The organism is Serratia sp. TSA_105.2 (genome assembly GCF_052692115.1).
In genome coordinates this window covers 460,279-515,530 of record NZ_JBQZFT010000001.1, presented here as the reverse complement: position 1 = coordinate 515,530, position 55,252 = coordinate 460,279, and the positions used below count along the sequence as shown (strand labels likewise).

Sequence of the window (55,252 nt, the reverse complement as noted above, 5' to 3'; positions counted from 1 at the left end):
GCGTTCGGCACCCTGCTGAGCGAGATTTCCTTCAGCCTGAAAAAAGGCGATCGCATCGGTTTGATCGGCGACAACGGCTGTGGCAAAAGCACCCTGCTGCAATTGCTCAGCGGCGCCCTGCCCATCCACAGCGGAATGGTGACATTGTCACACCAATGCCTGATGGCGCGCATCGAACAACACCTGCCGCCCGAACTGCACGCCAGCACCCTGCTGGATGCGGTGCTGGCGCGCCTGCCGACGGGACAACACCTCAGCGAACGCTGGCGCTGTGAAGCGCTGCTCGCCGAGCTGGGTTTTGAACCGGCGAGCTGGACATTGACCGCCGGCACCCTCAGCGGCGGCCAACACACCCGCCTGCTGCTGGCGCGCGCGCTGATCCGCCAGCCCGATCTGCTGCTGCTCGACGAGCCCAGCAACCACCTGGATCTGCCCACGCTGCTGTGGCTGGAGCAGTTCTTGCGCAGCTGGAACGGCAGCTTCGTGCTGGTGTCGCACGATCGCTATCTGCTCGATCAGGTGACCAACTGTACCTGGATCCTGCGCGACAAAACGCTGCAGTTCTTCCGCTTGCCCTGCTCCGCTGCGCGCGTCGCGCTGGCGGAACAGGACGCTGCGGACGAGCACCGTCGCCAGGCCGAGCAAAAAGAGATCGATCGGGTGGAAAAAAGCGCCAAACGCCTGGCGACCTGGGGCAAGGTCTACGACAACGAAGATCTGGCGCGCAAAGCCAAGCAAATGGAAAAGCGCGTCGATCGGTTGAAGGAAGAACAGACCACCCTGACCGCCGGGAGCCCGTGGCGGCTGCGATTACAGGGAGAGGCGCTGGACGCCGATCGCCTGCTGGCGCTGCCGCAATGGGCCGTGCGCCCGGCGCCGGATGCGCCGGTGCTGTTCAGCCTGGAACATCTGCGCGTGAAAAGCGGCGATCGCATTGCCATCGTCGGGCGCAACGGCTGTGGCAAATCGTCGCTGTTGCGCTTGCTGTGGCAGGCGTATCAGCTTCCCTTGGAACGCCCGGCGATCTTCCATCCGCGCGTGCGTATTGGCTATTACGATCAGAGCCTGCAACAGCTGCGCGATGAAGACACGTTGAGCGAAGCGCTGGCGCAGTTTGCGCCGCTGACCGAGGAACAGCGGAAAATGGCGCTGATCGGCGCCGGTTTCCCTTACCTGCGCCATCATCAGCAGATCCGTTCGCTGAGCGGTGGCGAGCGTTCGCGGTTGCTGTTCGTCGGCCTGACGCTGGCCAACCATTCGCTGCTGCTGCTGGACGAGCCCACCAACCACCTGGACATGGCAGGTAAAGAAGAGCTGGCGGAAACGCTGCGCCAGTTCGCCGGCGCCGTCATGTTGGTCACCCACGACCGGATGCTGATCGAACAGAGCTGCAACCGCTTTTGGCTGATCGACCAGCAAAAACTGGAGGAGTGGCACGATCTGGCGCCGGTGTATCAGCGCCTGGCGGGCGAAGCGCCGGCGCTGCCGACGGCGGACAAGGCCAACGCAGACGGTCCGACGCCAGATGAGCGCTTGGAAGGCGAAGAAGCGCTGTTGACCGCCCTGTTTGCCCTCGAAAGCAAACTGGAGGACGACCTGGCGCGCAAGCCGAAGCACCAGAAACCGGCGCTTCAGGCGCGCTGGCGCCGCGAGATTGCCGACATCACCGCCCGGTTGAATCTGGGCTAACCCCACAGGCCGCCATCCGGCGGCCTGTTTTTTGACGGAGTGCGACATGGCATTTTCCCTTGAGCAGGCTACGCACGCGCAGCGGCCGCTGCTGGCGGTCATGCTGTCCGATTGCCTTCGCGAGCTGGGCGCCGATGGCGATTACCCTTATCTGGCGCTCTACTGGCGCGAGGTCGGCCGCTACCCCTATTTGATTTTGAGCGATCGGCAAACGGCCGGTTTCGCGTTGGTCCGGCGCCTGAACAGCGCCACCGTCGAAATGGCGGAATTCTACATCAAGCCCGAGTGGCGGCGCACCGGGCTGGGGCAACGGGCCGCCCACGCCTTGTTCGCGCAGCACCCCGGCAGCTGGTTGCTGTCGGTCAGCCCGGATAATCCGCGCGGGCTGGCATTTTGGCGCGCGGTAATACCGGCCGGGGCCACGACCGAACCGCTTTCGGCCCCCGATGCCATAATGCAGCTGCGTTTTTCATCCCCGCCGCGCTGAGCGACACATTACCTTCATCCTTTTATGGCAGGGTAAACCGATTCGTTCTTTGCTATCGAGCCTGCCATGACTTCACTTTCCCCACGGGACATCGAGGCGCGCTACCGCTTTGCGCGTGAGATCGCCCGCGCCGCCGCCGATCTCGCCTTCAGCTTTTATCAACGGCGGCAAAGCCTGGCTGTCGACTTCAAACAGGGGCTGCAGGACGTGGTCAGCGAGGCCGATCGCCGCGTCGAGGCGCTGATCCACCGCATGATCAGCCGCCGCTTCCCCCAGGATGGGTTTCTCGGCGAGGAAAGCGGCAGCGCCGGCGAGAACGCCGCCTGTGTTTGGGTCGTCGATCCGATTGACGGCACCGCCTGCTTCCTGAACGGATTACATACCTGGTGTATCGCGATAGGCGTGGTGATCGACGGCGAACCGACGATCGGCGTGATCTACGATCCCAATCACCGCGAGATGTTCCGCGCCTGCCGCGGCGGCGGCGCCTTCCTCAACGGGGAACCGATCGGCGTGCATGCCGGGCGCAGCGTCGCGGATGGCGTGATGGGCGTCGGAATTTCTTCGCGCGCGTCGGCGGCGGAATTCAGCGGTTTTCTCTGTCGCCTGCTGCAGGCGGGAGGGATGTTTGTGCGCAGCGGCTCCGGCGCGTTGATGACCGCCCAAGTGGCCGCCGGACGGCTGCTGGGCTATTACGAACCGCACATGAATGCCTGGGACAGCCTGCCCGGGTGGGTACTGACGCGCGAAGCCGGCGGCGTGGCGAATGACTTTATGCACAACAACGGGCTGCGGCGCGGCAACCCGCTGCTGCTGGCCAACGCGGCGCTCTATCCGCAGTTGGCCGAACTGATTCAAATGCCGGGTTTGATCGGCTCGACGTGCCCTATCGCGCGCGTGATGGCCGGATAAAGCCCGCGCAGCCGGCGCTCGACCCGATCGACCGCATCGTGCGCGGCGGCGATGGTGACCGCCGGCGACACCCGGCAGTGGAAGTTGACGATGATGCCGCCGTCGCTCTTGCGCGCGCGGACGTTGTGTACATCTTGCACGCTCTCCCCCTGCTCCAGCGCCGACTGCAGGATGCGGCGAATATCGGCCAACTCCGGCGCATCGACATCCTCGCTGGTCAGCCAATGCGGCGTCTGCGGTTCCAGGTGCGTCTCTATCTCGGTGTCTTCACCAATCGCCTGGCGCAAGATCCCTTCTATCTCCGTGGCGATGTCATGCGCCTGCGCCACGCTGGCGTTAGCCGGCACCGCCAAATCCATGCCGATCGCCATGCGCGTCGGCAGCTGCTGCAAGGTCACATTCTGCACCTGCGCGCCGTGGTTGGCGGCGATCGCCCGAATGCGCGTCGCCATGTCTTCATCGCTGCGGGTCTGCGGCACCGCGATGACGGTGAATTCCGCCCTGGCGTACAGCTCTCGCAGTTGCTCGACGATCTCTCGCTTCAGCGCGTCGATGCGCTCCAGCGGCAAGGTGCGGCACACCGCCACCGTGATTTCGACGAACAGCACCGCACCGGCGTTGCGAATGCGCACGCTATCGCAGGCCAGCACCGCCGGAAAACTTGCCAGCGTGGCGCGGATCGCCTCAGTAGCTCCGGCCGGTGCGGCATCCATCAACGAGTCGAAGGAGCGTTTGCCCAGTTTGATCGCGGCGACAAAGATAAAGCCGGCGACGATCAGCGCGGCGATGGCGTCCGCGCGGCCAAAGCCCAGCAGCACAAACACCATGCCCAGCAACACCACGCCGGACGAAAGCATATCGGAGAAGAAATGCAGCGCATCCGCTTCCAGCGCCGCGCTGTCGGTCGCTTTGGCGACGCGGTTGAGCGCCCGCACGCGGAAGAAATCGACGCAGATGGAAATCAGCAGCACCGCAATCACCACCGGCGCGGCGACGATCTCATGCGGCTGCCCGAGCAGGCTGCTGCCCGCCTCATAAACAATCCAGCCGGCGGCGCCCAGCAACAGCAGCACCTCGAACAGCGCCGCCAGGTTTTCCACCTTGCCGTGCCCGAAGTGGTGATCGTCATCGGCAGGCTTATCGCTGATGCGCACCGCCAGCCAGGTGATGCTGGTGGCGATAAAGTCGGTAAAAGAGTGGATCCCTTCGGATATCAGGCCAATACTGCCGGTAAAAATACCGGCGACGAACTTGCCCGTAGCCAGTAACCCGCTGGCGATCATCGAGTTTCTGGCCACGGCCTGTTTTTCATTCTGCATTATGCTGCTCACATTCGGACGGTGATTTATTTTTTTACTTTAGAGGATAATTGCCAGACAAAGGCGATCAGCAGCATACTGCCAGAAAATGTCAGCATGAGGCTAGTAAGAAAATTGGATTTTCCGGTGGAATAAAAATAAATCTCATTAATGCCCACCGAGATCATTAAAATGGCGTAGAGCAATCCCAGAATAAGAATCGTCATTATTATCAACTCCCGTATCAGGCCGCGCGTTCAGCGCGCCGCTAAAAATCCTCCCCATAATAAATAGCGGTTACAGGGAGGATGCATCTAGGCGGATCTTTTGCGTTCATCAATCATCCCATTTGGTGCTCATATAGGCCGCTAACAGGCCCAGTGAGCTGATCATTGCCAGAAATCCCATAAAAATAGTCATGTTTCCCATTATTTAGTCCTCAGGTTAAATGTTATCGATAAAAGCCCCTTGCGTTAAATATCGGGGTTGGTCGGTATCCATGTTTTTTAACGTCCTCCTCATTAAGGCTTTACATCTCCGCCCGCAACATCGGGCGGAGCGCGGTTAAATACCCAATACCTGCTGGGCAATTTTGAAATAAATAATCAGGCCGGTGCCGTCGATAAAGGTAGCGATAAACGGCGCCGATACCACCGCCGGATCGATGCCGAGACGTTTCAACAGCATCGGAATGATCGACGAGACAATCGCGCTCCACACGGTGATTGCCACCAGCGACAGGCTGACCACCAACGTCACCTCCATGCCGACGCCCATAATCCAGGCGCGTACCCAGGCCGCCAGGCCAATGGTGACGGCGATCAGCAGCGAGGTCGTCACTTCCTTGCGGATCACCGCGCCCAGGTTGCGCAGGCTGACCTCACCCAGCGCCATGGCGCGCACCAGCGTCGAGGTGATCTGGGTGCCGCTGTTGCCGCCGGTGCCGATCAGCAGCGGGATGAAGAACGCCAACGCGATCGCCGCTTCGAGCTGATCTTCAAACGCCTTCAGCACGTTGCCGGTGTAAGCTTCGGCGACGAACAGCATCAGCAGCCACACCGAACGTTTACGCCACAGCGCCCACGGGCTGGTCTCCAGATAAGGCTTGTCCAGCGGCAGGCTCGCGCCCTGGCGCTGTGCGTCTTCGGTGTTTTCATCCTCGACCAGGCGGGCGATCTCTCGCTCCCCCAGCACGCCGACCAGCGTGTTGTTCGCCACGACCGGCACCACGTCCAGGCCGCCCTTGCCGAGCAGATGCGCCACGTCGTTGCGATCGTCGTCGGGCGAAACCTGAAAATAGCTGTGATCCATCATCACGCCGACCGCTTTATCCTGCTCGTCGCACTGCAGCAGTTTTTTCACCGACAGCGTGCCGCGCAGATGATAATCGTCCGCGGTAATAAATACCCGGGTGGGAATTTCGTCCGTTTTAAGCTGTGAAAGTAAATATTCCCGGGCATGATTGACCGTCATCGTCGCGGGAACAGTAATAAAATCGGCGTTCATATAGCCGGCGACCGATGTCTCGTCGAGAGTTTCAGTCGCGCTCAGCGCCGGAGAAGAATAATGTTGATGTGACTTGATCATTGTCAGTCCCTATTTCTGTTTTGAACTTCAACAGCGAATCGCATAGGGGCGTAACCACAGAGGGAGTGCAGACTGCCTATCTCCGCGTCCAGGTTTTAGCACTATACAACGTATCCGAATTGTTGCTCGGAAGTTACTTTGGGCTGAACCTTAATCCGATAAAGCCTGTCTTAACCTTGGGCATCTCTCGATGTCGTCAGATCAGTAACCTGTGTTTGTATAGGAGCCTCGCCAAACGAGATACTGCATATAAACTACCGGCGCAGTATAGGCGGTGTTTTCTTCAGCGGGAAGAAAAGATTACCCGTCGTTTATGGAGTATTTAGGATAATGTTATTAAACACGAACCTATAAAAGCGGCTGATATAAATCAGCCGCTTTTATATTTCTCAGTGTTCGAGAAGATAGACGTTTTTATCGTACAAGGCGCCCTGACGGGTAAAATCGATCCCCTTTACGTAGGGTTTAATGAGCGTGGCGTTGGCCTCGTAGTACACCGGTGCCACCGGCGTATCGGCGGCCAGCACCGCCTCGGCCTGCTGGAAGTATTGCTGCACCTGCTGCGGCGTCTGCGCCGCCGTTGCCTGATGCAGAATGCGGTCGTAGTCCGGGTTATGGTATTTAGGGCTGTTCTCGCTGCTGTCGGAACGGAACACGTTCAGGAAGGTGGATGGATCGTTGTAATCCGCCAGCCAGCGGGTAAAGGCCACACCGTACTGCCCGCGGTTGATATTATCCAGCGCCACTTTACGCTCCTGGCTTTGCAAGGTGGCCTCTACCCCAAGGTTCTTTTTCCACATGGCGGCGGCGGCGATGACGATCTTCTTGATGGTGGCGTCGTTGCTGTACAGCACGGTAAAGCGCAGCGGATGCTCGGCGTTGAAACCGGCCTGCGCCAGCAGTTGCCTCGCCTGGGCGTGCCGCTGTTCCGGCGTCCAGCCGGCCGCAGCGCCGGGCTGCAGGCTATAGCCGCCCGCCCCCGTTGGGGTAAAGGTCCAGGCCGGCTGTTGGCCATATCCCAGCACCTTGCCGGCGATAATATCTTTGTCCAACGCCAGATTCAGCGCCTGGCGCACCCGCAGGTCGTTAAACGGCGCCTGGCGGTTGTTGAAGGCGAAATAACTGGTGGAGAGCAGCGGATAGGTCACCAGCTGTTGCTCGCCGAGCGTTTTTTTCAGCTGCTGATACAGCTCCGGCGGCGTGGTATACCCCAACTCAACCTCGCCGGCGCGAAAACGAGCCACTTCCGGGAAGCCCTGTATCGGCAAGAACGTCACCTTGTTGAGCACGGTGTTGGCGTTGTCCCAATACTGCGGGTTACGTTCCACCACCACCTTTTCGTTCACCACCCACTGGCTGAGGCGGAATGCGCCGTTGCCGACAAAATGCGCCGGTTGAGTCCAGTTCTTGCCGTACTGCTCCACCACCTTGCGGTTAACCGGCAAAACCGGAAAATGCACCAGCTGCTTGAGCAGGTAGGAATTGGGCTCCGACAGCGTCACCTGCAGGGTGTGCGCGTCCAGCGCCTTGACGCCCAGCTCGCTCGGCGGTTTGCTGCCGGCGTTGATCGCCGCGGCATTCAGCACGTAGGCCGAAGCCAGATAGCTGCCGTACGGCGACGCGGTTTTCGGATCGGTGAGGCGCCGCCAGCTGTAGACAAAATCGTCGGCGGTCACCGGATCGCCGTTCGACCATTTGGCCTGCGGCCGCAAATGGAAGGTCCAGACGTTGCCCTGATGCTCCCATTTCTGCGCCAGCGCCGGGACCGCTTCGCCGTCTTTCCCGACGCGCAGCAGGCCTTCGAACAGATCGTTAAAGATGTAGAACTCCACATTGCTCTCAGCCAGGTTTGGATCCAGCGTCGCCGGCTCATACCCGTTGGCGCGTACCAATTCCTGTACCGGCGCCAGTTTAGCGCCCGCCGGTACGTCGGCCGCCTGAGCGATCGCCGCATTAAAAGTCAGGAGGATTAAACCAGCCAATTTCTTGCCATTAAATGAATATTTCACGTCGATATCCCTGTTAAGTGTTTTATCGCGTTCAATATGCAATGTGGCAGTGGAATAAATTAAATCATTAATCGCTATGAGTCATAACCAAAAGCGGTGTTGAATTTCTTTCATTATCAAAGGAATATCCCTCACCGCGCTTTTCGCCTTCAAACACAATGTGCACTGCCGTCCTCTACTTGATGTTCACGGTCGTGATACCAAACAGCGGCAGGCCTTTAACCGGCTCTGGGCCGGGTTCTCCCCACACCATTAAGAATTTACCGCTCGCCTGCGCCTGGATCGCCAGATTCACCAGCAATTTCGGATAGGGTTCATTAGCCGCTACCGACATCGGAAACACATTTTCGTATAATCCTCCATCGATCGCCATTTCCACATGCACGCAATCATTAGCTACATCGATGACCACGATAGGATTGGTATAAAACGGTCCATTAGACATAGGCACCTCTCTCACGATTTTTTACTGAATATGGCTCGTCATTCGCGTTGACAGTTCGTGTTATTAATACCTGAACGAAACGATGAAGAACGATATGAAAAGACTGGGGAAAAAGAACGCCAATCGATAACAAGACGTCAACATTGTAACTGCTTAATTGCCATTACAGCGTTGACAAGGAACTGATGTAAGTCAAATGTAAACCCACACTTAACCGTCACCCCCATGAATACATGGACAATATTTAAAAAAGAATACACAAAAAACAATTCAATAAAAATCAACAGGATGAAATATAACAGTCAATTAACCCATATTAATTAATTGGTTGCAGAAAAAGATTAACAGCAAAATAATGGACAGGAGAAATCAGTAGCACTTCAATTTAAAAATAACATTAAAAACCTCACTTGATATCTCCATGGCACCTAACTACCTTTAAATGGCTTCGAGATATACATGAAGCTACTGCCGGTTATAAAATCAATAACTGGCGAATGATTGAATCAAAAATAATTACCGAAAGAGCAAACCGGAAATATAAACGCTTGCCGTGAGGATAAGATGCAACGGTCTGCTTGCCATACCGTTTTCTTTCGAGGGCAATGACTATTTCCATTCAGATGCAATTACCTGTCTGGTGGCTAACCGGATTCAGCGTGATATGCACTTCAGACTGACTCAGCAAAAATCACAGGAGTTTACCTATGCCTTCATTGCAAGATATTACGCCTGAACAGGCTAACGCATTGAATAAACAATCACGTGACGCCTATAGCGCGGAAGTGCAGAGCCGACAGACGCTGCTCAACCAACATCCGCAATTGAAACCGGCGTTCAACCAGCAAGTGCATCCGCAATCCTTGTGTGGATGCGGGTGCCAACAAAATATCTGCGGCTACTTCAGCTTCCAGGGCTGTGGATGCGGGTGTGGCTGCGCGCCACATGCGGAGACCGTACAAATTTCCGCACAGCTCGCCAATATTGGTCCCAATGCCCCATCAAGCGGTACATCGGTGCGTTTTATCGGCCAGGCCACCGGCACCGGCTCAGGCGGTAACATCAACATCCCGACGATCTATTTACAAGGCACCGTGCCCGATGCCGAAAATCTGATCGGCGTTCCGTTAACCCTGCAATTGGCCATCAACCCCGGTTCGATCGTCCTGACGCTGCTGGAGAATGGCCGGGTGCTGGCCTCTTTGGTTCATCCGCCACAGTACGCAGGCAGCATCAACGGGCAATTCTTTGGCGTCGGCAACGGTGAGTTCGTGCCGGCGTGACAAGAAGCAAACCTGACGGGCGGCCGCCTGCGATGGCAGGTTGGCCGCTCACTGTGAGATAACACGTACCAATTCTATTCGGGCAATCAATACAGATTATTCCAGCCGAAACTTAACTTATCCTTAGGGCAATTCACTTTGTGAGCGATCGTCAAAAATAATTTAATACGAATCGTTTTCACTATCATTATTGATGTTCTTGGCTAAAATCGGGCTGCTTGCGCTTGCCAGGCGATATTCGTTTTCCTCATTCGAACGCTAAAAAGGATAACTGCATGAAGCTGCGTATTTCATCTCTCGGCCCCGTCGCCCTGCTCGCCTCCTCGATGATGCTGGCCTTCGGCGCTCAGGCGGCCTCCGCCGATCAGGGCATCGTCATTTACAACGCCCAACATGAAAACCTGGTGAAATCCTGGGTCGACGGGTTTACCAAAGATACCGGCATCAAGGTCACGCTGCGCAACGGCGGCGACAGCGAGCTGGGCAATCAGCTGGTGCAGGAAGGCAGCGCTTCGCCTGCCGACGTCTTCCTGACGGAAAACTCCCCGGCGATGGTGTTGGTGGATAACGCCAAGCTGTTCGCCCCGCTGGACGCCGCGACGCTGGCCCAGGTGGAACCGCAGTATCGCCCAAGCCACGGCCGCTGGACCGGCATCGCCGCTCGCTCTACCGTGTTCGTCTACAATCCGGCCAAACTGACCGAAGCGCAGCTGCCGAAGTCGCTGCTGGATCTGGCCAAGCCGGAATGGAAAGGCCGCTGGGCCGCCTCGCCGTCGGGCGCCGATTTCCAGGCGATCGTCAGCGCGCTGCTGGCGCTGAAAGGCGAGAAAGCGACGCTGGAATGGCTGAAAGCGATGAAAACCAACTTCACCGCCTATAAGGGCAACAGCACGGTAATGAAAGCGGTCAATGCCGGCCAGGTCGACAGCGGCGTGATCTATCACTACTACCCGTTCGTGGATGGCGCTAAAACCGGCGAAAACAGCAACAACATCAAGCTGTACTACTTCAAACATCAGGATCCGGGCGCGTTCGTCAGCATCTCCGGCGGCGGCGTGCTGGCTTCCAGCAAGCACCAGCAGCAGGCGCAGGCGTTCATCAAGTGGATCACCGGCAAACAGGGCCAGGAGATCCTGCGCACCAACAACGCCTTCGAATACGCCGTCGGCGTCGGCGCGGCCTCCAACCCGAAACTGGTGCCGCTGAAAGATCTGGACGCACCGAAGGTAGACGCCGCGCAGCTGAACAGTAAAAAAGTGGTCGAACTGATGACCGAGGCGGGCCTGCTGTAAGGCCCGCGGCAAACCGAGAGTTTTTGATCGTTATGTCAAACCTGAGTACCCACGCCGCGCAGACCGCGCGGCGTTATTCTGTTGTCCCCAGTCACCCGCGGCCGGGGGCGATCGTGGTGGCCAGCGCCGTGCTGCTCTCGCTGCTGGCGCTGTTGCCGCTGGGATTCGTTATCGGCGTAGCGTTTGAAACCGGCTGGCAAACGGTCAACGCTCTGGTTTTCCGCCCGCGCGTGGCGGAACTGCTGTTGAACACCCTGCTGTTGGTGGTGCTGACGCTGCCGATCTGCGCCGTGCTGGGCGTAGCCCTGGCCTGGTTGACCGAACGCACCACGCTGCCGGGCCGCCGTCTCTGGGCGGTAATGGCCACCGCGCCGCTGGCGGTGCCGGCCTTTGTGCAAAGCTATGCCTGGATCAGCCTGGTGCCGTCGATGCACGGCCTGGGCGCCGGGGTCTTCATCTCGGTGCTCGCCTATTTCCCGTTCATTTACCTGCCGGCCGCCGCCGTGCTGCGCCGTCTGGATCCCGGTATCGAAGATGTCGCCACCTCGCTCGGTTCCCGGCCACCGGCGGTGTTTTTCCGCGTGGTGCTGCCGCAGCTGAAGCTGGCGGTCTGGGGCGGTTCCCTGCTGATCGCATTGCACCTGCTGGCGGAGTATGGCCTGTACGCCATGATCCGTTTCGATACCTTCACCACCGCGATCTTCGATCAGTTCCAGTCGACCTTCAATGGCCCGGCGGCCAACATGCTGGCCGGCGTATTGGTGCTGTGCTGCCTCGGGTTACTGCTGCTTGAGGCTCTCAGCCGCGGCCGCGCGCGCTATGCCCGCGTCGGTTCCGGCAGCGCCCGCAGCCAAACGCCGCGTCGCCTTTCGCTGCCGCTCGCCGCGCTGGCGCTGCTGCTGCCGATTTCGCTGACCGCGCTGGCGCTGGGCGTGCCTTTCATTACCCTGGCCCGCTGGCTGTGGCTGGGGGGGTTCGAGGTGTGGCGCAACGCGGAACTGTGGCCCGCGCTGTGGCAAACGCTGTCGCTGTCCGCCGCCGGCGCGCTGCTGATCACGCTGTGCGCCATTCCGATGGCCTGGCTGTCGGTGCGCTATCCGGCCCGGCTGTACCGCGTGCTGGAAGGCTGTAACTACGTGACCAGTTCGCTGCCCGGCATCGTGGTAGCGCTGGCGCTGGTGACCATCACCATTCACAGCTTCCGGCCGATTTACCAAACCGAAATCACCCTGCTGCTGGCGTATTTGCTGATGTTTATGCCGCGGGCGCTGATCAACCTGCGCGCCGGCATCGCACAGGCGCCGGTGGAATTGGAAAACGTGGCGCACAGCCTGGGCAAATCACCGGCGCAGGCGCTGTGGAGCACCACCTTGCGGCTGGCGGCGCCGGGTGCCGCAGCGGGCGCGGCGCTGGTGTTCCTGGCGATCGCCAATGAGCTGACCGCCACGCTGTTGCTGGCGCCGAACGGCACCCGCACGTTGGCCACCGGATTTTGGGCGTTGACCAGCGAGATAGACTACGTCGCCGCCGCGCCTTATGCGCTGATTATGGTGGCGCTGTCATTGCCGCTCACCTGGCTTCTTTATTCTCAATCTAAACGCACGGCGGGACTATGAGCACGCTCGAACTGCACGGTATCGAAAAATCTTATAACGCCATCAGGGTGCTGGAACACATCGACCTGCAGGTTGCCGCCGGCAGCCGCACGGCGATCGTCGGCCCTTCCGGCTCCGGCAAAACCACCCTGCTGCGCATCATCGCCGGCTTTGAAATTCCCGACGGCGGCCAGATCCTGCTGCAGGGGCAAGCCATGGGCAACGGCGGCGGTTGGGTGCCGGCGCATCTGCGCGGCATCGGCTTCGTCCCGCAGGATGGCGCGCTGTTCCCGCACTTTACCGTCGCCGGCAACATCGGTTTTGGCCTTACAGGCAGCAAGCGTGAGAAACAGCGGCGCATCGAGGCGCTGATGGAGATGGTGGCACTGGATCGCCGTCTGGCCGCGCTGTGGCCGCACGAGCTGTCAGGCGGGCAGCAACAGCGGGTGGCGCTGGCGCGCGCCCTGTCGCAGCAACCCCGGCTGATGCTGCTGGACGAACCGTTCTCGGCGCTGGATACCGGCCTGCGCGCCGCCACCCGCAAAGCGGTCGCCGAACTGCTGACGGAGGCCAAGGTGGCGTCAATTCTGGTCACCCATGATCAGAGCGAGGCGCTATCGTTCGCCGATCAGGTGGCGGTGATGCGCAATGGCCGGCTGGCGCAGGTGGGCGCGCCGCAAGATCTCTATCTGCGGCCGGTCGATGAGCCGACCGCCAGCTTCCTTGGCGAAACGCTGGTGTTGACCGCCGAACTGGCGCACGGCTGGGCCGACTGCGCATTGGGGCGTATCGCCGTCGACGATCGGCAACGCAGCGGCCCGGCGCGCATTATGCTGCGCCCGGAGCAGATTCAAATTGGTTTGTCCGATCCGGCGCAGCGCGGCCAGGCGGTGATCACCGGCATCGATTTCGCCGGCTTCGTCTCTACGCTCAACCTGAAAATGGCCGCCGGCGGCGCGCAAATCGAGATCAAAACCGTCAGCCGCGAAGGCCTGCAGCCCGGTTCTCAGGTCAATCTCAACGTGATGGGCCAGGCGCATATTTTCGCCGGTTGACTCACTTTATGCCGGGCTTCCGCCCGGCCTCCTCAACGGCAAATCCTGTCGTGGCGCGGCTTTTTCGGCGCCAGCAGATAATCCACCACGCTTTCGTCAACGCAGCTGTCGATGCCGTTCAGCGCCAGCGTATGCCCGTCGCGTTCGCGGGTAATCAGCGGGCTTTTAAAGGCGGCGGCCATCACCTGCGCGTTGCGGTACGGCGTGGTCGGATCGTAGCGCTGCGCGACGAACAGCAGCGGCGGCAACGCGGCGGACGCTACCGGCGTGTGCGGCCGATCTTTGCCGCGGTACGGCCACAGATCGCACATTTCCAGCGGATATTCGTGCAGCGGTAGATAGTGGGCATACAAAGCGGCGGTATTGATCTCCTGCCGCTGACGGCGCAACAGCTGCGGATCGGCCGTCGGGTTGGCGACGTCGGCGCAGGTGATGACGTTCAGGGCGTCATCGGCATCCGGCGAATAGCTTTCGTCGATCAGATCGGAAACCTGCTGCCCGGCAATGCCGGCATCGAGTTGGCGCAGCACGGTCGCCAACTCGTGCCAGCGCTCCGGCCACAGCAGCAGCGAACGCGTGACCGTCAGCACGTCGTCGGCGGAGATTTCATAGCCCGCCGCGGTAACGAACGGCTGCTCATGCAGCTTGCGCAGCAAAGCGTGATAGCGCTGCAGCGCCTGATTGGCGCCGCCGCCCAGCTGGCAGCTGTCGGTTTTGCCGCAGTAGGCAGCGAAGCGCAGGAAGCTTTGCTGAAAGCCTCGCTCCTGATTCATGCGCTGGGTGAAATCGTCCTCTGCCAGATCCACCACCCCGTCGAGCACCAGCGCGCGCGTCTTCTTCGGAAAACGTTCGGCATACAGCGCCGCCACCTTGGTGCCGTAAGAGTACGCCACCGCCGTCAGCCCCGGTTCGCCCAGCGCGTGGCGGATCGCGTTCAGATCGTTGACCGCTTCGTCGGTGCCGATATGTTGCAGCACGTCCGCGCCGGTCTGTTTGATGCAGGCGGCAATCAGGGTGCGCGTCTGGTTCTCCGCACCGGCCACGTCGTTGTCGTCCGGCGTTGGGGTTTCGTCGCCTTCAGCCAGCTGACAAGAAATTTTCGGCGTCGATTGGCCGACGCCGCGCGGATCGTAACCGATGATGTCGTAGGATTTACGCAGCCTGGTGACGTGGGCGTCGTTGCCCAAATAAGGATTGATACCCGGCAGGCCCGGCCCGCCGCTGATCATCACCACGCTGCCCTTTTTCGGCCCGGTGGCGGGCAGCAGGGTCAGCGCCAAACGCACGGTCTGTTCGCCCGCCTGCGCCGCATGAGCGGGCGGCGTGGCGTAGGCTAACGGCACCTCGAGGTAACCGCAGCGCAGCCCCGCCGGCGGCACCTCATCGAACCACCGTTGAAAACCGCTGTTGAGACAAGATTGCCAACGAATGCCGTTCTCGGCCGTCGCGCCGTGGAGCGCAGGCTTGGCCTGGGCGGGCAACGCGGCGGCGGTTGCGGCGAGCAACGCCAGAATACGCAGTACTGACATGGGGAGTCCTTTCAACTCAACGAATCGGTCAAAGGTTAACGATACCCGGTTAAACCGCTAGCCAATAGAACACAAAAAGCCGCGCGGGTGAAGCCGTCACCGCGCACCCGGCAAGACGTTTCTCTGCTCGGATTGCTCTTATAACGCACAGAATGCTGCAAAAATTACCGTTCACCTGCTAGGCTTAGGGTTCGTTAACCCACAAGGAACAGGAGAGCAGCATGTTTGGTAAAGCGGAAGACAAAACCAATGAAGCCGCAGGCGCGGTAGAAGAAGCGTTCGGCAAAGCCGTCGATTCGCCTGAGCATCAGGTGCGCGGCGCGGCGCGCAAATACGCCTCCCAGGCCAGCTATGCCGCCCGAGACGCAGCGGACAGCGTAAGAACCCAGGTGGAAGCCAACCCGCTGGCCGGCGTGGCCGTTGCGGCAGCGGTCGGCATCGTTTTCGGCTTCTTGCTGGGACGCAAATAAGCGGCGAAGGCGCCGTTCGACAATAGGCCCGTTACGGGCCTTTTTTTCACCCTTTTCTCCCCTGCGCGCAAACTTTCATCTATCACAGCCATCGCTTATAAAAACCAACGCCTTCAACTACGATTAGTTTGTGACCAGAGCGAGGCTCTGCGATCCGGCAGATAACCCTATGAGGATTATCACCATTATCCATGCTGTTTAAGCCGCTCTCCTTCACGCGGCTAAGAAAGGTTGATTATGGCTCGCACCACCCCTATCGAACGTTACCGCAATATCGGCATCTCCGCGCATATCGATGCCGGCAAGACCACCACCACCGAGCGGATTCTGTTTTACACCGGGGTCAGCCACAAGCTGGGTGAAGTGCATGACGGCGCAGCGACCATGGACTGGATGGCGCAGGAACAGGAGCGCGGCATCACCATCACCTCGGCGGCCACCACCTGCTTTTGGAACGGCATGCAGCATAATTATCCGCAGCACCGCATCAATATCATCGACACCCCCGGGCACGTCGATTTCACCATTGAGGTGGAACGCTCGATGCGCGTGCTGGACGGCGCCGTGATGGTCTATGACTCGGTGGGCGGCGTGCAGCCGCAGTCGGAAACCGTTTGGCGCCAGGCCAACAAATACAAGGTGCCGCGGCTGGCGTTCGTCAACAAGATGGACCGCATCGGCGCGGACTTTTTCCGCGTGCGCAAAATGATGATCGAGCGCCTGAAAGCCAACCCGGTGCCGATCGTCATTCCGATCGGCGCCGAAGACCACTTCAGCGGCGTGGTGGATCTGGTGCGGATGAAGGCCATCCTGTGGGACGAAGCCTCGCAGGGCATGAACTTCAGCTTCGAAGAGATCCCGGCCGAGCTGCGCGATTCGGCGCAGGAGTGGCGCGAAAACATGATTGAGGCCGCCGCCGAAGCCTCGGAAGAGCTGATGGAGAAATACCTCAACCAGGTGCCGCTGAGCGAAGAGGAGATCGTTCACGGGCTGCGGGTGCGCACCGTCGCCGGCGAAATCCAGCCGATGCTGTGCGGCTCGGCGTTCCGCAACAAAGGGGTGCAGCGCATGCTGGATGCGGTGATCGAGCTGATGCCCTCGCCGCTCGACGTGCCGCCGATGGAGGGCCACGGCGAACACGATGAAATCATCACCCGCAAAGCCGACGACAACGAAAAATTCTCGGCGCTGGCATTCAAGCTGATGACCGACCCGTTCGTCGGCCAGCTGACCTTCGTGCGCGTCTACTCCGGGGTGCTGGCCAAGGGCAGCAGCGTTTACAATCCGATCAAGGGCAAAAAGGAGCGCATCGGCCGTATCGTGCAGATGCACGCCAACGATCGTAAGGACATCGACGAGCTGCACGCCGGCGACATCGCCGCCTGCGTCGGCCTGAAGGACGTCACCACCGGCGATACGCTGTGCGACCCCGGCGCCATCATCACGCTGGAACGCATGACCTTCCCCGAGCCGGTGATCGCCCAGGCGATCGAGCCGAAGACCAAGGGCGACCAGGAGAAAATGGGCATCGCGCTGCAGCGCCTCTCTTCGGAAGATCCGTCGTTCCGTGTGCGCACCGATGAAGAATCCGGCCAAACCATCATCTACGGCATGGGCGAGCTGCACCTGGAGATCATCGTCGATCGCATGCGCCGCGAGTTCGGGGTGGAGACCACCACCGGCAAGCCGCAGGTGTCGTACCGCGAAACCATCCGCAAGCGGGTGGCCGACGTGGAAGGCAAGTTCGTGCGCCAGTCCGGCGGTAAAGGGCAATACGGCCACGTGGTGCTGACCGTCGAACCGAACGAACCCGGCAAAGGCTTCGAGTTCTTCGATGAGATCAAGGGCGGCGTCATTCCGGGCGAGTTTATCCCGGCGGTGAAAAAAGGCGTGCTCGAGGCGCTGAACAACGGCGTGCTGGCCGGTTATCAGGTGGTGGACGTCAAGGTACACCTGACCTTCGGTTCTTACCATGACGTCGACTCGTCGGAACAGGCGTTCCGCATGGCGGCGATTTTCGGCTTCAAGGAAGCCTGCCGCCTGGCGGATCCGGTGATCCTTGAGCCGATCATGTCGGTGGAGGTGGAAACGCCGGAAGATTACGCCGGCAACGTGATGGGCGACCTCTCCTCACGCCGCGGTCTGGTGCAGGGCATGGAAGAGATACCGGGCGGCGGCGGCAAGGAAATTCGTGCCAAGGTGCCGCTGTCCGAGATGTTCGGCTACTCGACGACCCTGCGTTCGATGTCGCAGGGCCGCGCCACCTACACCATGGAATTCAGCCACTACGCCGAAGCGCCGCGCAACGTGGCCGAAGAGATCATTCACCACAGCAAGCGTTAACCCTCGCGCCCGCCTTCGCGGCGGGCGTCACCCCGGCTTGTCCTCCAGCGCCACCACCACCGGCTGCGGCTTGATGCGCATGGCGTACACCACGCCGGCGATCAGGCAGACGATGCCGGCCAGCGTCAGCAGCGGCGGCCAGGCCTGGCGCAGCAGAAAGGTATAGGCCAACCCTGCCAGAATTTCGAACACGATGAGCGGCCCCACCAACACCGTCGGCAGGCGCTGGCTGGCTTCGTTCCAGCATAGCGCCCCCAGCCAGGAACAGAACACGCCGATGACCAGCATCAGCGGGATAAACACCTCGGGGCGCGGGCCGAACGGCAAGGCGAACGCCGGTTCGCTCAGCGCCAATTGGCCGCAGACCGCCAGATAGCCCAGCAGCGCCAGCGGCAGCGTCACCAGCCCTTGCGCCGTGGCCCAGGTAGCCGGCCGCTGCGTCGGGTTCTCCCGCAGCCAGCGCGAGTTGCGCAGCGGGAACCAGGTCCAGCACGCCACCGCCAACACGGCCAGCCCCAGGCCGCTGAGATAACGCCAGCCGTCGATCGGCAGCGCGTTGCCGCGCAGCTCGGCGACGTTCACGCACGCTAACCCGCAGACGATCAGCAACAGTGCCGGCGCCAGCTTGCCCCAGGCCAGCCGCCCGTCGTGCCGGCCGTAAAACAGATTGGCGCAGAGGGCGATCACCACCGGCAAAGTGCCGATGATCATGGTCGATACCGGTGCGCCGGTACGCTGAATGGCGCTGGCCAGGCACAGGTAGTACAGCAGGTTACCGATGGCCGTCAGCTTGAGCGCCTCCAGCCAATCCTGGCGCCGCAGCTTGCGCAGGCGGCGGCGATCGAGCCAGGCGAGCGGCAAGGTGATCAGCCCAAAGGCCAGATAGCGCCCGGTGGACTGCAGCGCAGCGGGATAATCCGGTACCAGCAGCGGGCCGACGAAGATCAATCCCCACATCAGCCCGGCGGCCAGTGCAAACACAACGCCAATGAACATAACGACTCCGACAAACGGCCGGTGCGGCCAACCCGCCCGACAAGACAGCGGCAGAGTAGCGAAAACACGGGGAGGAATTATTGTAGCAGGTTGCTGTTTTAGCCCAATTTCACCTGTTTCTGGAAACGCACAGGCGTGACGCCGTAACGGTTGGCGAAGGCGCGCGTCAGGTGCGCCTGATCGGTCAACCCCGCCGCCGCCGCCACCTGTGCGGCGGGCATATCGCGCTCCAGCATGCGTTTGGCCTGCGACAGCCGGATCGCCATCAGCATCTGCTGCGGCGAGACGTGGTATTCGGCCTTGAACTTGCGCAGGAAATGGTATGGGCTGAGCGACACCAGCTCGGCCAGCTGATTGAGGGTCACCGCCTCGGCGAAGTTGTCGTGCAGGTAGCATTTCACCACCTCAAAACGGTGCACCGCCTCGGCTTTTTCCCGCTGCCCGGTGCGGATGTGCGGGTGCAACAGCTCGACCGCCTCCAACAGCAGGCCGTCGAGCGTGAGCGAATCGTCGGTTTGCCACAGCGTGGCGAGAATGGCGGACAGGCGCTGCGCCGCCCGCGGATCGTGGCGCACCGCATCGGTGAACCACTGGCTCCGATCGCCGGACAGCTGCTCCAGCGCCTCGGGCGCCAGATAGAGCATGCGGTAACACCAGCCGCCCGGCGTTTCGGCTTCGCCGGTATGCAGCTCGTCGGGGTTCATCAGCACCAGCGCACCCGGCGCCGCCAGATGCTGCGCGCCGCGATAGCGGAAACGCTCCGCCCCGGTGTCTACGGTGCCGATAGCGAAGGCATCGTGGGTATGCGGCTCGAAGGCATAGCGTTCGATATGCGCCTGATAAAGTTCGACGCCCGGCAGATGCGACAAATGCCGGAACTGCGCGCAATCCTTCTCGAACGGAAACTGTTGTGGTACCCCTTGCACCCGACCTCCTCGTCCGTGCTGACAATCTGCTCAGCATAGCCAAAACATCGCCGGTTGAGTAGCCGCCCTGGCGCTTTCGTGCCCTTCGCCTGGACGATCGCCGCCATTCGGCGTAGGGTTAAGGTCCCTGTCCCTTTCAGGGGAGCCGCATCGCGAAGCTCATCGGCCCCTGACACTCCGCAAACAAGAGGCAACAATGTATCCGGATACTCAACTGTATATCGATGGACAATGGCGCAACGCGCTGGCCGGGAAAACCTTGCCGGTCACCAACCCCGCCACCGACGAAGTAATCGGTCAGGTGGCGCACGCCGCCACAGAGGATCTCGATCTGGCGCTGGCCGCCACCGAGCGCGGATTTAACGTCTGGCGCGACACCGCTGCGCACCAGCGCGCCAACCTGATGCGCAAAGCGGCGGCGCTGCTGCGCGAACGCGCCAACGCCATCGCCGCCGTCATGACGCAGGAACAGGGCAAACCGGTGGCGCAGGCCAAAGTCGAAATTCTTAACGCCGCCGACGTCATCGACTGGTTCGCCGGCGAAGCCACCCGCACCTACGGGCAGATCATTCCGTCCCGCGCCCGCGACGTGCAGCAGCAAACCCTCAAGCTGCCGGTCGGCCCGGTGGCCGCCTTCACGCCGTGGAACTTCCCGATCAACCAGATCGTGCGCAAGCTGTCCGCCGCGCTGGCGGCGGGGTGTTCCATCATCGTTAAAGGCCCGGAAGAAACGCCGGCCTCGCCGGCTGAGCTGATCAAAGCCTTCGCCGACGCCGGGATCCCGGCCGGGGTGATCGCGCTGGTGTACGGCACCCCGGCGGAAATCTCGGAATACCTGATCCCGCATCCGACCATTCGCAAGATCTCCTTCACCGGCTCTACCCGCGTGGGCAAGCATCTGGCGGCGCTGGCCGGCCAGCATATGAAAAAGGCCACCATGGAGCTGGGCGGCCACGCGCCGGTGTTGATCTTCGACGACGCCGATCTCGACGCGGCGGCCAAAGAGCTGGCGCAGTCCAAGTTCCGCAACGCCGGCCAGGTCTGTATCGCTCCGACCCGCTTCCTGATCCAGCAAGGCGTTTATGAAGCCTTCGTGGAGAAATTCACCGCCGCCGTGCGTGAGCTCAAGCTCGGCAACGGGCTGGAAGACGGCGTGACCATGGGGCCGATGGTGCTGGGCCGCAGCGTCGACAATATCGAGGCGCTGGTGCAGGATGCCGTCGCCCACGGGGCAAAAGCCTGCACCGGCGGCAAGCGCGTGGCGGGCAAAGGCAACTTCTTCGAGCCGACGGTGCTGCGCGACGTGCCGTTGAGCGCCCGCGCCATGTCGGAAGAGCCGTTTGGCCCGGTCGCCCTGCTGCGCTCGTTTGCCACCTATGACGAGGCGATCGCCGAAGCCAACCGCCTGCCGTACGGGCTGGCCGCCTACGCTTACAGCCGCAACATCGCCACCGTCAATGCGCTGGGGCGCGACGTGGAGAGCGGCATGCTGAGCATCAACCACATCGGTTTCGGCCTGCCGGAAACGCCGTTTGGCGGCGTGAAAGACTCCGGTCACGGCACCGAAGGCGGCAGCGAAGCGATCGAGTCCTACCTGGAAACCCGCTTCGTCACCGTCGCCGGCCGTTAATCGCACACCGGATGAATGGCCAAAAGCCCCGCACAGCGGGGCTTTTTTTTACTCGCGAGCCAGTTCGAACAGCCGCCGCGCCGCCGGGGTCAGCCCCAGCATGTGAATGCAGGCATGCACCATGCCCGGCAACCGTTCGCAGCGCACCGGCACGCCCGCCTCGCGCAGCCGCTGCGCATACTGCTCGGCCTCATCGCGCAGCGGATCATATTCGCAGCTCAGAATGGTGGCCGGCGGTAACCCGCGCAGCGTGGCGGCGTGCAGCGGTTCGGCGCCGGGATCGCGCCGCTGGGCCAGATACTGCTGCCAACAAAATACCATCGCGTCGCGCGTCAGAAAGTGCCCCTCGGCAAACTCACGATAGCTCGTCGTCGCCATCTCGCGGCTGAGCGCCGGGTACAGCAGCAGCTGGCGCTCGATGTGCGGGCCGCCGCGATCTCGCGCCAACAGCGCGACCGCAGCCGCCAGGTTGCCCCCGGCGCTGTCGCCGCCCACCGCCAGGCGCTGCGCGTCGATCCCCAACTGCGGCGCCTGTTGCGCCGCCCAGCAGAGCGCCTGATAGACATCTTCCAGCGGCTGTGGAAACGGGTATTCCGGCGCCAGACGATAGTCGACCGACAGGATCACCCGGCCGGTGGCGTTGGCCAGCGCCTGACAGGGCCGATCGTACAGCGCCAGCGAACCGAGGCACCAGCCGCCGCCGTGGGCGAACAGCATTGCCGGCTGCGCGGCGGCGCGGTTTTCCCCCGCCGGGAGATAGGCGCGCAGCGCGATCTTGTGTCCATCGGCGGCGACCACCGTAAAGTCCCTGACGCCGCCGCTCGGTTCCGCCTCGCCCTGCAGCCGGCGTAAACCGGTTTCCGTGGCCGCGCGCATTTCCGCCAGCGACGCGGGGGGCGGCGCATCGGCCGACGCTGTCAAAAAGGCGGCGATGCGTTCATCGAGCGGCATGAGGCTCTCCTGTCAGGAACGGCGTAATCAGTGCGATAAACGCCTCGTGACACTCCTCAGTAATGAAATGCCCGCAGCCGGCGACCGTTTCGCCCCGCAGATCGTGCGCATTGCCCCGCAGCGTCGTTAGCGGCGCGTCGCCGGTGGCATGCTCGGCCCCCACCGTCAACACCGGCATCGTCAGGGGCGTGGCGGCGCGCAGGCGGTTCTGCCGCACGGTCTCCGGGATCGCCCGGTAATAGTCGAATCCGGCACGCAGGCCGCCCGGCGCTGAGTAAGCAGCGATATACACCTGCGCCGCCACCCGATCGCGCCGATAGGACCAGCGATTGAAGATATAGCCAAGATATTCCCGCTCACGACCCTGGGTCAGGGTCTCCGGCAAATCCGCCAGCTGGTTGAACATGAAATGCCACAGGAAGATGTTCTCCTCCGGTGCGACGAAAATCGGCGGCGGCGGCGCCAACCCGGGGATCACCGCTTCCGTCAGCACCAGACGTTCCACCGCCTGCGGGAAATCGCTCGCCATGGCGTAACCGATCCACATGCCGATGTCGTGGCCAACCAGTTGGTAACGTTCATGGCCCAGCTGCGCCATCATCGCGTGCAACGTCGCACCAACGCTGCCGGTGTCGTAGCCGCCAGCGGGCCTGTCAGAATCGCCGATGCCCGGCGGATCGACGGCGATCGCCTGAAAACCGGCCGCCGCCAGCGCTTGCATCACATGGCGCCAGGTGTACCAGGTTTGCGGCCAGCCGGGGATCAGCAGCACCGGCCGCCCTTCACCGGCCACCACGCAGTGAAGGCGCCGGCCGTTGACCTGGAGATAGACGTGTTCCGCCGCGAGATCCGCCAACGGGACCTCGTTCTGTCGGTATTGCATGGGGTAACTCCCTGAAGGATTAGGCTCAGCGAATGCCGAGCAAGGCATTGATCTGCTGTGGGTTGACCGGCGCGCCGGCGAAGTCGTCGAACACTTTGTCGGTGACGTGGATAATGCGATCGCGAATGAAAGCTGCGCCTTCGCGTGCGCCATCCTGCGGGTTTTTCAGGCAACATTCCCACTCCAGCGCCGCCCAGCCCGAATAACCGTACTGCGTCAGGCGTGAAAAGATGCCGTTGAAATCGACCTGGCCGTCGCCCAGCGAGCGGAAGCGACCGGCGCGATCGATCCAGGATTGATAGCCGCCGTAAATACCCTGCCGACCGGTCGGATTGAACTCGGCGTCCTTGACGTGGAACATGCCGATAACCTCTTTATAGATATCGATAAACTCCAGATAGTTGAGCTGCTGCAGCACCATATGGCTCGGATCGAACAGCACCCGGCAGCGCGGATGATGGCCGACGCGCTCATGAAACATTTCGAATGTCACGCCGTCGTGCAGATCCTCGCTCGGGTGAATTTCGTAACACAGGTTGATCCCCTGCTCGTCGCAGGCGTTAAGCACCGGCAGCCAGCGCCTGGCGAGCTCGTCGAACGCGGTATCGATCAGTCCTTCCGGGCGCTGTGGGAACGGGAACAGATAGGGCCAGGCCAGCGAACCGGAAAAGGTGCCCAGTTCGCTGAGCCCGAGCCGCGCCGACGCCTTCACCGCCAACAGCATTTGCTGCCGCGCCCACTCGCCGCGCGCCTGCGGATTGCCCTGCAGCGCCGGCGGCGCGAAGCTGTCAAACAGCGCATCGTAAGCCGGGTGTACCGCCATCAGCTGGCCGAAGATATGGCTGGTCAATTCGCTGACCACCAACCCCTGTTCCGCCAACATGCCGGTCAAATCATCGCAGTAGGTTTGGCTTTCCGCAGCGGTGGCCACGTCGAATAAACGCCGATCCCAGGCCGGGATCTGCAGCGCGCTAAAACCAGTCTGTGCCGCCCACTCGGCGATGGCCGGCAGGCTATTGAACGGCGCTGTCTCATCGCTGAACTGCGCGAGATGCAGGCTTGGACCTTTGAGGGTTTTCATCGTAAACTCCTATTAGTTGTCGATTGACAAACAATAGGAGCAAAGCGCGATGACCGCAAGCGAAATTTATAAAGACATTGGTATTCCCGCCGATTTAAGCGATCCTATGTCGCTGAATGGCCGGTAAATTGGAGCAGCGAATGGCAGGCAGACCGCGCGAGTTCGATCGCGAACAGGCGCTATTGAAGGCGCGAAACTTATTCTGGCGCCAGGGTTACGAAGGCACCTCGATGTCGGATCTGGTGGCGGAATTGGGCATTGCTTCCGCGCGCATCTACAAGGCGTTCGGTTCCAAAGAGCAGCTGTTCCGCGAGGCGATCGCCAGTTATGAAACCGCGGAAGGCGGCTTCGCCGATCGCGCCTTCGCGCAGGAAAGCGGCATTCGCCCGGCGATAAAACGTATGCTGGAAGATGCCGTGTGGCTCTACAGCCGGCCGGATCTGCCGCAGGGCTGCATGGTAGTCTCCTCCGCCGCCAGCGTCAGTGCGGAAAACGACGGGCTCAAAACCTGGCTGGCTGAGCATCGGTTGCAGCGCACCCAGCAGATCGTCGAACGGCTGCGGCAGGCGGTGCAAGCCGGTGAACTGCCAGCCGACACCGACGCCGACAGTCTGGGTGACTTTTTCGCCGTCTTCCTGCACGGCCTGTCGATTCAGGCACGTGACGGCGTCACAGAAACGCGACTATTGGCGGCGGTGAACGTTGCGCTCACGGCTTTGGGCCGCGACGGGTAATCGATCGTTAGGCGCGCTTTTTATGTGGGAACGTATGGCTGAAGAGGAACTGCGTTCCTGACAAAATCCGCGATGTAAGGATTGGTATTTTCCGGCTTGTGGATCAGGGCAACCTGATACGGGATCTGTTCTCCACTCAGCGGGCAAAAAGAAACGTTTACCCAGCCGCTTTTTTGCATAAATTCAGGAACCAGGCTGACCCCTAATCCTGAAGCGACAAGGCCGACTATCGTTTCCATTTGTACGGCTCGCTGAACAACCTCAGGCATAAATCCTTCCTTTTCGCAGGCCTCAATAATAGAGCGATAAAGACCCGGCCCCTCCTGCTCCGGGAATAATATCCACGGTTCCCCGGCCAGGGCAGAGAGCGACAGCGCGCCGCTGGCGGCGGCAGGATGTTTATTCGGCAATACGGCAATCAACGGGCAGTTAAAAAATCGATGGTAGGACAGCTTCTGTATTGCGTATTCAGGAACAGGTAAAACCGCAATGCCGACGTCAAGCGAGTCATCCAAAAGGCTCGCAACCTGCCGCGCGGTCGTCATTTCGTTCAATTCAAGCACAACCTGCGGAAAAGAAAGGTGAAAACGGGCGATCATTTCGGGAAGTAAATGCCTGACGGCCGTGGCCACAAAACCGATACGTAACGCCCCTGTCATTCCCTGACCCGCACGTCGGGTCAGCAACATCGACCGCTCCATCTGCATGAGCGTCGTAACCGCTTCCTTCTGCAACACGTTACCTGCAGGGGTCAGTGCCGTTATTCGATTAGTTCGCTCAAAAAGCCGGGTGCCCAACGCCTCTTCCATTTGACGGATCGCTTTTGTCAACGGGGGTTGGGCCATGTGCAAACGCTCGGCCGCTTTGCGGATATTCATGGTTTCCGCAACCACAAGAAATTGGCGGAGCTGACGCAGAGTGAGCATATCGCGATACCTTAAATGTATTAAGAGGGCGCCACAATAGTATTAGACACATCAGGAAGACCACATGAAGATGCTTCCTGTATATATTCGTGGAGCAGAAATAACAATGAACATACTCAGATCGTTGTCACTGACTTACCGAAGCTTAAATCTGTTGCTGGCCCTCCTTGTGATGTCGGCATCATCCACGTCGGCTGCATCAGAAGAAAATGAAACCCCCGCGCCGATAAATCGAACCGACAGGTACATTTTGCTGGCAGGGGGAGAGCAACTCCACGTCAGGGAAGTCAGCCTGAAATCTGCGGGCAAGATAGCGCAACCGCCTGTGTTGCTGATTCACGGTGCCCGGGTCCCCGGCCTTGCCTCTTTTGATCTGCCCGTCAAAGGCGGCTCTTTGGCTGCAGACCTCGCCCTGGCAGGCTTTCGTGTGTATATCCTCGATCTGGGGGGATATGGGTTATCAAGCCGGCCGGCGGCGATGGATAGCTCCCCAGACCAGTCAGCGCCGTTGATCCGCACGGCGGATGCCGTAACCGATATCGCTCACGCCGTGCAGGCTATTCAGGCGTGGACCGGCGCCCCACGCGTTAATCTCCTGGGATGGGCGACGGGAGGACACTGGGCGGGAGCTTACGCGGCCCAATACCCGCAGAATGTGGAACGTCTGGTGCTCTATAACACGCTTTATGGCGGAACCGCCCATCATCCGCTGCTGGGACGGGGGTCGCCACTGGACGATCCTCAAAACTCCGGACACTTCAACACTGCCAAATTTGGCGGCTGGAGCCTGAACACGCGAGACAGTCTGTTTGTCGCGTGGGATAACAGCATTCCCGTGGCGGATAAAACACAGTGGCGGGATGAAACCGTTAAACGCGCTTACGCTGATGCCGCACTGGCATCGGACAGCACCTCGCAGCGCAGAACGCCGCCCAGTTTCAGGGCACCGACAGGCGCAATGGCTGACAGCTTTGAGCTGGCGATTGGCCGAAAACAGTGGTCGGCAACGGCCTTAACCACCGTTCCCGTGTTGGTTATTCGCTCAGGGCGGGATTTCTGGAGCCGGCCTGAAGATGTAAACGCCATCATGAAAGATGCCCCTTCAGCCGAAAAGTTGCTCATTCCTGAAGCGACACATTTTGTCCATCTCGATAGAGATAATGCCGGCAGAGAACGCTTTCTGCACGGTGTTGTCAGATTTCTGACGCCGCCTCAGCTCAAAAACGGCGCTTATTAATCTTCGGGCAGATCGACAATCACCAGCGTGCCTTCGCTGCCCGGCAACACGCGGTGCGGCACGCCGGCCGCGGCCTGATACAGTTGACCGGCCCGCACCACCACCTCTTCCCCCGCCACCTGCAACCGCAGCTGCCCGCTGATCACCAGCAACCCTTCGCTGTAATCATGCACTTCATCCGCAATGCTGCGCGCGTCCATGCGCAGCACTTTAATATTGGCCGCCCCGACGCGGCCCAGCACGGAAGAACGCCAGGCCTCGGGCAGTTCGGCCGCCTGCTGGTTTAAGTCGAACAGCATCGTCATACCTTATCGCTACAGAGGGACCGGCACTTTACTGCAAAGCCGTCACGTGCTGAAAGACGCATTGGTTGTAGATTATGCGCCGGCGTTCTGAGCCACCGCCTCACGCCGCAGCCACTGCCGTAGGTTTTCGCCCTCCTGCGACAGTTCGCTATCCAGGCGGGCGCACAGGTAATAATCCCGGCCGTCGTCGATCGGCAGATCGAACATTTTGATTAACTCACCGCTCTCAAGATACTGGGCGATTAACGGCTCGCGCATCAGCGCACACCCCAATCCCGCCTGCACCGCCGCCAGCGTCAGCAACCCGTCTTCGAACATCGGCCCGATGCTGCGCAGCGGGCGTTTAACGCCGGCCAGCTGAAACCATTGCATCCAGGTATTACGCTCCTCGTCGTGCAGCAGCGGCAGCGTCGCCAGCTGATCCGGCGTATCGAGCAAACCGTGCAGTTTGCTGAATGCCCGGCTGCACACCGGCACCATTTGGCCGGACATCAGCTTTTCGCTGCGATAGCCGGTCCACTGCCCAACCCCGAAGCGGATCGACAGATCGGCAGCGTCGCTCAGGTAATTGCGGTGGTTGGCGTAAACCACATTGATGTCGATTTCCGGATTTTCGCGCAGAAAGCCGCGCAGCCGCGGAATGAACCAGCCCATGCCGAACAGCGGGATCAGGCTGATGGTGACCTGCCGCGACGCGGACTGCTCGCGCACGTGTTCGGTCGCCTGGCGCAGCACGTTAAACGCCGAGCGGATCGAGCGGTAATATTCCCGCCCCTCGCCGCGCAGCACCAGATGGCGCCCCTGCCTTTCGGTCAACGGCATCTGCAAGAATGCCTCCAGCGTTTTCAACTGATGGCTGACCGCCGAAGGCGAAATCATCAGCTCCTTCGCCGCCGCGCTGATGCTGCCCAGGCGCGCGATGGCCTCGAACGCCCGCACGGCGCGCAGCGGCGGATCGTTCGGCAGCATCGGCAATGGCTCATCGTACTGTTCTGTTTTTTTCATATATCGATTGTTTTATGGAAAAATCGGAAGAAGGGTTTATTTAATATACATAAAAATCAAAGCATTAAAATCACTCGTTTTTTGTATAAGAAAGTATTTTTCCGTATTTTACAATTTTTTTAAATTCTCTACTGTGAGCCTCCTGACTCATTATTTCCGGACTCTCCCTATGGATACGCTGGTACAGCAGACCGTCAACGGTTTGATGCTCGGCAGCATCTATGCGCTGATCGCGCTCGGCTACACCATGGTGTACGGCATCCTGCGCATCATCAACTTCGCGCATGGCGACGTGCTGATGGTCGGGGCGCTCAGCGCGCTGTCGGCGATCGGCGTGTTGCAGCATCATTTTCCCGCGTTACCGCCCTACGCTACGCTGCTGCTGGCGGCCCTGTTCGCCATGGCCGTCTGCGCCATCACTTCGATGGCGATCGAACGGCTGGCCTATCGCCGGTTGCGCACTGCGCCGCGCCTGGCCCCGCTGATCAGCGGCATCGGCGTCTCGCTGCTGTTGCAAACCCTGGCGATGCTGATCTGGTCACGCAATCCCCTGATGTTTCCGCAACTGTTGCCGATGACGCCCATCGCCCTGACCGCAGGCAGCGCCGAACATGCGCCGGCGGTGATCACCGGCACCGCGATCGTCACGCTGGCGGTGGCCGTGGCGGTCATGGCCGGCCTCTGGCTGCTGGTCGAACACAGCCGTTTCGGCCGCGCCATGCGCGCCACGGCGGAAAACCCGCAGGTCGCCGGCCTGATGGGCATCAGTCCTGACCGCATCATCGTTCTGACCTTTGCGCTCGGCGGCGCGCTGGCGGCGGTAGCCGGCATTATGATGGCCAGCAACTACGGCAACGCCGGTTTCTCGATGGGCTTTTTGCCCGGCATCAAAGCCTTTACCGCCGCCGTGCTCGGCGGCATCGGCAACCTGCGCGGCGCGATGCTCGGCGGTTTGCTGCTGGGGCTGTTCGAATCGCTGGGCACCGGCTATCTCGGCGAGCTGACCGGCGGCGTATTCGGCAGCAACTACCAGGACGTATTCGCGTTTCTGGTGCTGATCGCCGTGCTGGTCTTCCGCCCCTCCGGGCTGTTGGGCGAACGCATCGCCACGCGCGCATAAGGACATCACGATGACCGTTTTAACTTCCACGCTTCCCCTGGCCACGCCTCGGCGCGCCAGGCTGGGGCTGACGCTGTTCATTCTCGCCCTGCTGCTGGCACCCTGGGTCGCGGGCGCCGCCGGCGGCAACTACTGGGTACGCGTCGTCGACTTCGCGCTGCTGTACCTGATGCTGGCGCTCGGGCTGAACATCGTGGTGGGCATGACCGGATTGCTGGACATGGGCTTTATCGCTTTTTACGCCGTTGGCGCCTATCTGGCCGCGCTGCTGTCGTCACCGCATCTGACGCAGCAGTTCCCGCTGCTGCTGCAGTGGTTCCCCGATGGGCTGCACCTGTCGATGCTGTGGCTGATCCCGCTGGCGGCACTGCTGGCGGCCGTGTGCGGCATTCTGCTTGGCGCGCCGACGCTGCGGCTGCGCGGCGACTATCTGGCGATCGTCACGCTCGGTTTCGGCGAGATCGTGCGTATTTTGATGCGCAATCTCGACCGCCCGGTCAACCTCACCAACGGCCCCAAAGGCATTTCCGGCATCGACCCGGTCAGCCTGTTCGGCCTGAAGTTTTCCGGCATGCATGAGTGGTTCGGCGTGCGTTTCTCCGGCCTGTACCTCTATTACTACCTGTTCGCCGCGCTGCTGCTGGCGATCCTGTTTATCAGCCTGCGGCTGCAAAACTCGCGCATTGGCCGCGCGTGGACGGCGATCCGCGAAGACGAGGACGCCGCGCGGGCGATGGGCATCAACACCCGCAACTTCAAGCTGCTGGCCTTTGCCATCGGCGCCACCTTCGGCGGCGTGGCCGGCGCGCTGTTCGCCGCGTTTCAGGGCTTCGTGTCGCCGGAATCGTTCACCCTGCAAGAGTCGATCGCCGTACTGGCAATGGTGGTGCTCGGCGGCATGGGGCACATCCCCGGCGTGATCCTGGGCGCGCTGCTGCTGGCCGCCCTGCCGGAGCTGCTGCGCAGCAGCATGGGGCCGCTGCAGCAGGCGCTGTTCGGCCAAGTGCTGATCGACCCGGAAATTATCCGCCAACTGTTTTACGGCCTGGCGCTGATCCTGGTGATGCTGTATCGCCCGGCGGGCCTGTGGCCGGCCCGCCACCTAAAAGGAAACGCCGCATGACGCCTTTGCTCGCTTTACACCACGTCAGCAAACGCTTCGGCGGCCTGACGGCGGTGGATGACGTCAGCATGAGCATCCGCCAGGGGGAGATCTACGGCCTGATCGGGCCGAACGGCGCCGGTAAAACCACCTGCTTCAACCTTATCACCGGTCTGTACCGTGCCGACGAGGGCGAATTTCGCCTGTCGGGCCAGCGCTACAGGCCCCAGGCGATCGATAAAGTGGCGCAGGCCGGCATCGCCCGCACCTTCCAGAACCTGAGGCTGTTCAACGAAATGAGCGTGCTGGAAAACGTGATGGTCGGCTGCCACGTACGCACCCGCAACGGCCTGTGGGCGGCGATCGCCCGCCACCGCCGCGCCAGGGAGGAAGAACAGGCGGTGCGCGACAAGTCCCATGCGCTGCTGGAGTATGTCGGCATCGGCCAATTCGCCCATTACCGCGCCGGCGATCTCGCCTACGGCCATCAGCGCCGCTTGGAGATCGCCCGCGCGCTGGCGACCGAGCCCCGGCTGCTGGCGCTGGACGAACCGGCGGCCGGCATGAACGCCGGAGAAAAAGTGGCGCTGCGCGAGCTGCTGCTGCGCATTCGCGACAGCGGCAAAACGCTGCTGTTGATCGAACACGACGTCAAGCTGGTGATGGGCCTGTGCGATCGCCTGACGGTGCTGGATTACGGCAAAGCGATTGCCGAAGGCGAACCGGCGCAGGTTCGGCGTGAACCGGCGGTCATTCAGGCCTATCTGGGAGGCGGCGCGCATGTCTGAAGCCCTGCTGAGCGTTAAACGACTCAACGTGTCTTACGGCGGCATTCATGCGGTCAAAGGCATCGATTTTACGGTCAACGCCGGCGAACAGGTCACGCTGATCGGCGCCAATGGTGCGGGCAAGACCTCCAGCCTGCGGGCGCTGACCGGGTTGCAGCCGTTCGAGGGAGACATCCTGTTCGACGGCCGTTCGATTCGCGGCGTGCCGCCGCACCGCTTGCTGCAGCAAGGGCTGGTGATGGTGCCGGAGGGACGCGGCATTTTCACCCGCCTGACGGTGCGAGAAAACCTGCAGCTGGGCGCCTATGCGCGCCGTGACAAACCGGCGGTGCGGCACGATTTCGAACGGGTATGCGCCACCTTCCCACGCCTGAACGAGCGCCTGCATCAACCGGCCGGGCTACTTTCGGGCGGCGAGCAGCAGATGGTGGCGATGGGCCGCGCGCTGCTCAGCCGCCCGCGTCTGTTGATATTGGACGAACCGTCGATGGGACTGGCGCCGATTGTGGTGGAGGCCATTTTTTCGGTCATCAAACAGTTAGCCCGTGACGGCGTCACGCTATTGCTGGTCGAGCAGAACGCTCGCCTGGCGCTGGAGTCTACCGATCGCGCCTATGTGTTGGACAGCGGCAGCCTGAGCCACAGCGGCCGCTCCGCCGACATGCTGGACGATGAAAAAATCAAACAGATCTATTTGGGTGAATAACCGTTGTTACCTTTAACCGCACCAGGAGTATGACATGCAGCAGAACTTTCGCATCAAGCCGTTGGCGCTGGCCGCCGTGACGATGATCCTGAGCCTCTCGGCGCTGGCGGACGACACCGTGCTGATCGGCCTGGCCGGGCCGCTGACCGGCCCTTCCGCGCGCATCGGCAAAGATCTCGAAAACGGCGCGCGGCTGGCGATCGCCGACGCCAACGCGCAAAAGCCGACGCTGAACGGCAAACCGGTCACCTTCAAATTGCTGTCCGAGGACGATCAGTCCGATCCGCGCACCGCCGTGGCCGTGGCGCAGCGTTTGGTCGACGAAGGGGTCGCCGGCGTGGTCGGCCACTGGAATACCGGCACCAGCATCCCGGCGGCGCGCATCTACCACGACGCCGGCATCGCCCAGGTGGCGCCGGTCGCCACCGGCCACGGCTACACGCAGCAAGGCTTTGACACCAGCTTCCGCGTAATGGGCCACGACGACGACGGCGGCAACTATGCCGGGCAGTATGCGGTGAAAACGCTGAAAGCCCAGCGCATCGCGGTGATTGACGATCGCACCGCCTTCGGCCAGGGCCTGGCGGACGAGTTCATCAAATCGCTGCAGGCCCAGGGCGTGCAGCCGGTCACCCGCGAGTATGTCGACGACAAGACCGTCGATTTCAGCGCCGTGCTGACCACCGTGCGCAGCAAAAACGCCGATCTGATCTTCTTCGGCGGCGTGGACTCCCAGGCGGCGCCGCTGGCGCGCAAACTGAAACAGCTGGGCATGAACGCGCAGCTGATGGGCGCCGGCGGCTTTGTCAGCCAGACCTTCCTGACGCTGGCGCAGCGGGAAGGCGAAGGCGTGGTGGCGCTGGAGCCAGGGCTGCCGCTGGAACAGATGCCGGGCGGCAAGGCGTTTGAACAAGCCTACCGCGATCGTTACCACACCCACATCGAACTGCATGCGCCCTTCGCCTACGACGCCACCCGGGTGCTGATCGCCGCCATCGAACAGGCCGGCTCGGCCAATCCGGCCGATTACCTGCCGAAACTGCGCGCCATACATTACCAGGGCGTGACCGGCGCCATTGCCTTCGATGCGCAGGGCAACCTGCAACAGCCGAGCTTCACCCTGTACCGGGTAGTGGACGGCAAATGGCAGCCGCAAACCGTGTTGGGCGGCGCCAAACCACAATAAATCATGAGGAGCAAGGCGATGAGCTGTGCAAACAACGAATTGGGCATTCTGGCCCGCAGAAAGATCGAAGCGGAGATCATCAAACCGATCTACCAGATTCTGGTGCGTGAAATCGGCAAGGTGCGCGCTCAGGCGGTGATCGGCGAAGCCATCGAGAATGCCGCCATCGCGGCAGGCAAGCAGTTCGCCGCACAGGAGCCGAACGGCGCGGATCTGCGCAGCTTCGCCGCCTTGCAGTACCTGTGGGAAAAAGACGATGCGCTGCGCGTCGAGGTGATCAACCAGGACGAACAGCACTTCGACTATAACGTCACCCGCTGCCGCTACGCCGAGATGTATCACGAGATGGGGCTTGGGGAAATCGGCCACCTGCTCTCCTGCGCACGTGACAGCCAGTTTATCGTCGGCTATGCCCCGGAAGTCGAACTGCAGCGCAGCCAAACCATCATGTCCGGCGCCCCCTGCTGCGATTTCCGCTACACCGCCAAAACGCCGGGAGAAGAGCAATGACGTATCGGGTCAACGGCGAGCGCCTGTGGCAAAGCCTGCACGCGATGGCGCAGTTCGGCGCCATCGCCGACAACGGCGTCACCCGGCTGGCGCTCAGCGAAGAGGACCGACAGGCGCGCGACCAGCTGCGTCTCTGGGCGCTGGAGGCCGGTTGCAGCGTGCGCGTCGATCGGATGGGCAACATGTTCCTGCGCCGCGAAGGTTCGCGGCCCGAGCTGGCGCCGCTGGTCACCGGTTCTCACGGCGACTCGCAGCCACGCGGTGGCCGTTTCGACGGCATCTACGGCGTGCTGGCCGGATTGGAGGTTATTCGCAGCCTTAACGACCGGCAGATCGTCACCGAACGCGCGATTGAAGTGATCAACTGGACCAACGAAGAAGGCGCGCGCTTCGCGCCGGCGATGATCGCCTCCGGCGTGTTCGCCGGGGTCTTCGATCTCGAGTACGGCCTGTCGCGCCGCGACGAGCATGGCGTCAGCCTCGGCGAGGCGCTGGAACGCATCGGCTACGCCGGTGAGCATCCAGTGGGCGGCACGCCGATCCATGCCGCCTTCGAGCTGCACATCGAACAGGGGCCGATTCTGGAAGCGGAACACCTCGACATCGGCGTCGTGACCGCCGCACAAGGGCAGCGCTGGTACGAGCTGGAAGTCGTCGGCTTCAGCGCCCATGCCGGCACCACGCCGATGGATCGCCGCCGCGACGCCCTGCTGGGCTTCACCGAGCTGGTGACGGCGGTCAACGGTATCGGCTGGGATTTCGCGCCCGATGCGCGCGCTACGGTGGGCATGGCGCAAATCACCCCCAATTCACGCAACGTGGTGCCGGGCCGGGTCTTTTTCAGCGTCGAATTCCGTCATCCAGAGGAGGCAACCCTGGAGCAGATGGAGCAGCGCCTGCTGGCGGCGGTAAACCACGTCAACGGCGGCGGCCTGACCGCTCGCGCCGAACGCATCTTTCAGTATCCTCCGATCGCTTTCGATCGGGGCTGCATCGACAGCGTACGCCACGCCGCGCAAGCCTTGGGCTATCGCCATCGCGACATGATTTCCGGCGCCGGCCACGATGCCTGTTATCTTAATCGCGTCGCTCCGACCGCTATGATTTTCATTCCCTGCGTGGACGGCATCAGCCACAACGAACGGGAAGACATCACCCCCGCCTGGGCCGCCGCCGGTGCCGACGTCTTGCTGAACGCGCTGCTGGCGCACGCCGACGCCTGAACTTCGCCCCGGTTTTTCGCCGGGGCAAAAAATATTCAACAAAACGGTTGAATATTAGCCTGCCTGTTCTATATTCAACCATATGGTTGAATTATCTTCCTCACAGCTGGACGCCATTTTTCATGCGCTGGCCGATCCGACCCGCCGCTCGATGTTACGCGCGCTGGCCGGCGGTGAACGCAGCATCGGCGAACTGGCCGCGCCGCTGCAAATGTCGTTCGCCGGCGCCTCCAAGCACGTGAAAGCACTGGAACATGCGGGCCTGGTGCAACGCACCGTGCAAGGAAGAAACCATATCTGCCGGCTCGAACCCGAGCCTATGGCGCAGGCCATGCACTGGCTGCAAACCTATGAACATTTCTGGACTGAACGGCTGGATGCGCTCGAACAGGCGCTGCAGCAGCCCGAACAGCTTCCTCCCAAGGAGTGAACCATGAATGATTACGGCATGATTATCGAACCCGGCACGCTGCGCATCCAGCGGCTGCTGCCCGGCCCCATCGAGCGGGTGTGGGCTTACCTGACCGAATCCGACAAGCGCGCCACCTGGCTGGCGGCAGGCGCCATGACGTTGGAAAACGGCGCGCCGCTGGAGCTGGAGTTTCGCAATTCCGATCTGGCGGGCGAGCACGAATCACCGCCGGCCAAGTACAAACAGCACGGCGGCTGCGTCAGCAACCGCGGCCACATCACTTGCCTGTTCCCGCCGCGCCTGCTGAGCTTTACCTGGGCCGAACAGGATCAGGGCCGCCCTTCCGAGGTGACGTTCGAACTGACGGAACAGGGAAGCGCCGTGCTGCTGACGGTCACCCACCGACGCTTGGCCAACCGCGACGAGATGCTCAGCGTCGCCGGCGGCTGGCACACCCATCTGGATATCCTGCTGGATCGCCTGCACGATCGGGCGCCGCAGCCGTTCTGGAGCACCCATGCCCGGCTGGAGGAAGAGTACCGCGCCCGCCTGTAATTACGTCTCGTCCCTGCGCCTGAACGCCAGATAACCGGCGATCAGCGTAAAACTGCCGACCAGCAACACCAGCAGGATAAAACCGTGGTGATTGCTGGCCAGCGGGATCCCCCCCACGTTCATGCCGAAGAAACCGGCGACGATATTGATCGGCAGCGCCAGCACGGTGATCACCGTCAACGTATAGAGCGTGCGGTTATTCTGCTCCATCAGCTTGGCGCCCAGCTCCTCCTGCAGCAGCCGGATGCGTTCGGTCAGGCTGGCGAGATCGTTCAACACCACGGTGAACTCTTCGGTAAACTGCCGCAGATCCTGCACCACCTCACGGCTCAGCCAGGTTGGCGGGCGGTTCAACAGGCGAAACAGCGCGGCCGGCTCCGGCGCCAGCAGGCGCTGAAAGCGCAGCAGCATGCGGCGCATGCGCCCCAGCTCGGCGCGGTTGCGTTTGACGCGGCGGGTCAACAGGCGGTCCTCGATGGTATCGACATACTGGTTGGCCTGCCGCACCACCTGCTCCAGCACGTCCTCCTGCTCTTCCAGCAGGTGCGCCAGCAGTTCAGTGGACGAGGCCAGCTGCAGCGCCGTCAGGCGGCCGAGCAGCCGTTCAATGAGTCGCACCGGTTTGTGGCGCACGGTGACCACCAGCCCACGGCAGCAATAGAGCCACAGCGTCGCCGTTTCCGGGTTACTGTCCTCGGGGTGGAAAATCACGTCGTTGAGCACGGCGAACAGATCGTCGCCCTGCCGCTCGATGCGCGTGGTGTGGGAGCCGTGGCGAATCTCGTGAAAGAAAAAATCGGAAATGGCGAAATGATTTTTCAGCCACTTCTCCGCCGCCGCGTGGTTGAGATTGAGGTGCAGCCAGATAAAACCGTTGCCGGGCGGCAACGCTTGGTAGGCCTGGCAAACCTGCTGCGAGTTCAGGCGCGCCGGCGGCTCACCGGAACGAAACGCATGGCCGTAGATCAGCCCGGTCACTTCATCATCGAAATCAAGCTTGTGCATCTTTTCCGCTAACCGTTGCACCATAACGCCTTATCCTGCCTCTCGCCGTTAACCCAGATCGTCCCCGCTGTTATAGCAATCTTTATCTATCGGCGTTAATGATTTTCAGCGTTCCCGATGATTAATATTTTCGTCATAAAAGCGTCATCACCATTCAACATCGTTTTCATCCCTTGCCCGCTCAGCGACCGCACAATGGCAACATGAATATAGAGACTGGTACCCTCCATCACGCAAGACATATTTATTTAAGGAACACGACCAATAAGGAGATAACGACAATGAATACGTCTATTACAGGCGGATGGAGCCAGTCTCTGACTGGCCAGCCTCTCAAAGAGTTCGATGTCATGATGTATGGCATGGTCACCAACCTTGATGGATTGACCACGGGCACATCAGCGCATCCAGGATGGAGCCCGGAAAAGCAAAACAAACCCGATACTCTCCCCGGTTTTAAAGGAAAGACGCTCTGGGTTTATGGCGGCGGCGGATGCTCCCCACAGCAAAAGCCGGCAAATGAGGATGAAGTGTTGAGGATCGTCGAAGCCACGGTAGACCGGGGCTGGGACGGCGTCGATTTTGATGACGAATGCAATATGAACACCGAACGGGTCATCGAAGCCATGAAACGGCTAAAAGAGGCCCGAAAAGAGACCAGCCTGGGTTTTATTGCCGGCTATTCCTACAATCATCCCAATACGGAAAATGGTAAAAAGCTCAACGAGAAAGTCAGAAAAATCATCCTGTCAGGCCAGTGCGATCGCTTTATTCATTACTGCTATGCCGCAGCGATGTGGAGCAATGACGATATTCTCGCCAATGTCATCCCGGCATTAAAACAATCGCTGGTCAACGGCGCCGAGAATAAAAAATGCATTCTGGCCCTGACGACCCGGGGATTGACCGACTGGAATTTAAATTACTTTATCGATCAGGTTCTGGATTTTAATCTTGGCGGATTGTTTATTTGGAATTACGCCAACCTGACGGATGAACATAATAAAATCATCAAAAACAGGCTAGGCAATTAACACTCCCCGCTTGCCCTCGCCTATCAAGAGACCGTCAAGGCGGCCACTTGATAGGCATTCAGACGTTACTCAATAAAACCCAGTTTGAACTGCGCCTTGCCCGCCAGCGAGGTCAGCTCAGGATCCTCCGGGTAGGTAGCCAGAAGCGGGAAAAAGACTGCGCCGCCGATAATGCTGCGGCTTTTTGAATCTGCCGGGCGCAGGCCCCAGATATTTTGGTACGTCATCGGGACACTCCGGCCGTTAATCGCCGCATTGCCGATATACAGCATGATATGGCCCGGAATGTAGACCAGCGAGGTGAACGGCTTGCCATGCTCCTTGAGATAGCGCAGCCGCTCATCCGTGTTCGCCTGACTGAGATCGACCACTCGGCTTGCCGCCTCTATCTGCGCGGCGGAATTCCTGGGAAGAAACACCCCGAAAGGCATCAACAGGCTGCGCAGTTCGGCCGAGCAGTCATTATTGAAGTTATCATTCCCCCAGCCGTAGGGCCTGCCGCTCATCGAACGCATCAGCGTGGCAAGATGGTCTGGCGTCATTCGCCACGGCATGGCGGCAAACTCCCCCTCCTTTAAATCGATCCGGCGAATTTGCGCGCGGCCATCCTCCCGGCGTACCGGCACGGCGACGCTAAAAACGCCCTGCCGATGGCGGTAAAATGGCAGAACCGTGCCATGACGCGCCGTAAAATAAAACAGCTCCCCCTCTTGTACCGACACCGGCTGCTGAATGAATGCCCCCAAATTTTTCCCTGCCAGCGCCAGCCATTCGCTGACAAACCGCCGATCCGCCGCCGCGATATCTTCGCTATGCACCCAGCCGATCACCGTAGGCGATATGACGTATTTCCAGCGTTTATCGCGGCTTTCCGTCACAATGTATACCGGTGTACCGGGGCGGATAGAAGAGTCCTGCAAATTATCAAAGGGATAACCTTGCCCTGCCAGACGCGGATCGTCATAAGCCGGATCGTCTGTCGGCAACATCCTGACCAGCGTTTCCCTAATCGCAATACCTCTGGCCGAAGAATGATAAGCCTTGTCAATGCCGACATACGCATTATTCCTGACCTGCTGTTTCCAGCGCTCAGCGTGAGTCCTGAAGTTTTCCCCCCAGGAAACGCTGCCATTTCCAAGATATTTATCCATTGCGGCATCACGGTGGCTTTCCGCTTCATGGCTCAAGACGGAAACGATGTAATGCGGATTCCAGGGGGACTCCTCATTCGGCCCCATGCCAAAATAGTGGGATTTGAGGGCAGAAAAATGACGTTGCTGCGCAGCGTCATCCAGCACGGCGATCTGCCGCTGCGGGCCGGGAGGCAGCCATTTATCGACAGACTGCGAATAATTGTCCAACGGAAAAAGCGACTTGGTTGGATCGATAGGGGCAGACGCCGTAGCGTCGTGAGGTGGCGGTCTGACCGACGCGCTGTGGCAGGCCGACAGCAACAGCAAGAGAGTCAGGCACAGCGGTTTTATTCCATTAAGCATGCGTTATCCACTCCGTGACAGGTTAAAGTCCGTTCTTTATCCTGAAGAGAAATCATACTAATTGATACTTATTAACATCGGCGATTGATTTCCCGTTGAAGAAGACAAAGCCGGTGGTATAGCAAGCGCCAATCGGATTTCCCTCCGCCGCGTAGAACGCGACCTGTCTCGCTGCCCCGCGCCGCCAAACCTGCTACCCTGCGGGTTTGTTTTTTGACAGGAGTCCTCCATGCGCCAACGCATCATTGTCTGCCCGCTGATTGAAAACGATAACGCCTTCCTGCTGTGCAAGATGGCCGCCCACAAGGGCGTGTTTCCCGGCCAGTGGGCGCTGTCCGGCGGCGGCCTCGAGCCGGGTGAACAAATAGAACAGGCGCTGCGGCGCGAAGTGCGCGAAGAGCTGGGCGCCGAGCTGATCCTCGACAGCATCACACCCTGGACCTTCCGCGACGACGTGCGCATCAAAACCTACGCCGACGGCAGCCGGGAGCAAATCTACATGATTTACCTGATTTTCGACTGCCAGGCCGCCAACCGCGACGTGACGATCAACGACGAGTTCGACGACTACGCCTGGGTAACGCGCGAGCATCTCGCGGACTACGATCTGAACGAGGCCACCCGCTTCACGCTGCGACAAAAGGGATTGTTGTAACAGTTTGAGCGATTATCGCCCTATTTTCTTCACATTTGCCGGGCAGACTCTTTTGATATTTTTTAATCACTTAGGGTCACTATTGCCGCCGTTATGCTTTTATCTCACACTTTTCTTCGTCTGCCCGCCCGGCGTTTCGGCGCCGCACTTCTGTTCAGCCTGCTGTTCGTTTTGGCGCCCGTGCATGCCGCTGCGCCGCCGCTGGTACTGAATGCCAAATCAGTGCTGGTCGTCAATCAACGCACCGGAAAGACGCTCTATCAGAAGCAGCCAAACCGCGTGCTGCCGATTGCCTCGCTCACCAAGCTGATGACCGCCATGGTCGCCCTGGACAGCAAACGCCCGATGGGCAGCAGGCTGAAAGTCACCGCCGCCGATCGCGATCTGCTGAAAAAAACCCATTCGCGCCTGACCATCGGCTCGGTGCTCAGCCGCCGCGACATGCTGCACATCGCCCTGATGTCTTCGGAGAACCGCGCCGCCGCGGCGCTGAGCCGCAGCTATCCCGGCGGGCGCAAGGCTTTCGTGGCGAAAATGAACCAGAAAGCGCGCGCCATCGGCATGAAACGCGCCCGCTTCTACGATCCGACCGGGCTGACGCCGCGCAATGTGGCGACCGCCAACGATCTGCTGAAGATGGTCAATCACGCCTATCGTTATCAGTCAATTCGCCGCTTCAGCACCGACAAGCAGCAGATCGTGCGCCCTGGCCGCGGCCAGCTGGTCTACCGCAGCTCCAACGGCCTGATCAATAATCCGGCCTGGAAAATTCAGCTGCAGAAAACCGGCTTTACCGACGAGGCCGGCCACTGCCTGGTGATGCGCACCACCATCAAAGGGCAGCCGGTGGTGATGATCCTGCTCGGCGCGCAGCCGCGCTACGGCCACTACCGTGACGCCATTCGTCTGAAGGCCTGGCTCGAGGGATAACATCGCGGCGCTTTACCGTTCTGCGCATATCCAAATTCGTTTTGGATCAATGGAATATCCTATCGCCAATCAGTATTAAGGCGCACGCCGCCCGCATGGTATTTGTCAGGCATATCTGATGAGGAAAGGAGCGGGAAAATGGCTTATGCCTTGAGCATATTGGAAAAGAGTCCGATCGCCGACGGAGAAAGCGCCGCGCAGGCGCTGGCGCGCACGCTGCATCTGGCGCAGCAGGCGGAACGCTGGGGCTATCGGCGTTTCTGGCTGGCGGAGCACCACAACACGCCGCAGCTCGCCTGCCCGTCGCCGGAAGTGCTGATCGGCTACCTGCTCGGCCAGACGTCGCGCATTCGCATCGGCTCCGGCGGCGTGATGCTGCAACACTACAGCGCCTACAAGGTGGCCGAAAACTTTAACCTGCTGGCGGCGTTGGCGCCGGGGCGCGTCGATCTCGGGGTGGGCAAAGCGCCCGGCGGGCTACCGCTCGCCACCCAGGCGCTGCAGGCCGCCCATGACCGGCAACACAAACCGGCCTTTCCACAGCAGCTGTCGCAGCTGACCGCCTACCTGAACGACGATGCCGAACCGGGCCTGAGCGCCACGCCGCTGCCGCCGCATGCCGCCCAGCGCTTCCTGCTCGGCGCCAGCAAAGAGAGCGCGACGCTGGCGGCCGAATCCGGCTGGGCCTTCGTGTTCGCCGCGCATCTGAACGGCAATCCGCAAGATATCCGGGAGGCACTGGCGCACTACGCCGCACTGAGCGGCGGCCGCAAGGCGCTGCTGGCGGTAGCGGCGATCGTGGCGCCAAGTGCGGAACAGGCCGCGGCGCTGGCGGCGGATATACAGCAATACCGCGTGCACGTCGCCGGTGAGCAGAGCGTGACCGTCGGCAGCCTGGCGCAGGCGGAGAGTTTCGTGCAGCAGGCCGGCGCCACCGACTACCGCATCGAGCCGCGAGAAAACCATATTCTGCTGGGCACCGCGCAGCAGGTGCATCAGCAACTGGCGCAGCTGCAGCTGCAGTACGGCGTGGACGAGTTCATTATCGACACGCCGATTGCCGAACCGACCGCCCGGTTAACCTCGCTACGACAGTTGGCGGAGGAGAACCTGACGCCGGCCTAGTTGATCGCCGCGCTGGCCCGCATGGCGTCGGCCAGATCCTGCGCCAACGGCGCCAGCTGCGTCGGCACCACGTTGGCCAGGCTGACGCGGATCGCAGGATCGCCCTTCAGGCGGAAAGGCTCGCCGCCCTGCACCAACCACCCCCGCTGCGCCATCAGCTGCGCGGCGGCGGTTTCCGACCGCACCGGCAACCACAGATGCAGCCCTTCACCTACCGCCAGCGCCGTGTGATTCAGCGCGTTGAGCCGTCGCACCAGTTCATCCCTTCTGGCCTGATACGCCTGTTGCGCCCGCTGCAGCTGCCCTTCCTGCAAGGCCTGCCCCCACAGTCTGGCGGCAATCTGCTGCAAGATATGGCTGACCCAGCGCTCGCTGATGTACTGATCGGCGCGCATTGCCTGCAGCAACGTCGGGTTGCCGCAGGCCAGCGCGATGCGCAGATCCGGGCTGAGAAACTTGCTCAGCGACAGCACGTACAGGCCGCGATCGCCGTCGAACGGCAGATGCAGCGGCTGCTGCGACAGCGGCCCCCAGAAGTCGTCGACGATCGCCAGACACTGTGGATTTTCGCTGAGAAAACGCCGCCACTGCTGCGCACGCTGCGCAGAGAGCGAGGCGCCGGTCGGATTGTGGGCGCGCGGCGTCAGGATCGCCGCGCCCGCCGTTCCGCTTTCCGGCAACCGGCACCCCTGTTCATCCATCGCCAGCGGCAGCGGCCGCAGACGCAGGTGGCGCAGCAGCGTCAATAGCGGCGGCCAGCAGGGATCTTCCACCCACACCGCCGCGCCAGGCTGCACATGGCAGCGCAGCGCCTTTTCCATCGCGTCCAGCGCGCCGGAGAATACCGCCGGCTCCCCCAGGCTAACGCCCTGGCGGCCGAGCCACTCGCGCCCCAGGCCGGTTAGTACCGGGAGATCGCCGCTGATGTCATAGCCGTTTTGTTGCGGGAATACCTCCGCCGCGCCCAGCGCCAACGCCGGCAACAGGGCGGCATCCAGATTGCCGCTGGCCAGATCGCACATTCCCGCCGGCACCTGGCGCGGCGTATAGGCCGCACTCACCGCCGCCAGCGGCGGTTCCAGCACCACCGTTCCCGCCCGCCCACGCGTCGCCACCAGACCGGCATCGCGCAATCGGGCGTATGCGCTGGCGACGGTATTCGCATTGACCTCCAGCTCCGCCGCCAGCTGGCGTACCGGTGGCAGCAGCTCACCCGGCCGCAGCGTGCCACCTTTGATGCGTGCGGCGATCTGATCGGCAATCTGGACAGCGCCGCCGCCTTTTGCATACAATGAAGTCATACATAAATCCTTTTGTACTAGTTCAAACAAGGTTAGCAGCTTCCGCGGCCAAAAGTAAGGGGTTCCATGGATAAACATTACGTGCTCGACATTCAGTATGCAGGAAAAGCCTTTGCCCGCCTGGAGATGTTCACCCCCTGGGCCGCCGATCAGCTGGAGCAGGCGTGCGCGCTGTTCCCGGCCGCGCAGGGTTATCAGGTGCAGCTCAGCCAGGTCAGCGAACGCCGCATCGTCTACCAGAGCGGCGCGCAAGGCATCACCGTGCTGGGCGAGTCGCTGGCGCTGACGCCGTTCACCCACGCTCACGAGGTTAAACAATGAAAAAAGCCGTCGCTATTCGACACGTCAATTTCGAAAACCTGGGCATCCTCGGTTCCCTGCTCTCGCTGCGTGGCTATCAGATCGACTATTACGATGCCGGGCGTGATGATATTCGTGCTATCAATAATGAAGAGACCGATCTGTTGGTGGTGCTCGGCGGGCCGATCAGCGCCGCCCAGCACTTTTCCGGCGCGCTGCGCTATGATTTTCTCGACCATGAATTGGCGCTGGTCAAACAGCGCCTGGCACAGCGGCGCCCGACCCTCGGGGTGTGTCTTGGCGCCCAGGTGATCGCTCAGGCGCTGGGCGCCGACGTGATCTCGCTCGGCGTCAAAGAGATCGGCTTCGCCCCGCTGACCACGCTCACGGCACAAGACGACTCGGTGCTGGCGCCGCTGGCCGATACGCCGGTGCTGCACTGGCACGGCGATATGTTCACGATCCCGGAGGGCGCCCGCTGCCTGGCCGGCACGGCGGTTTGCCCGCATCAGGCCTTTGACTATCAGGGGTTCGCGCTCGGCCTGCAGTTCCATCTGGAGGCGGATCATCGCGATATCGAACGCTGGCTGATTGGCCATGCCTGCGAGCTGGAACTGGCCGACGTCGCGCCCCAGAGCCTGCGCGAACAGGCGGCGCGCCACGGCGCACAGCTGGAACAGCGCGCGCGGCAGGTTTTCGCACGCTGGCTGGATAATAACGAACCAAGGATGTAACTCATGCAACAAACTGCTCCCTTGCGATCACCGTCCATCGATGTGATCAGCATTCAATCTCAGGTGGTCTACGGCAGCGTCGGCAACGGTATCGCCTACCGCGCCCTGTTGAAAAAGGGGCTGGAAGCGCTGCAGGTGCCCAGCGTGCTGTTCGGCTGCCCGCCCTATTACGGCAAGCCGCACGGCGGCGTCATCTCCGGCGAGTGGTTCGGCGGCTTTCTCGACGATCTGATCGCCCGTGGCGTGATGAAGCGCACCCGGGCGGTGATTGTCGGCTACCTGGGCGACGCGATGCAGTGCCATATTCTGGCCAACTGGCTGCAGCGGGTGCGCTCGATCAATCCCCAAATAAAAATCTATATCGATCCGGTGATGGGCGATTACGGCGAAGGGATCTACGTAGATGAGCGCATCGTCAACTGCTATCGCTCGCCGTTCCTGCGGCTGGCCAACGGCCTGACGCCGAACGGCTTCGAACTGGAGCAACTGTGCGGCCGCTCTCTGAGCAGCCGGGAGCAGACGCAACACGCCGCGCAGGCGCTGTTGAACGACACCACCGAATGGGTGCTGGTCACCAGCGCGCCGGGCGTGGCACAGCACCAAGACGAGGTGGGGTTGATGCTGGTCACCCGGCAGGAAACGCAGTGCTTTACCCATCCGAAGGTGAAATCGGCGGTCAAAGGCACCGGCGATCTGTTCACCGCATTGCTGGTCAGCCATCTGCTGCACGGCGCCGCGCTCGACGCGGCCGTGGTTGCCGCCGGCGGCGAAGTCTGCGACGTGCTGGCCGAAGCGGCGCATTTCGGTTGGGAAGAAATCGGCAGCCTGCGGGCGTTAAAACCGTAAGGCCTGTGGAGAGTCAGGGGCAGCGTGCCGCCCCTGATAAATATCAGCGTTTTTTCTTTTTGTTGAAATCCAGCTCGAAGGCGAACACCGCGCTCTGAATTTTGCGCTCCATCGCCAGCCCCAGCTTGAGGAAGCGGCACGACAGGCGCGAGAAGTGCACCACCTGGTCGTTATCGTCGGTTTCCTGATCGTCGTTGACCACCACCAGCTCCATGTTGACCTTGAAACTGCCGTAGCTGCCCAGATCCAACTCCGCTTTCTTGAACTGCAGACCCGGCTGAAAGAAATCCGGCAGCGGGCCGTCGAAACGCAAACCGACGCCGCCGGCGGACAGATCGTGGATCCGCAGCTCATAAGGCGTGCCGTCCGGGTATTCGCCGGTACAGAAGAATTGGCGCCAGTGCGGTGTGGTGATGCGGAACTGGCGACGGCGCTGGATGTAGACCAACTCCTGCGGCAGCCTGGTCGAGCAGGCCTGGACGCCCTGATGTTCGGTCAGCTCCGCCTGGCCGACGGAAAACTCGATTTTGGCGTCGTTGCTTTCAATCACGATGGTGCAGGCGCCGTCGATGGCGTTTTCCGCCTCCTCACCGCTAAACACGATATTGTCCGGCCCGACGCTCAATAACAGACTTTGAAACCGGTGCTGCTGATTTTCTACGCGCAGCGGCGTGCGTTGTTTGCAAATTTCACGCAGAATCGCCAGAACTTCAAAACGCTCCCGTTTGATAAACAGTCCGTTATCGCTGTGCTCCACACGTCTCTCCTGACTTTTTTTCTAATGACGTATTACGTATTCCTTACGGTTATCATCTCTGGGAATATTCCTAAAGTCAAATTTGCCAACGCTGCCAGGCCTGCGCCAGCAGGCGTGCGAAACGTTTCGCCCACGCCTGTTGCCCGCGTTCGTCGGCGATCAGATCCTGGCGGATTTCGATGCCGACATAAGGCAAACCGCGACGTTCCGCGTGGACCGGCAACGTGTAGTCGGTGGCGTCGGTCATCGCATAGGGTTCGTTGATCCCCACCTGCAAATCCCCCTCTTCGCGCAACAACTCGGCCAGCAGATGGGCAAATTCCGGGTAGCGGTTAAACAGCAGCCCCACCTGCCAGGGGCGCGATGCCCCTTTGAACACCGGCGTAAAACTGTGCATGGCGATCACCGCCGTCGGCAGTTCACGCAGTTGGCGTTGTCCCAGATGATCGTCGATGGCGTGGTGATACGGCAAAAACACCTCGCGCTCGCGCGCCAGCGCGTGCTCGGCGTCGATACCGATATTGCCGGGGATCGGCGTCAGCTCGGACAAATGCGGGATCGAGCTGGCAATGCCGGGCGCCCGGTTGCAGTCGATCACCAGCCGTGAGTAACGCTGGTGGATCAGCGTGGCGTCCAGTTGGCGACTCAGATGGCGCGACACGCTCAGCGCGCCGATATCCCAGCCGATGTGGCGTTCGATCTCCCCCGGCGGCAAACCAAGATCGCCGAGGGATTGCGGTATCGCCTTGCCGGCGTGATCGCACAGCAGCAAAAAGGGCGCTTTGCCGCGCGGGATTTCAACGGCGGCGGCAGAGGGTTCATCGGCGGACAATAACGGCGGGATAAACGAGTGAGGCATGCAAGGCTCCGGCGGTGGAAAGCAAAGCGTTTATCGTAGCGCTATCCCGTCGCCGGCCCCAAGGTCGTGCTTAGATCAAAAAGGCATGAGTCAGACTGTAGTCATGCCGTCTCGGCTGGCTGTGGCTGATGCACCGCAATATAACGCTGATAGCGCGACGGCTTGAGCCGCGTGGTATCCACCAGTACCAGCCCGTCGATGCAGTTGTTGAACGCCGGATCGGTGCCGAAGTCGATAAACTGCACCCCACCCGGCTCGCACAATTCGGTGTACTGCTTGTACAGCGTCGGGATCGAGCAGCCGATGTTGCTGAGCAGGCTTTTCAGCCGCACCAGATCTTCCTGGTAGTTGTCCCCGGCAAACTGCGCCAGCACCTGCGGCAGCGACGCCGGATAAGGCCGCCGCGACTGCGCGAAGGCATGATCCGGCGAGAAGTAGAGGCGATAGAAGGCGATCAGCAGATCGCGCGCCGCCAGCGGCATGCCGCCGGAGATCGACACCGGGCCGAACAGATAGCGATACTGCGGGTATTTCGACAGGTAGGCGCCGATGCCCAGCCACAAATAGTCCAGCCCGCGTTTGCCCCAATAGGCCGGCTGAATGAAGCTGCGCCCCAGCTCGATGCCCTGCGCCAGGATCGGTTCCATATCGCGATCGTAGTGGAACAGGCTGTTGCTGTAGATGCTTTCCAGCCCTTTGCGTTCGATTTGTTCGGCGGTGGGGATAAAGCGATAGGCGCCGACGATCTCCAGCTCCTCCTCATCCCACAGCACCAGGTGATAATAGTCGTCGTCGTAGCTGTCCAGATCGCGGCGGCGACCGGAACCTTCCCCTACCGCGCGGAAGGCGATCTCGCGCAGGCGCCCCAGCTCGCGCAGGATCGGCGTGCGCGCTTCGTCGCGGCGGCGATAGAGATAGATGGTTTTACCGTCCGGCGTCACCCCCAACCGTTCGCAGTTCGCCAACGCCTTTTTCAGCTCCAGACGCTCTTCCGGCAGCGCGATCGGCGACTCGCTGGCGAACAGCCCCGGCTTGCCCTGGCCCAGGCGATACACGTGGCGGCGAAAACGCTCCGCCAGATCCTTGGCGCTGGTGTGGCCGTCGTGCCAGCTGGCGAACGGCACGCGGCCGCCGATGCGGATCTTGATGCGCCCGCCCCGCTGCTGGAACATTTCACGCACCAGCAGCAGCGTCGACAGCGGCCGGTAAACCAGCGAGGTAAAGTAGAACAGGTTGCTGTTGCGCGCACTGATGTGGATCGGCACGATCGGCGCGCGCGCCTTGGCGGCCAGGCGCAGAAAGCCGGTATGCCAGTGGCCGTCGCGGATGCCTTTCGGGCTCATGCGCGACACTTCGCCGGCCGGGAACAGGATCAGCGCGCCCTGATTGTCCAACTGCTGCTGCATGCCTTCAATCTGCTTGCGGCTGGTCTTATAAGCGACGTTATCCACCGGCACGAACAGGTTGCGCAGCGGTTCAATGTAGGTCAGCAGCTGGCTGGCCACCACTTTCACATCCGGACGTACCGCCGCGACGGCGCGCAGCAACACCAGGCCGTCGAGCGAACCGATCGGGTGATTGGCCACGAGCACCACCGGCCCCTGGCTCGGAATGTTTTCCAGATCGCCATCCACCAGCTCGCAGCTGAGGTTGAAGTAGTCCACCACCTGCTCGATCAGATCGAGCCCTTTCAGGTGGGGATAGTCGGCGGCAAACTGTTTGAATTCTTTTTCGAAGAGAAGGGTTCTTAGCAGGCTGCGCTGCCAGGCAGGGGTATTGCGGTGTGGAAATGCATCTTGCAACAGAGAATCCAGGCTGAACATCGCGTTATCTCCTGACGTAGTCGCTGCAAACTTAAGCCAGAGCCGTGACTCTGACGTGTCAGTTACATGACAATAAAATGAATCCATCGACTATCAGGTATAGCAAAGTAATGGCGATTTGGGAGCGAAAGACGCATTTTCGCCCCCATTGCCCCTCACATCGGCGCCAGCAACGCTTCGATGCGGCGGTTCACCGCTTCTCGCAGGCGCAGCAGCGGCCCGGCCTGATGCGGATAACGCTTGAAGGTGATGCGCATGCCCAGCTCGCGTTCGATCAGCGCCTCCACCGTCGCCCGGTCGGTCAGACTCTCCAGCAGCTGCAGCGCGCGCATATCCTGCAGCCCCTGGTACAGCACCCGCAGGCGCAGCGACTCCACCGGCTGCAGATCCTCGCCCGGATAGACCACGAACGGATCGCCGGAGGGAAAAGCATGGCCGCTGTCGGTCACCGCGTACGGATTGATGCGCTCGCGCGAATGGGCGCTGTTATAGAAGTTGAATCCCCAATGCAGGAAACCGGCGATGCGGTACAGATACAGCTGCACGCCCAATATGCGGTTGCGCGCCGAGGGCTGGGCGAAGAACCGATTGGCGACCTCGGTCTTCTGCACGCAGCAGTAATAGGCCCACAGGCCGGGCACCCGGTGTTCGATAAAGGGATCGATATGATCGGTCGCGGCGACCGGGGTTTCCACCAGGCCTTGCTGATAGAAAGCGTAATCCGACAGCGCATCGAAGGTGCGGAAGCCGTCCAGCAACGGCCGCAGCGCGGCGGCGGCGCGCCGGTAGGCCGCCAGGTTGTCCAGCGTCGGCTCATCGGAAACATGGAACCACACCTGCCGTTCCAGCCCCCGTTCGCGGAACCAGGTGGTCAATTCGGGCAGCAGCGCCTGCAGGAAACGCTGATACGGTTCGCTCTGCGCATCGGTGTGCCAGCCGAAAAGCGGTCGCGCCTCGCCCTGCTCCTCCACCACGATCTTCGGCGCATGCGCCGCGCCCCATTGGGTAAACAGCGGCGCGATTTCGAAGTGCTCGATGCCCTCTTCCTGCGCCAGCGCCACCCACTGCGCCAGGCGGCTGAAATCGAAGCCATACCCCTGCGCCGATCGCGTCACCCTCACCAGCTGCACCGTGGTGCGTTCGCCGCCGACGGCGGTATCCAGCGGCGGCGTAAACAGCGGCGTCAGCAGCATATTGACCCCGGCGCGCACCGCACAGCGCACAAAGTGGCGCACTGCGCGCCAGTAATCCGGGCTGAACACCGCCAGACGGTAGTAATCCGCCAGGCAGTCGGTGTGCAACCACTCGGTGTGCAACAGCGTTTGCGGCGGCAACGCCGCCGGCACCAGATGCAGCGTCAGCCTGGCCTCGGCCAGCGCCTCGCCGCTTTGGGCATCCAGCAGCCGCAGGGTCAACGGAAAGTCGCCGGCCAGTTGCGCGTCGGCCGGTGGCGTCAGGGTCAGCCACAGGCTGCCATAATAGCGGCAGGCGGCGAAAAAACGCCGTTGCGGCAGCGGCATCAGCGGATCGGGAAATAATCCCGGCTCGGTCGTCAGGTAATTCTCGTCGGTCTCGCGATAACAGGGAAAACCGCTCGGCACCGATTGCACCTGGCGCACGCTGATATACTCCGCCAGCGGCCCGTCGAGTTGATAACACAGCTCATGGCGGGTTTCGTTGCCCGGCGTTTGCAAACAATACACCGCCTGCCAGGAAAGCACCTCGTTATTTAACCCGCTCAGCCGTTCCTCCACGGAAATAGCTGGCACGCTGTGCCGATGAAATACTTTCTCCAGGCAATGGGTAAATACCAGAGACAGGCGCATGATGTTCGGCCCTCTTTATTTTTAATGAATAAACACGGTGAAATTCAGGCTAGCGCCTTTTATCGCCACAGACAATAGCCGGTAATAAAAATCGTTCCCACGCCCTTCTTTGGCTGCCGCAAGCCGATTTTTTTGTTTATTTGCATCACAAAAATGAAAGAAGCTGATGCTTGCACAATAAAAATGTTTTTAATCCCCATTATGGTGCAAGGGTTATCAGTTATTCCTATGCCGGCGAGGGCCGCTAAATGCCGCGACAGCAGGGAGAAAACCCATCAACAGGTTAACTAAATGTGAACAAAACCACCTTTCACTTGGCCGTGAAAGCCTTTCGATTTTAACAACAACGAAACATTCACGCCCCATTTTTGGGCATCCGGGGGTGTATTGACACATTGAAAGTTAAGGGATAGAAAGAATTTACGTTGCGAAAAACGTTATTCGTCGCTCACCGAGGGGAAAGCAATGTCACCGATAAAAAATACCGGACGCCTGCTGGCGCACTCTATTCTTGCCAGCGCATTATTATTACCCACCCTGCTCCACGCCGCAGATAAAATAACATTGCGCTATGCCGTTTGGGACAGAAACCAATTACCTGCTGAACAGGAGATCGCCAAACGCTTTGAACAGGCCAATCCGGATATAAAAATAGAAATAGAATTAACGCCCTCTGCGCAATATTTCGTTAAATTGGATTCTGCCGCCGCCGGCGGCGTGGCACCGGATATATTCTGGATCAATATGCCTTATTTTGTGCAATATGCCAAAAATGGCATTATGGAGCCGCTGGCGCCTTATATTAAGGACAGCGGCCTTAAGCTGGACGACGTGGTCGCCAGTTCGGTGAAAGCCTACCAGTACGACGGCCAACAGATGGCCATTCCGCGCGACGTCGACTCCATCGCCGTGTGGTACAACAAAAAACTGTTCGATCAGGCCGGCGTCAGCTACCCCACCAGCGACTGGAGCTGGGACGATCTGAAAAACAAAGCCACCGCGCTGAAAAGCGGGCTGAAAGGCGCCGCCTTCCCGCTGGTGATGGATCTCAGCATCGACGGCCAGGACAGCTATATGAACCTGCTGTTCCAAAACGGCAATCACATCGTGCCGAAAGACGGCCAACCCACCGACATCGCCAACGACAAATCCATCTGGGTCTACCAGCAGCTGCAGGGCATGATGAAAGACGGCCTGATGCCGAGCGCCCAGCAAATGAGCGAAGTCAAAACCGAGAACATCTTCCAGTCCAACCGCGCCGCGATGGTCTATGCCGGTTCCTGGCTGGCGGCGCCGTTCGCCAACAACCCGCTGATCAACGATCACATCGGCGTGGTAATGATGCCGAAAATTGAACGCCAGTCCGGCGTAGCGCACAGCCTGGCCTTCGCCATGTCGGCCAAAAGTGCCCACAAACAGGCCGCCTGGAAATATATCGCCTTCATGAGCAGCGAAGCCTCGCAGGCGGAGCTGGCCAAGGTGGTGATCCCGGCCAACAAGACGGCGGCCAAGGTCTGGGCTCAGCAGATCCAGAAAGTCGACGTCTCGCCTTATATCCAGACCCTTGAAGTGACCCAGGCTTACCCCACCGCCGGCACCAATACGCCGAAATGGCAGAACATGTGGATCGCCAGCCTGAAGAAAATCTTTATGGGCGCGGACGCCAAGCAGGAAATGGACAAGTCGGTCAAGAAGATCGCGCGCGTCATGGAGCAGTAATCGCCCCGCCGCGGCGCGCTACCCCGAGTGTGCGCCGCGGTGGACCCACGCTGAAAGTGATAGGTGAGGAATGGCAACATGTCGCTGGCAGAAACGGCTACGGTCACCCTGAAATCATCCCGGCGCACCGCCCGCCCCGCGCTCAATCGGCTTGAACGCGCCGAACGCTTCTGGGGCTGGGTGATGATCCTGCCGCTGCTGTTGGGGGTCACGGTGTTTTACCTGATCCCCTTTTTGCAGAACATTTTTTACAGCTTTACCGATCTGAACCAGTTCATGCGCTGGAGCAGCATCAGCGTCGATAACTATCTCAACCTGTTCGAAGACGACGACTTCTACACCGCCGCCGCCAACACCCTGTTCTACGTGGTGGTATGCGTGCCGATCAGCCTGAGCCTGTCGCTGCTGTTGGCGATTGGCCTCAACCAGAACATCCGCGGCAAAGGCCTGCTGCGCACCCTGCTGTTCCTGCCGGCGGTCACCATGCCTGCGGCGGTGGCCATGGTGTGGCAATGGCTGTTCAACAAGGACTTCGGCCTGATCAACCAGGCGCTGGGCCTGCTGCACATTGCGCCGGTCGCCTGGCTGTCCGATCCGGACGTGGTGCGCATCAGCGTGTCCATCATCATCATCTGGTCGTCGCTGGCGCTGAAGATCATCATTTTGCTGGCCGGGCTGCAGAGCATTCCGCGCCAGCTGTACGAGGCGGCGGATATCGACGGCATCGGCACCCTGCGGCGCTTCTTCTGCATCACGCTGCCGATGATGGTACCGACGCTGTTCTTCGTGTCGGTGATGAGCTTTATCGAGATCCTGCAAATCTTCGACGTGGTGTTCCTGATGTTCGACCGCGCGCTGGTGGAAAACGACGTGATGACCGTCACCAACCTGTTCTACAAGTACGCGTTTTACCTGCAGGAAAAAGGCTACGCCTCCGCCATCACCGTGGTGCTGTTCGCCGTCACGCTGGTGATCACCCTGATTCAAATGGCGATCGGCAAGCGCCTGAAAGTCAGCTGAGGAGCTGCACATGAACGCAAGCAAGAAAACGCTGGTGTACCTGTTTATGGGGCTGGCGGCGCTGGCCTCGGTCGTGCCCTTTATCTGGATGCTGGTGACCTCGTTGAAAACCCAGGCCGAGAGCATCCAGATCCCGCTGACGCTGCTGCCGGCGCACCCCAGCCTGCAGGCCTACGGCCGGGTGATGCACGAAATCCCGTTCGCCGGTTTTTATCTCAACTCGCTGCTGGCGACCTTCTTCACCGTCACCCTGCAGATGGCGATCGCCACCCTGGCCGCCTATGGCTTCTCGCGCCTGCATTTTCGCGGCCGCGACGCGGTGTTCCTGGTGTGCGTGTCGATCCTGATGGTGCCCGGCCAGGCGTTTCTGATCCCACAATTTCTGGTGGTACAGAAGCTGGGGCTGGTCAACAGCATCACCGGGCTGGTGCTGCCGGGCATTTTCAGCGTCTACGCCACCTTCCTGCTGCGGCAGTTCTTTCTGGCGGTGCCGAAGGAGATGGAAGAAGCGGCCTTGATCGACGGCTACAGCTACTTCGCCATCTTCTGGCGCATCATGCTGCCGCTGATCCGGCCGGGCATTATCGCCTGCGTCATCATTAACGGCCTGTGGAGCTGGAACAACCTGATGTGGCCGCTGATCGTCAATACCACCACCGAGAAGCTGACGCTGCCGGTTGGTCTCGCCTCGCTCTCCAGCCGCGCCGGGGTGGAATACCCGTTGCTGATGGCCGGGGCGCTGATGGCGGTGATCCCGATGCTGATGCTGTTCATTATTTTCCAACGCTATTTCATCCAGGGCATCGCCAGCGCCGGGGTGAAAGGCTAACGCGCAGACAAGGTAAATGACATGGCCGGAATTCAGTTAAACAGCGTTAAAAAAGTCTACCCCAACGGTTTCCACGCGCTGCACGGCGTCAATCTGGACATTGAGGACGGGGAATTTATGGTGTTCGTCGGCCCGTCCGGCTGCGCCAAATCCACCCTGCTGCGGATGATCGCCGGGCTGGAGAGCGTCAGCGAGGGGCAGATCCTGATCCACGATCGCTGCGTCAACGACAGCATGCCGAAGGATCGCGGCGTCGCCATGGTGTTCCAGAACTATGCGCTGTACCCGCACATGACGGTGTACAAGAACATGGCGTTCGGCCTGATCGGCAAAGAGAGCAAGGCCGAGATCGACCGCCGGGTGCGCGACGCGGCGGAAAAGCTGGAGATCACCAACCTGCTGCAGCGCAAGCCAGGCCAGCTCTCGGGCGGCCAGTGCCAGCGGGTGGCGGTCGGCCGCGCCATCGTGCGCAAGCCCAAAGTGTTCCTGTTCGATGAGCCGCTGTCCAACCTCGACGCCAAGCTACGGGTGTCGATGCGCGTGCAGCTGATCGAACTGCACAATCAGCTGAAGCAGGAAGGTGCCGCCGCCACCATGGTGTACGTCACCCACGATCAGGTCGAAGCGATGACCATGGGCGATCGCATTTGCGTGATGAACCGCGGCGCCATCATGCAGGTGGATAAACCGATCAACCTGTACCACCACCCCGCCAACCGTTTC

The 55,252-nt window shown here is 60.9% G+C and carries 54 protein-coding genes and 1 riboswitch (2 of these 55 running past the window's edge); of the genes, 32 read left to right on the top strand and 22 right to left on the bottom strand.

All coding sequences use genetic code 11. The features are described from left to right. The 3 genes from ACUTSC_RS02285 to ACUTSC_RS02275 all read left to right on the top strand — a co-directional run. Positions 1-1,689 carry the 3' portion of an ATP-binding cassette domain-containing protein gene (locus ACUTSC_RS02285; RefSeq protein ID WP_197767272.1) on the top strand. 42 nt of this gene lie to the left of the window's left edge, so 1,689 of the gene's 1,731 nt are visible here — the last part of the coding sequence; its start codon lies beyond the left edge, outside the window; the stop codon is at positions 1,687-1,689. 46 nt (positions 1,690-1,735) lie between these two features. After that, the gene (locus tag ACUTSC_RS02280; protein ID WP_197767273.1) at positions 1,736-2,176 is read left to right on the top strand and encodes a GNAT family N-acetyltransferase; all 441 of its coding nucleotides are present in this window, start codon (positions 1,736-1,738) and stop codon (positions 2,174-2,176) included. A 66-nt stretch (positions 2,177-2,242) separates the two neighbouring features. Beyond that, positions 2,243-3,088, top strand: coding sequence for an inositol monophosphatase family protein (locus tag ACUTSC_RS02275; RefSeq protein ID WP_197767274.1), 846 nt, complete (start codon positions 2,243-2,245; stop codon positions 3,086-3,088). Here ACUTSC_RS02275 and ACUTSC_RS02270 read toward each other — a convergent pair. The 6 genes from ACUTSC_RS02270 to ACUTSC_RS02245 all read right to left on the bottom strand — a co-directional run bounded on the left by ACUTSC_RS02270 (position 3,031) and on the right by ACUTSC_RS02245 (position 8,427). After that, entirely contained in the window at positions 3,031-4,407 is a 1,377-nt protein-coding gene (locus ACUTSC_RS02270; RefSeq protein WP_197767275.1) for a cation diffusion facilitator family transporter, read from the bottom strand. The genes ACUTSC_RS02275 and ACUTSC_RS02270 overlap by 58 nt on opposite strands. 26 nt (positions 4,408-4,433) lie before the next feature. After that, positions 4,434-4,613 carry a hypothetical protein gene (locus ACUTSC_RS02265; RefSeq protein ID WP_197767276.1) on the bottom strand — a complete coding sequence of 60 codons (180 nt, stop codon included), beginning with the start codon at positions 4,611-4,613 and terminating at the stop codon, positions 4,434-4,436. Between the two features lie 109 nt (positions 4,614-4,722). Continuing rightward, a complete protein-coding gene (gene mgtS, locus ACUTSC_RS02260) occupies positions 4,723-4,806 on the bottom strand; it encodes a protein MgtS (RefSeq protein WP_369803928.1) in 84 nt (27 codons plus the stop codon). Between the two features lie 144 nt (positions 4,807-4,950). Next, the gene (locus ACUTSC_RS02255; protein ID WP_049199101.1) at positions 4,951-5,973 is read right to left on the bottom strand and encodes a magnesium transporter; all 1,023 of its coding nucleotides are present in this window, start codon (positions 5,971-5,973) and stop codon (positions 4,951-4,953) included. Positions 5,974-6,046: 73 nt separating this feature from the next. Then, positions 6,047-6,220, bottom strand: a riboswitch (M-box (ykoK) riboswitch). Positions 6,221-6,362: 142 nt separating this feature from the next. Then, entirely contained in the window at positions 6,363-7,982 is a 1,620-nt protein-coding gene (locus ACUTSC_RS02250; RefSeq protein WP_197767277.1) for an ABC transporter substrate-binding protein, read from the bottom strand. Between the two features lie 175 nt (positions 7,983-8,157). Further along, the gene (locus tag ACUTSC_RS02245) at positions 8,158-8,427 is read right to left on the bottom strand and encodes a hypothetical protein (RefSeq protein ID WP_197767278.1); all 270 of its coding nucleotides are present in this window, start codon (positions 8,425-8,427) and stop codon (positions 8,158-8,160) included. A gap of 707 nt (positions 8,428-9,134) precedes the next feature. Here ACUTSC_RS02245 and ACUTSC_RS02240 point away from each other — a divergent pair. The 4 genes from ACUTSC_RS02240 to ACUTSC_RS02225 all read left to right on the top strand — a co-directional run bounded on the left by ACUTSC_RS02240 (position 9,135) and on the right by ACUTSC_RS02225 (position 13,652). After that, entirely contained in the window at positions 9,135-9,710 is a 576-nt protein-coding gene (locus tag ACUTSC_RS02240; RefSeq protein ID WP_197767279.1) for a hypothetical protein, read from the top strand. A 275-nt stretch (positions 9,711-9,985) separates the two neighbouring features. Further along, positions 9,986-11,002, top strand: coding sequence for an iron ABC transporter substrate-binding protein (locus tag ACUTSC_RS02235; RefSeq protein WP_060418774.1), 1,017 nt, complete (start codon positions 9,986-9,988; stop codon positions 11,000-11,002). Between the two features lie 32 nt (positions 11,003-11,034). Next, on the top strand, positions 11,035-12,618 hold the full coding sequence (locus tag ACUTSC_RS02230) for an ABC transporter permease subunit (protein WP_197767280.1): 1,584 nt from the start codon (positions 11,035-11,037) through the stop codon (positions 12,616-12,618). After that, entirely contained in the window at positions 12,615-13,652 is a 1,038-nt protein-coding gene (locus tag ACUTSC_RS02225; RefSeq protein WP_197767281.1) for an ATP-binding cassette domain-containing protein, read from the top strand. Before ACUTSC_RS02230 ends, ACUTSC_RS02225 begins: the two co-directional genes overlap by 4 nt. Positions 13,653-13,684: 32 nt before the next feature. On the opposite strand, the gene ACUTSC_RS02220 is transcribed toward ACUTSC_RS02225, so the two are convergent. Beyond that, on the bottom strand, positions 13,685-15,181 hold the full coding sequence (locus ACUTSC_RS02220; RefSeq protein ID WP_197767282.1) for an alpha/beta fold hydrolase: 1,497 nt from the start codon (positions 15,179-15,181) through the stop codon (positions 13,685-13,687). A 221-nt stretch (positions 15,182-15,402) separates the two neighbouring features. On the opposite strand from ACUTSC_RS02220, the gene ACUTSC_RS02215 reads away from it, so the two are divergent. Together ACUTSC_RS02215 and fusA are read left to right on the top strand one after the other, a co-directional pair. Beyond that, complete coding sequence (locus ACUTSC_RS02215) at positions 15,403-15,651, top strand: glycine zipper domain-containing protein (RefSeq protein WP_107226246.1); 249 nt, start codon at positions 15,403-15,405, stop codon at positions 15,649-15,651. 237 nt (positions 15,652-15,888) lie between these two features. Continuing rightward, a complete protein-coding gene (fusA, locus tag ACUTSC_RS02210) occupies positions 15,889-17,994 on the top strand; it encodes an elongation factor G (RefSeq protein ID WP_015377944.1) in 2,106 nt (701 codons plus the stop codon). Positions 17,995-18,021: 27 nt separating this feature from the next. Here the strand turns inward: fusA and ACUTSC_RS02205 are convergent, their stop codons facing one another. Both ACUTSC_RS02205 and ACUTSC_RS02200 read right to left on the bottom strand, forming a co-directional pair. Then, positions 18,022-18,990 (bottom strand): DMT family transporter, encoded by a 969-nt coding sequence (locus ACUTSC_RS02205; protein ID WP_149559273.1) that lies wholly within the window; start codon positions 18,988-18,990, stop codon positions 18,022-18,024. A 98-nt stretch (positions 18,991-19,088) separates the two neighbouring features. Then, positions 19,089-19,916: an AraC family ligand binding domain-containing protein gene (locus tag ACUTSC_RS02200; RefSeq protein WP_197767283.1), complete on the bottom strand. Its 828-nt coding sequence runs from the start codon at positions 19,914-19,916 to the stop codon at positions 19,089-19,091. Between the two features lie 196 nt (positions 19,917-20,112). Here ACUTSC_RS02200 and ACUTSC_RS02195 point away from each other — a divergent pair, with 196 nt between their 5' ends. After that, complete coding sequence (locus ACUTSC_RS02195; RefSeq protein ID WP_197767284.1) at positions 20,113-21,546, top strand: NAD-dependent succinate-semialdehyde dehydrogenase; 1,434 nt, start codon at positions 20,113-20,115, stop codon at positions 21,544-21,546. A 48-nt stretch (positions 21,547-21,594) separates the two neighbouring features. Here ACUTSC_RS02195 and ACUTSC_RS02190 read toward each other — a convergent pair whose 3' ends face one another. The 3 genes from ACUTSC_RS02190 to ACUTSC_RS02180 are packed head-to-tail and all read right to left on the bottom strand — an operon-like array spanning position 21,595 to position 24,461. Continuing rightward, the gene (locus ACUTSC_RS02190) at positions 21,595-22,497 is read right to left on the bottom strand and encodes an alpha/beta hydrolase fold domain-containing protein (protein WP_197767285.1); all 903 of its coding nucleotides are present in this window, start codon (positions 22,495-22,497) and stop codon (positions 21,595-21,597) included. Further along, the gene (locus ACUTSC_RS02185) at positions 22,484-23,380 is read right to left on the bottom strand and encodes an alpha/beta fold hydrolase (protein ID WP_060418785.1); all 897 of its coding nucleotides are present in this window, start codon (positions 23,378-23,380) and stop codon (positions 22,484-22,486) included. The genes ACUTSC_RS02190 and ACUTSC_RS02185 overlap by 14 nt, the downstream gene beginning before the upstream one ends. A gap of 25 nt (positions 23,381-23,405) precedes the next feature. Beyond that, the gene (locus ACUTSC_RS02180) at positions 23,406-24,461 is read right to left on the bottom strand and encodes a sugar phosphate isomerase/epimerase family protein (protein ID WP_159318060.1); all 1,056 of its coding nucleotides are present in this window, start codon (positions 24,459-24,461) and stop codon (positions 23,406-23,408) included. Positions 24,462-24,601: 140 nt separating this feature from the next. Between ACUTSC_RS02180 and ACUTSC_RS02175 the strand changes: the two genes are divergently transcribed. Further along, the gene (locus ACUTSC_RS02175; protein WP_197767286.1) at positions 24,602-25,195 is read left to right on the top strand and encodes a TetR family transcriptional regulator; all 594 of its coding nucleotides are present in this window, start codon (positions 24,602-24,604) and stop codon (positions 25,193-25,195) included. A 20-nt stretch (positions 25,196-25,215) separates the two neighbouring features. Here ACUTSC_RS02175 and ACUTSC_RS02170 read toward each other — a convergent pair whose 3' ends face one another. Continuing rightward, the gene (locus ACUTSC_RS02170; RefSeq protein WP_197767287.1) at positions 25,216-26,121 is read right to left on the bottom strand and encodes a LysR substrate-binding domain-containing protein; all 906 of its coding nucleotides are present in this window, start codon (positions 26,119-26,121) and stop codon (positions 25,216-25,218) included. A 64-nt stretch (positions 26,122-26,185) separates the two neighbouring features. On the opposite strand from ACUTSC_RS02170, the gene ACUTSC_RS02165 reads away from it, so the two are divergent. Next, entirely contained in the window at positions 26,186-27,358 is a 1,173-nt protein-coding gene (locus ACUTSC_RS02165) for an alpha/beta fold hydrolase (RefSeq protein ID WP_197767288.1), read from the top strand. Here ACUTSC_RS02165 and ACUTSC_RS02160 read toward each other — a convergent pair. Together ACUTSC_RS02160 and ACUTSC_RS02155 are read right to left on the bottom strand one after the other, a co-directional pair. Continuing rightward, a complete protein-coding gene (locus ACUTSC_RS02160) occupies positions 27,355-27,657 on the bottom strand; it encodes a cupin domain-containing protein (protein ID WP_197767289.1) in 303 nt (100 codons plus the stop codon). The genes ACUTSC_RS02165 and ACUTSC_RS02160 overlap by 4 nt on opposite strands. A gap of 78 nt (positions 27,658-27,735) precedes the next feature. Beyond that, positions 27,736-28,668 (bottom strand): LysR substrate-binding domain-containing protein, encoded by a 933-nt coding sequence (locus ACUTSC_RS02155; RefSeq protein ID WP_197767290.1) that lies wholly within the window; start codon positions 28,666-28,668, stop codon positions 27,736-27,738. Between the two features lie 169 nt (positions 28,669-28,837). Here ACUTSC_RS02155 and ACUTSC_RS02150 point away from each other — a divergent pair, with 169 nt between their 5' ends. The 9 genes from ACUTSC_RS02150 (at position 28,838) to ACUTSC_RS02110 (ending at position 36,270) form a co-directional block, all read left to right on the top strand. Beyond that, entirely contained in the window at positions 28,838-29,788 is a 951-nt protein-coding gene (locus tag ACUTSC_RS02150) for a branched-chain amino acid ABC transporter permease (RefSeq protein ID WP_197767291.1), read from the top strand. Between the two features lie 10 nt (positions 29,789-29,798). Continuing rightward, positions 29,799-30,911, top strand: coding sequence for an ABC transporter permease subunit (locus ACUTSC_RS02145; RefSeq protein WP_197773190.1), 1,113 nt, complete (start codon positions 29,799-29,801; stop codon positions 30,909-30,911). Continuing rightward, positions 30,908-31,678 carry an ABC transporter ATP-binding protein gene (locus tag ACUTSC_RS02140; protein ID WP_154746248.1) on the top strand — a complete coding sequence of 257 codons (771 nt, stop codon included), beginning with the start codon at positions 30,908-30,910 and terminating at the stop codon, positions 31,676-31,678. The genes ACUTSC_RS02145 and ACUTSC_RS02140 overlap by 4 nt, the downstream gene beginning before the upstream one ends. Next, the gene (locus ACUTSC_RS02135) at positions 31,671-32,384 is read left to right on the top strand and encodes an ATP-binding cassette domain-containing protein (RefSeq protein WP_197767293.1); all 714 of its coding nucleotides are present in this window, start codon (positions 31,671-31,673) and stop codon (positions 32,382-32,384) included. Before ACUTSC_RS02140 ends, ACUTSC_RS02135 begins: the two co-directional genes overlap by 8 nt. Before the next feature lie 82 nt (positions 32,385-32,466). Next, positions 32,467-33,570 carry a branched-chain amino acid ABC transporter substrate-binding protein gene (locus tag ACUTSC_RS02130; protein WP_443006778.1) on the top strand — a complete coding sequence of 368 codons (1,104 nt, stop codon included), beginning with the start codon at positions 32,467-32,469 and terminating at the stop codon, positions 33,568-33,570. 18 nt (positions 33,571-33,588) lie between these two features. Further along, positions 33,589-34,080, top strand: coding sequence for an L-2-amino-thiazoline-4-carboxylic acid hydrolase (locus tag ACUTSC_RS02125; RefSeq protein WP_060439876.1), 492 nt, complete (start codon positions 33,589-33,591; stop codon positions 34,078-34,080). Then, positions 34,077-35,303: an allantoate amidohydrolase gene (locus ACUTSC_RS02120; RefSeq protein ID WP_197767295.1), complete on the top strand. Its 1,227-nt coding sequence runs from the start codon at positions 34,077-34,079 to the stop codon at positions 35,301-35,303. Before ACUTSC_RS02125 ends, ACUTSC_RS02120 begins: the two co-directional genes overlap by 4 nt. A gap of 82 nt (positions 35,304-35,385) precedes the next feature. Further along, a complete protein-coding gene (locus ACUTSC_RS02115) occupies positions 35,386-35,733 on the top strand; it encodes an ArsR/SmtB family transcription factor (RefSeq protein ID WP_060706566.1) in 348 nt (115 codons plus the stop codon). Positions 35,734-35,736: 3 nt separating this feature from the next. Continuing rightward, positions 35,737-36,270: an SRPBCC family protein gene (locus ACUTSC_RS02110; RefSeq protein ID WP_060420889.1), complete on the top strand. Its 534-nt coding sequence runs from the start codon at positions 35,737-35,739 to the stop codon at positions 36,268-36,270. On the opposite strand, the gene ACUTSC_RS02105 is transcribed toward ACUTSC_RS02110, so the two are convergent. Then, on the bottom strand, positions 36,271-37,299 hold the full coding sequence (locus ACUTSC_RS02105; protein ID WP_084827756.1) for a transporter: 1,029 nt from the start codon (positions 37,297-37,299) through the stop codon (positions 36,271-36,273). It lies immediately after the preceding gene. Positions 37,300-37,556: 257 nt separating this feature from the next. On the opposite strand from ACUTSC_RS02105, the gene ACUTSC_RS02100 reads away from it, so the two are divergent. Beyond that, positions 37,557-38,309 (top strand): hypothetical protein, encoded by a 753-nt coding sequence (locus ACUTSC_RS02100; protein ID WP_445653056.1) that lies wholly within the window; start codon positions 37,557-37,559, stop codon positions 38,307-38,309. Positions 38,310-38,374: 65 nt separating this feature from the next. Here the strand turns inward: ACUTSC_RS02100 and ACUTSC_RS02095 are convergent, their stop codons facing one another. Beyond that, positions 38,375-39,805 (bottom strand): SH3 domain-containing protein, encoded by a 1,431-nt coding sequence (locus ACUTSC_RS02095; protein WP_445653055.1) that lies wholly within the window; start codon positions 39,803-39,805, stop codon positions 38,375-38,377. 229 nt (positions 39,806-40,034) lie between these two features. On the opposite strand from ACUTSC_RS02095, the gene nudI reads away from it, so the two are divergent. The 3 genes from nudI to ACUTSC_RS02080 all read left to right on the top strand — a co-directional run bounded on the left by nudI (position 40,035) and on the right by ACUTSC_RS02080 (position 42,515). Beyond that, positions 40,035-40,460, top strand: a complete 426-nt coding sequence (nudI, locus tag ACUTSC_RS02090) for a nucleoside triphosphatase NudI (protein ID WP_197767298.1) — start codon at positions 40,035-40,037, stop codon at positions 40,458-40,460. A 93-nt stretch (positions 40,461-40,553) separates the two neighbouring features. Next, positions 40,554-41,390, top strand: a complete 837-nt coding sequence (gene pbpG / locus ACUTSC_RS02085; RefSeq protein ID WP_197773186.1) for a D-alanyl-D-alanine endopeptidase — start codon at positions 40,554-40,556, stop codon at positions 41,388-41,390. A 138-nt stretch (positions 41,391-41,528) separates the two neighbouring features. Then, positions 41,529-42,515: an MsnO8 family LLM class oxidoreductase gene (locus ACUTSC_RS02080; RefSeq protein ID WP_049212286.1), complete on the top strand. Its 987-nt coding sequence runs from the start codon at positions 41,529-41,531 to the stop codon at positions 42,513-42,515. Here the strand turns inward: ACUTSC_RS02080 and ACUTSC_RS02075 are convergent. Continuing rightward, on the bottom strand, positions 42,512-43,816 hold the full coding sequence (locus tag ACUTSC_RS02075; RefSeq protein ID WP_197767300.1) for an aminotransferase class I/II-fold pyridoxal phosphate-dependent enzyme: 1,305 nt from the start codon (positions 43,814-43,816) through the stop codon (positions 42,512-42,514). The genes ACUTSC_RS02080 and ACUTSC_RS02075 overlap by 4 nt on opposite strands. A gap of 66 nt (positions 43,817-43,882) precedes the next feature. Between ACUTSC_RS02075 and ACUTSC_RS02070 the strand changes: the two genes are divergently transcribed. From ACUTSC_RS02070 to pdxY, 3 genes are read left to right on the top strand one after another with little or no spacing between them, the layout of a single operon-like run. Continuing rightward, positions 43,883-44,137: a hypothetical protein gene (locus tag ACUTSC_RS02070; RefSeq protein ID WP_004938217.1), complete on the top strand. Its 255-nt coding sequence runs from the start codon at positions 43,883-43,885 to the stop codon at positions 44,135-44,137. After that, a complete protein-coding gene (locus ACUTSC_RS02065) occupies positions 44,134-44,850 on the top strand; it encodes a glutamine amidotransferase (protein WP_443002465.1) in 717 nt (238 codons plus the stop codon). The genes ACUTSC_RS02070 and ACUTSC_RS02065 overlap by 4 nt, the downstream gene beginning before the upstream one ends. A gap of 3 nt (positions 44,851-44,853) precedes the next feature. Beyond that, on the top strand, positions 44,854-45,696 hold the full coding sequence (gene pdxY / locus ACUTSC_RS02060) for a pyridoxal kinase (RefSeq protein ID WP_197773184.1): 843 nt from the start codon (positions 44,854-44,856) through the stop codon (positions 45,694-45,696). 43 nt (positions 45,697-45,739) lie between these two features. On the opposite strand, the gene ACUTSC_RS02055 is transcribed toward pdxY, so the two are convergent. The 4 genes from ACUTSC_RS02055 to ACUTSC_RS02040 all read right to left on the bottom strand — a co-directional run bounded on the left by ACUTSC_RS02055 (position 45,740) and on the right by ACUTSC_RS02040 (position 50,961). Further along, entirely contained in the window at positions 45,740-46,453 is a 714-nt protein-coding gene (locus ACUTSC_RS02055) for a flagellar brake protein (protein WP_025302950.1), read from the bottom strand. A gap of 76 nt (positions 46,454-46,529) precedes the next feature. Further along, complete coding sequence (locus ACUTSC_RS02050; protein ID WP_445653054.1) at positions 46,530-47,312, bottom strand: N-formylglutamate amidohydrolase; 783 nt, start codon at positions 47,310-47,312, stop codon at positions 46,530-46,532. Between the two features lie 101 nt (positions 47,313-47,413). Further along, on the bottom strand, positions 47,414-49,135 hold the full coding sequence (gene olsF, locus ACUTSC_RS02045) for an ornithine lipid synthase OlsF (RefSeq protein WP_197767303.1): 1,722 nt from the start codon (positions 49,133-49,135) through the stop codon (positions 47,414-47,416). A 155-nt stretch (positions 49,136-49,290) separates the two neighbouring features. Further along, positions 49,291-50,961, bottom strand: coding sequence for a glycoside hydrolase domain-containing protein (locus tag ACUTSC_RS02040; protein ID WP_197767304.1), 1,671 nt, complete (start codon positions 50,959-50,961; stop codon positions 49,291-49,293). Between the two features lie 465 nt (positions 50,962-51,426). On the opposite strand from ACUTSC_RS02040, the gene ACUTSC_RS02035 reads away from it, so the two are divergent. The 4 genes from ACUTSC_RS02035 to ACUTSC_RS02020 form a co-directional block, all read left to right on the top strand. After that, complete coding sequence (locus ACUTSC_RS02035; protein ID WP_089186029.1) at positions 51,427-52,680, top strand: ABC transporter substrate-binding protein; 1,254 nt, start codon at positions 51,427-51,429, stop codon at positions 52,678-52,680. A 78-nt stretch (positions 52,681-52,758) separates the two neighbouring features. Next, complete coding sequence (locus ACUTSC_RS02030; protein ID WP_047730640.1) at positions 52,759-53,700, top strand: carbohydrate ABC transporter permease; 942 nt, start codon at positions 52,759-52,761, stop codon at positions 53,698-53,700. 10 nt (positions 53,701-53,710) lie between these two features. Further along, positions 53,711-54,529: a carbohydrate ABC transporter permease gene (locus tag ACUTSC_RS02025; protein ID WP_004938251.1), complete on the top strand. Its 819-nt coding sequence runs from the start codon at positions 53,711-53,713 to the stop codon at positions 54,527-54,529. A gap of 21 nt (positions 54,530-54,550) precedes the next feature. Beyond that, positions 54,551-55,252 carry the 5' portion of an ABC transporter ATP-binding protein gene (locus ACUTSC_RS02020; protein ID WP_060439858.1) on the top strand. Its footprint extends 411 nt past the window's final position, so 702 of the gene's 1,113 nt are visible here — the first part of the coding sequence; the start codon lies at positions 54,551-54,553; its stop codon lies beyond the right edge, outside the window.

Bases quoted from the DNA above. Each gene is read 5' to 3' on its own strand.
- ACUTSC_RS02115 (WP_060706566.1), top strand. From the start codon at position 35,386: ATGGTTGAATTATCTTCCTCACAGCTGGACGCCATTTTTCATGCGCTG.
- ACUTSC_RS02220 (WP_197767282.1), bottom strand. From the start codon at position 15,181: ATGTCAGTACTGCGTATTCTGGCGTTGCTCGCCGCAACCGCCGCCGCG.
- ACUTSC_RS02235 (WP_060418774.1), top strand. From the start codon at position 9,986: ATGAAGCTGCGTATTTCATCTCTCGGCCCCGTCGCCCTGCTCGCCTCC.
- ACUTSC_RS02070 (WP_004938217.1), top strand. From the start codon at position 43,883: ATGGATAAACATTACGTGCTCGACATTCAGTATGCAGGAAAAGCCTTT.
- ACUTSC_RS02205 (WP_149559273.1), bottom strand. From the start codon at position 18,990: ATGTTCATTGGCGTTGTGTTTGCACTGGCCGCCGGGCTGATGTGGGGA.
- ACUTSC_RS02275 (WP_197767274.1), top strand. From the start codon at position 2,243: ATGACTTCACTTTCCCCACGGGACATCGAGGCGCGCTACCGCTTTGCG.
- ACUTSC_RS02180 (WP_159318060.1), bottom strand. From the start codon at position 24,461: ATGAAAACCCTCAAAGGTCCAAGCCTGCATCTCGCGCAGTTCAGCGAT.
- mgtS (WP_369803928.1), bottom strand. From the start codon at position 4,806: ATGACTATTTTTATGGGATTTCTGGCAATGATCAGCTCACTGGGCCTG.
- ACUTSC_RS02075 (WP_197767300.1), bottom strand. From the start codon at position 43,816: ATGACTTCATTGTATGCAAAAGGCGGCGGCGCTGTCCAGATTGCCGAT.
- ACUTSC_RS02195 (WP_197767284.1), top strand. From the start codon at position 20,113: ATGTATCCGGATACTCAACTGTATATCGATGGACAATGGCGCAACGCG.
- ACUTSC_RS02190 (WP_197767285.1), bottom strand. From the start codon at position 22,497: ATGCCGCTCGATGAACGCATCGCCGCCTTTTTGACAGCGTCGGCCGAT.
- ACUTSC_RS02140 (WP_154746248.1), top strand. From the start codon at position 30,908: ATGACGCCTTTGCTCGCTTTACACCACGTCAGCAAACGCTTCGGCGGC.
- ACUTSC_RS02110 (WP_060420889.1), top strand. From the start codon at position 35,737: ATGAATGATTACGGCATGATTATCGAACCCGGCACGCTGCGCATCCAG.
- ACUTSC_RS02160 (WP_197767289.1), bottom strand. From the start codon at position 27,657: ATGCTGTTCGACTTAAACCAGCAGGCGGCCGAACTGCCCGAGGCCTGG.
- ACUTSC_RS02230 (WP_197767280.1), top strand. From the start codon at position 11,035: ATGTCAAACCTGAGTACCCACGCCGCGCAGACCGCGCGGCGTTATTCT.
- ACUTSC_RS02215 (WP_107226246.1), top strand. From the start codon at position 15,403: ATGTTTGGTAAAGCGGAAGACAAAACCAATGAAGCCGCAGGCGCGGTA.
- ACUTSC_RS02025 (WP_004938251.1), top strand. From the start codon at position 53,711: ATGAACGCAAGCAAGAAAACGCTGGTGTACCTGTTTATGGGGCTGGCG.
- ACUTSC_RS02030 (WP_047730640.1), top strand. From the start codon at position 52,759: ATGTCGCTGGCAGAAACGGCTACGGTCACCCTGAAATCATCCCGGCGC.
- ACUTSC_RS02105 (WP_084827756.1), bottom strand. From the start codon at position 37,299: ATGGTGCAACGGTTAGCGGAAAAGATGCACAAGCTTGATTTCGATGAT.
- ACUTSC_RS02100 (WP_445653056.1), top strand. From the start codon at position 37,557: ATGAATACGTCTATTACAGGCGGATGGAGCCAGTCTCTGACTGGCCAG.
- ACUTSC_RS02150 (WP_197767291.1), top strand. From the start codon at position 28,838: ATGGATACGCTGGTACAGCAGACCGTCAACGGTTTGATGCTCGGCAGC.
- pdxY (WP_197773184.1), top strand. From the start codon at position 44,854: ATGCAACAAACTGCTCCCTTGCGATCACCGTCCATCGATGTGATCAGC.
- ACUTSC_RS02135 (WP_197767293.1), top strand. From the start codon at position 31,671: ATGTCTGAAGCCCTGCTGAGCGTTAAACGACTCAACGTGTCTTACGGC.
- ACUTSC_RS02050 (WP_445653054.1), bottom strand. From the start codon at position 47,312: ATGCCTCACTCGTTTATCCCGCCGTTATTGTCCGCCGATGAACCCTCT.
- ACUTSC_RS02265 (WP_197767276.1), bottom strand. From the start codon at position 4,613: ATGACGATTCTTATTCTGGGATTGCTCTACGCCATTTTAATGATCTCG.
- ACUTSC_RS02040 (WP_197767304.1), bottom strand. From the start codon at position 50,961: ATGCGCCTGTCTCTGGTATTTACCCATTGCCTGGAGAAAGTATTTCAT.
- ACUTSC_RS02125 (WP_060439876.1), top strand. From the start codon at position 33,589: ATGAGCTGTGCAAACAACGAATTGGGCATTCTGGCCCGCAGAAAGATC.
- ACUTSC_RS02185 (WP_060418785.1), bottom strand. From the start codon at position 23,380: ATGCAATACCGACAGAACGAGGTCCCGTTGGCGGATCTCGCGGCGGAA.
- nudI (WP_197767298.1), top strand. From the start codon at position 40,035: ATGCGCCAACGCATCATTGTCTGCCCGCTGATTGAAAACGATAACGCC.
- ACUTSC_RS02255 (WP_049199101.1), bottom strand. From the start codon at position 5,973: ATGATCAAGTCACATCAACATTATTCTTCTCCGGCGCTGAGCGCGACT.
- ACUTSC_RS02035 (WP_089186029.1), top strand. From the start codon at position 51,427: ATGTCACCGATAAAAAATACCGGACGCCTGCTGGCGCACTCTATTCTT.
- olsF (WP_197767303.1), bottom strand. From the start codon at position 49,135: ATGTTCAGCCTGGATTCTCTGTTGCAAGATGCATTTCCACACCGCAAT.
- fusA (WP_015377944.1), top strand. From the start codon at position 15,889: ATGGCTCGCACCACCCCTATCGAACGTTACCGCAATATCGGCATCTCC.
- ACUTSC_RS02280 (WP_197767273.1), top strand. From the start codon at position 1,736: ATGGCATTTTCCCTTGAGCAGGCTACGCACGCGCAGCGGCCGCTGCTG.
- ACUTSC_RS02170 (WP_197767287.1), bottom strand. From the start codon at position 26,121: ATGCTCACTCTGCGTCAGCTCCGCCAATTTCTTGTGGTTGCGGAAACC.
- ACUTSC_RS02240 (WP_197767279.1), top strand. From the start codon at position 9,135: ATGCCTTCATTGCAAGATATTACGCCTGAACAGGCTAACGCATTGAAT.
- ACUTSC_RS02130 (WP_443006778.1), top strand. From the start codon at position 32,467: ATGATCCTGAGCCTCTCGGCGCTGGCGGACGACACCGTGCTGATCGGC.
- ACUTSC_RS02065 (WP_443002465.1), top strand. From the start codon at position 44,134: ATGAAAAAAGCCGTCGCTATTCGACACGTCAATTTCGAAAACCTGGGC.
- ACUTSC_RS02095 (WP_445653055.1), bottom strand. From the start codon at position 39,805: ATGCTTAATGGAATAAAACCGCTGTGCCTGACTCTCTTGCTGTTGCTG.
- ACUTSC_RS02225 (WP_197767281.1), top strand. From the start codon at position 12,615: ATGAGCACGCTCGAACTGCACGGTATCGAAAAATCTTATAACGCCATC.
- ACUTSC_RS02165 (WP_197767288.1), top strand. From the start codon at position 26,186: ATGAAGATGCTTCCTGTATATATTCGTGGAGCAGAAATAACAATGAAC.
- ACUTSC_RS02270 (WP_197767275.1), bottom strand. From the start codon at position 4,407: ATGCAGAATGAAAAACAGGCCGTGGCCAGAAACTCGATGATCGCCAGC.
- ACUTSC_RS02155 (WP_197767290.1), bottom strand. From the start codon at position 28,668: ATGAAAAAAACAGAACAGTACGATGAGCCATTGCCGATGCTGCCGAAC.
- ACUTSC_RS02245 (WP_197767278.1), bottom strand. From the start codon at position 8,427: ATGTCTAATGGACCGTTTTATACCAATCCTATCGTGGTCATCGATGTA.
- ACUTSC_RS02145 (WP_197773190.1), top strand. From the start codon at position 29,799: ATGACCGTTTTAACTTCCACGCTTCCCCTGGCCACGCCTCGGCGCGCC.
- ACUTSC_RS02120 (WP_197767295.1), top strand. From the start codon at position 34,077: ATGACGTATCGGGTCAACGGCGAGCGCCTGTGGCAAAGCCTGCACGCG.
- pbpG (WP_197773186.1), top strand. From the start codon at position 40,554: ATGCTTTTATCTCACACTTTTCTTCGTCTGCCCGCCCGGCGTTTCGGC.
- ACUTSC_RS02175 (WP_197767286.1), top strand. From the start codon at position 24,602: ATGGCAGGCAGACCGCGCGAGTTCGATCGCGAACAGGCGCTATTGAAG.
- ACUTSC_RS02080 (WP_049212286.1), top strand. From the start codon at position 41,529: ATGGCTTATGCCTTGAGCATATTGGAAAAGAGTCCGATCGCCGACGGA.